The organism is Staphylococcus sp. GDB20D11A (assembly GCF_016893255.1).
Classification (GTDB): Bacteria; Bacillota; Bacilli; order Staphylococcales; family Staphylococcaceae; genus Staphylococcus; species Staphylococcus aureus.
In genome coordinates, this window is the sequence record NZ_JAFEPJ010000020.1 from 1 (window position 1) to 51,900 (window position 51,900).

50 protein-coding genes and 3 pseudogenes are annotated in these 51,900 nt (G+C 31.5%); 13 read left to right on the forward strand and 40 right to left on the reverse strand.

Annotated features, from left to right (window positions below):
* Positions 1–92 precede the first annotated feature (92 nt).
* Positions 93–317 carry a hypothetical protein gene (locus tag JV528_RS11995; RefSeq protein ID WP_001802045.1) on the reverse strand — a complete coding sequence of 75 codons (225 nt, stop codon included), beginning with the start codon at positions 315–317 and terminating at the stop codon, positions 93–95.
* Positions 274–420, reverse strand: coding sequence for a hypothetical protein (locus JV528_RS12000; protein WP_000765710.1), 147 nt, complete (start codon positions 418–420; stop codon positions 274–276). Before JV528_RS12000 ends, JV528_RS11995 begins: the two co-directional genes overlap by 44 nt.
* Positions 421–1,092: 672 nt before the next feature.
* On the opposite strand from JV528_RS12000, the gene hyl reads away from it, so the two are divergent.
* The 3 genes from hyl (at position 1,093) to JV528_RS12015 (ending at position 3,569) form a co-directional block, all read left to right on the forward strand.
* Complete coding sequence (gene hyl, locus JV528_RS12005; protein ID WP_000857485.1) at positions 1,093–2,052, forward strand: alpha-hemolysin; 960 nt, start codon at positions 1,093–1,095, stop codon at positions 2,050–2,052.
* Between the two features lie 476 nt (positions 2,053–2,528).
* Positions 2,529–2,762, forward strand: coding sequence for a hypothetical protein (locus JV528_RS12010; protein WP_000885205.1), 234 nt, complete (start codon positions 2,529–2,531; stop codon positions 2,760–2,762).
* Between the two features lie 621 nt (positions 2,763–3,383).
* A complete protein-coding gene (locus tag JV528_RS12015; protein WP_001032818.1) occupies positions 3,384–3,569 on the forward strand; it encodes a hypothetical protein in 186 nt (61 codons plus the stop codon).
* A 655-nt stretch (positions 3,570–4,224) separates the two neighbouring features.
* Here JV528_RS12015 and JV528_RS12020 read toward each other — a convergent pair.
* The 3 genes from JV528_RS12020 to JV528_RS12030 all read right to left on the reverse strand — a co-directional run bounded on the left by JV528_RS12020 (position 4,225) and on the right by JV528_RS12030 (position 5,982).
* Positions 4,225–4,566: a complement inhibitor SCIN family protein gene (locus JV528_RS12020; RefSeq protein WP_204254837.1), complete on the reverse strand. Its 342-nt coding sequence runs from the start codon at positions 4,564–4,566 to the stop codon at positions 4,225–4,227.
* 153 nt (positions 4,567–4,719) lie between these two features.
* Complete coding sequence (gene efb / locus JV528_RS12025; protein WP_000791580.1) at positions 4,720–5,217, reverse strand: complement convertase inhibitor Efb; 498 nt, start codon at positions 5,215–5,217, stop codon at positions 4,720–4,722.
* A 258-nt stretch (positions 5,218–5,475) separates the two neighbouring features.
* Positions 5,476–5,982: an SA1002 family membrane protein gene (locus JV528_RS12030; RefSeq protein WP_000584398.1), complete on the reverse strand. Its 507-nt coding sequence runs from the start codon at positions 5,980–5,982 to the stop codon at positions 5,476–5,478.
* A 670-nt stretch (positions 5,983–6,652) separates the two neighbouring features.
* Here JV528_RS12030 and JV528_RS12035 point away from each other — a divergent pair.
* Positions 6,653–7,045 (forward strand): FPRL1 inhibitory protein FLIPr, encoded by a 393-nt coding sequence (locus tag JV528_RS12035; RefSeq protein WP_000739568.1) that lies wholly within the window; start codon positions 6,653–6,655, stop codon positions 7,043–7,045.
* Positions 7,005–7,097, forward strand: a pseudogene (locus tag JV528_RS12040) (hypothetical protein). Before JV528_RS12035 ends, JV528_RS12040 begins: the two are co-directional and overlap by 41 nt.
* A gap of 316 nt (positions 7,098–7,413) precedes the next feature.
* Here the strand turns inward: JV528_RS12040 and JV528_RS12045 are convergent.
* The 9 genes from JV528_RS12045 to uvrC form a co-directional block, all read right to left on the reverse strand.
* A complete protein-coding gene (locus JV528_RS12045) occupies positions 7,414–7,728 on the reverse strand; it encodes a fibrinogen-binding protein (protein ID WP_204177742.1) in 315 nt (104 codons plus the stop codon).
* A gap of 209 nt (positions 7,729–7,937) precedes the next feature.
* Complete coding sequence (locus tag JV528_RS12050; RefSeq protein WP_014532606.1) at positions 7,938–8,105, reverse strand: hypothetical protein; 168 nt, start codon at positions 8,103–8,105, stop codon at positions 7,938–7,940.
* 128 nt (positions 8,106–8,233) lie between these two features.
* Positions 8,234–8,737, reverse strand: coding sequence for a YfcE family phosphodiesterase (locus JV528_RS12055; protein ID WP_000049479.1), 504 nt, complete (start codon positions 8,735–8,737; stop codon positions 8,234–8,236).
* Positions 8,730–9,317, reverse strand: coding sequence for an XTP/dITP diphosphatase (locus tag JV528_RS12060; RefSeq protein WP_000659314.1), 588 nt, complete (start codon positions 9,315–9,317; stop codon positions 8,730–8,732). Before JV528_RS12060 ends, JV528_RS12055 begins: the two co-directional genes overlap by 8 nt.
* An 11-nt stretch (positions 9,318–9,328) precedes the next feature.
* A complete protein-coding gene (gene racE, locus JV528_RS12065) occupies positions 9,329–10,129 on the reverse strand; it encodes a glutamate racemase (protein WP_001039659.1) in 801 nt (266 codons plus the stop codon).
* Positions 10,130–10,367: 238 nt separating this feature from the next.
* Positions 10,368–11,183: a succinate dehydrogenase iron-sulfur subunit gene (sdhB, locus tag JV528_RS12070; protein ID WP_000139712.1), complete on the reverse strand. Its 816-nt coding sequence runs from the start codon at positions 11,181–11,183 to the stop codon at positions 10,368–10,370.
* Positions 11,183–12,949: a succinate dehydrogenase flavoprotein subunit gene (sdhA, locus tag JV528_RS12075; protein WP_000818283.1), complete on the reverse strand. Its 1,767-nt coding sequence runs from the start codon at positions 12,947–12,949 to the stop codon at positions 11,183–11,185. Before sdhA ends, sdhB begins: the two co-directional genes overlap by 1 nt.
* 51 nt (positions 12,950–13,000) lie before the next feature.
* On the reverse strand, positions 13,001–13,615 hold the full coding sequence (locus JV528_RS12080) for a succinate dehydrogenase cytochrome b558 subunit (protein WP_000079321.1): 615 nt from the start codon (positions 13,613–13,615) through the stop codon (positions 13,001–13,003).
* A 323-nt stretch (positions 13,616–13,938) separates the two neighbouring features.
* Entirely contained in the window at positions 13,939–15,720 is a 1,782-nt protein-coding gene (gene uvrC, locus JV528_RS12085) for an excinuclease ABC subunit UvrC (protein ID WP_000390537.1), read from the reverse strand.
* A 165-nt stretch (positions 15,721–15,885) separates the two neighbouring features.
* Here uvrC and JV528_RS12090 point away from each other — a divergent pair, with 165 nt between their 5' ends.
* On the forward strand, positions 15,886–15,981 hold the full coding sequence (locus JV528_RS12090) for a hypothetical protein (RefSeq protein WP_041204276.1): 96 nt from the start codon (positions 15,886–15,888) through the stop codon (positions 15,979–15,981).
* Between the two features lie 62 nt (positions 15,982–16,043).
* Here JV528_RS12090 and trxA read toward each other — a convergent pair whose 3' ends face one another.
* From trxA to zapA, 5 genes and pseudogenes are all read right to left on the reverse strand, one after another.
* On the reverse strand, positions 16,044–16,358 hold the full coding sequence (trxA, locus tag JV528_RS12095) for a thioredoxin (protein WP_001018928.1): 315 nt from the start codon (positions 16,356–16,358) through the stop codon (positions 16,044–16,046).
* A gap of 172 nt (positions 16,359–16,530) precedes the next feature.
* The gene (locus JV528_RS12100; RefSeq protein ID WP_001249271.1) at positions 16,531–18,879 is read right to left on the reverse strand and encodes an endonuclease MutS2; all 2,349 of its coding nucleotides are present in this window, start codon (positions 18,877–18,879) and stop codon (positions 16,531–16,533) included.
* A 9-nt stretch (positions 18,880–18,888) separates the two neighbouring features.
* Positions 18,889–20,601 (reverse strand): DNA polymerase/3'-5' exonuclease PolX, encoded by a 1,713-nt coding sequence (polX, locus tag JV528_RS12105; protein WP_000161948.1) that lies wholly within the window; start codon positions 20,599–20,601, stop codon positions 18,889–18,891.
* Positions 20,602–20,673: 72 nt separating this feature from the next.
* Positions 20,674–21,195 carry a CvpA family protein gene (locus JV528_RS12110; protein ID WP_000234066.1) on the reverse strand — a complete coding sequence of 174 codons (522 nt, stop codon included), beginning with the start codon at positions 21,193–21,195 and terminating at the stop codon, positions 20,674–20,676.
* 7 nt (positions 21,196–21,202) lie between these two features.
* A pseudogene (gene zapA / locus JV528_RS12115) lies at positions 21,203–21,462 on the reverse strand (cell division protein ZapA).
* A gap of 374 nt (positions 21,463–21,836) precedes the next feature.
* On the opposite strand from zapA, the gene rnhC reads away from it, so the two are divergent.
* Positions 21,837–22,775, forward strand: coding sequence for a ribonuclease HIII (rnhC, locus tag JV528_RS12120; protein ID WP_001284256.1), 939 nt, complete (start codon positions 21,837–21,839; stop codon positions 22,773–22,775).
* A gap of 557 nt (positions 22,776–23,332) precedes the next feature.
* On the opposite strand, the gene pheT is transcribed toward rnhC, so the two are convergent.
* The 10 genes and pseudogenes from pheT to isdC all read right to left on the reverse strand — a co-directional run bounded on the left by pheT (position 23,333) and on the right by isdC (position 33,047).
* Positions 23,333–25,735: a phenylalanine--tRNA ligase subunit beta gene (gene pheT, locus JV528_RS12125; protein WP_204177740.1), complete on the reverse strand. Its 2,403-nt coding sequence runs from the start codon at positions 25,733–25,735 to the stop codon at positions 23,333–23,335.
* On the reverse strand, positions 25,735–26,793 hold the full coding sequence (gene pheS, locus JV528_RS12130; RefSeq protein ID WP_204177738.1) for a phenylalanine--tRNA ligase subunit alpha: 1,059 nt from the start codon (positions 26,791–26,793) through the stop codon (positions 25,735–25,737). The genes pheT and pheS overlap by 1 nt, the downstream gene beginning before the upstream one ends.
* A gap of 380 nt (positions 26,794–27,173) precedes the next feature.
* On the reverse strand, positions 27,174–27,914 hold the full coding sequence (locus tag JV528_RS12135; protein WP_000435376.1) for a TrmH family RNA methyltransferase: 741 nt from the start codon (positions 27,912–27,914) through the stop codon (positions 27,174–27,176).
* 239 nt (positions 27,915–28,153) lie between these two features.
* A pseudogene (locus tag JV528_RS12140) lies at positions 28,154–28,260 on the reverse strand (hypothetical protein).
* Between the two features lie 36 nt (positions 28,261–28,296).
* The gene (gene isdG / locus JV528_RS12145; protein WP_000670948.1) at positions 28,297–28,620 is read right to left on the reverse strand and encodes a staphylobilin-forming heme oxygenase IsdG; all 324 of its coding nucleotides are present in this window, start codon (positions 28,618–28,620) and stop codon (positions 28,297–28,299) included.
* A gap of 18 nt (positions 28,621–28,638) precedes the next feature.
* The gene (gene srtB / locus JV528_RS12150) at positions 28,639–29,373 is read right to left on the reverse strand and encodes a class B sortase (RefSeq protein WP_001242419.1); all 735 of its coding nucleotides are present in this window, start codon (positions 29,371–29,373) and stop codon (positions 28,639–28,641) included.
* A 61-nt stretch (positions 29,374–29,434) separates the two neighbouring features.
* Positions 29,435–30,400, reverse strand: coding sequence for a hemin ABC transporter permease protein IsdF (isdF, locus tag JV528_RS12155; protein WP_000594546.1), 966 nt, complete (start codon positions 30,398–30,400; stop codon positions 29,435–29,437).
* Between the two features lie 12 nt (positions 30,401–30,412).
* Positions 30,413–31,291, reverse strand: coding sequence for a heme ABC transporter substrate-binding protein IsdE (gene isdE / locus JV528_RS12160; protein WP_064127868.1), 879 nt, complete (start codon positions 31,289–31,291; stop codon positions 30,413–30,415).
* Positions 31,288–32,364, reverse strand: a complete 1,077-nt coding sequence (gene isdD / locus JV528_RS12165; protein WP_204177737.1) for an iron-regulated surface determinant protein IsdD — start codon at positions 32,362–32,364, stop codon at positions 31,288–31,290. The genes isdE and isdD overlap by 4 nt, the downstream gene beginning before the upstream one ends.
* Positions 32,364–33,047 (reverse strand): heme uptake protein IsdC, encoded by a 684-nt coding sequence (gene isdC / locus JV528_RS12170; protein WP_000789814.1) that lies wholly within the window; start codon positions 33,045–33,047, stop codon positions 32,364–32,366. Before isdC ends, isdD begins: the two co-directional genes overlap by 1 nt.
* Before the next feature lie 208 nt (positions 33,048–33,255).
* Between isdC and isdA the strand changes: the two genes are divergently transcribed.
* Positions 33,256–34,320: an LPXTG-anchored heme-scavenging protein IsdA gene (gene isdA / locus JV528_RS12175; RefSeq protein ID WP_065315710.1), complete on the forward strand. Its 1,065-nt coding sequence runs from the start codon at positions 33,256–33,258 to the stop codon at positions 34,318–34,320.
* 202 nt (positions 34,321–34,522) lie between these two features.
* Positions 34,523–36,448, forward strand: a complete 1,926-nt coding sequence (gene isdB / locus JV528_RS12180) for a heme uptake protein IsdB (RefSeq protein ID WP_204177736.1) — start codon at positions 34,523–34,525, stop codon at positions 36,446–36,448.
* 153 nt (positions 36,449–36,601) lie between these two features.
* Here the strand turns inward: isdB and rpmF are convergent, their stop codons facing one another.
* On the reverse strand, positions 36,602–36,775 hold the full coding sequence (rpmF, locus tag JV528_RS12185; protein ID WP_000290472.1) for a 50S ribosomal protein L32: 174 nt from the start codon (positions 36,773–36,775) through the stop codon (positions 36,602–36,604).
* Between the two features lie 79 nt (positions 36,776–36,854).
* Complete coding sequence (locus JV528_RS12190; RefSeq protein WP_000872155.1) at positions 36,855–37,412, reverse strand: YceD family protein; 558 nt, start codon at positions 37,410–37,412, stop codon at positions 36,855–36,857.
* Positions 37,413–37,538: 126 nt separating this feature from the next.
* Between JV528_RS12190 and JV528_RS12195 the strand changes: the two genes are divergently transcribed.
* Positions 37,539–38,678 (forward strand): nucleotidyltransferase, encoded by a 1,140-nt coding sequence (locus tag JV528_RS12195; RefSeq protein WP_204177735.1) that lies wholly within the window; start codon positions 37,539–37,541, stop codon positions 38,676–38,678.
* A 61-nt stretch (positions 38,679–38,739) separates the two neighbouring features.
* On the opposite strand, the gene coaD is transcribed toward JV528_RS12195, so the two are convergent.
* Positions 38,740–39,222 carry a pantetheine-phosphate adenylyltransferase gene (coaD, locus tag JV528_RS12200; RefSeq protein ID WP_000401377.1) on the reverse strand — a complete coding sequence of 161 codons (483 nt, stop codon included), beginning with the start codon at positions 39,220–39,222 and terminating at the stop codon, positions 38,740–38,742.
* Position 39,223: 1 nt separating this feature from the next.
* Positions 39,224–39,766, reverse strand: coding sequence for a 16S rRNA (guanine(966)-N(2))-methyltransferase RsmD (rsmD, locus tag JV528_RS12205; RefSeq protein ID WP_001263794.1), 543 nt, complete (start codon positions 39,764–39,766; stop codon positions 39,224–39,226).
* Between the two features lie 69 nt (positions 39,767–39,835).
* Between rsmD and JV528_RS12210 the strand changes: the two genes are divergently transcribed.
* A complete protein-coding gene (locus JV528_RS12210) occupies positions 39,836–40,225 on the forward strand; it encodes a DUF7147 family protein (RefSeq protein WP_000814565.1) in 390 nt (129 codons plus the stop codon).
* Between the two features lie 2 nt (positions 40,226–40,227).
* Here JV528_RS12210 and JV528_RS12215 read toward each other — a convergent pair whose 3' ends face one another.
* Positions 40,228–40,482 carry a YlbG family protein gene (locus tag JV528_RS12215; RefSeq protein ID WP_001049150.1) on the reverse strand — a complete coding sequence of 85 codons (255 nt, stop codon included), beginning with the start codon at positions 40,480–40,482 and terminating at the stop codon, positions 40,228–40,230.
* 238 nt (positions 40,483–40,720) lie between these two features.
* Between JV528_RS12215 and JV528_RS12220 the strand changes: the two genes are divergently transcribed.
* Complete coding sequence (locus JV528_RS12220; protein WP_000757587.1) at positions 40,721–41,650, forward strand: glycerophosphodiester phosphodiesterase family protein; 930 nt, start codon at positions 40,721–40,723, stop codon at positions 41,648–41,650.
* A 94-nt stretch (positions 41,651–41,744) separates the two neighbouring features.
* Here JV528_RS12220 and JV528_RS12225 read toward each other — a convergent pair whose 3' ends face one another.
* The 4 genes from JV528_RS12225 to cyoE all read right to left on the reverse strand — a co-directional run bounded on the left by JV528_RS12225 (position 41,745) and on the right by cyoE (position 44,951).
* On the reverse strand, positions 41,745–42,179 hold the full coding sequence (locus tag JV528_RS12225) for a YlbF/YmcA family competence regulator (RefSeq protein WP_000606480.1): 435 nt from the start codon (positions 42,177–42,179) through the stop codon (positions 41,745–41,747).
* A gap of 15 nt (positions 42,180–42,194) precedes the next feature.
* Positions 42,195–43,232 (reverse strand): CAP-associated domain-containing protein, encoded by a 1,038-nt coding sequence (locus JV528_RS12230; RefSeq protein ID WP_000733416.1) that lies wholly within the window; start codon positions 43,230–43,232, stop codon positions 42,195–42,197.
* A 321-nt stretch (positions 43,233–43,553) separates the two neighbouring features.
* On the reverse strand, positions 43,554–44,015 hold the full coding sequence (locus tag JV528_RS12235) for a DUF420 domain-containing protein (RefSeq protein WP_088550151.1): 462 nt from the start codon (positions 44,013–44,015) through the stop codon (positions 43,554–43,556).
* A gap of 24 nt (positions 44,016–44,039) precedes the next feature.
* Positions 44,040–44,951 (reverse strand): heme o synthase, encoded by a 912-nt coding sequence (cyoE, locus tag JV528_RS12240; protein WP_000031401.1) that lies wholly within the window; start codon positions 44,949–44,951, stop codon positions 44,040–44,042.
* 439 nt (positions 44,952–45,390) lie between these two features.
* Between cyoE and JV528_RS12245 the strand changes: the two genes are divergently transcribed.
* Positions 45,391–46,302: a COX15/CtaA family protein gene (locus JV528_RS12245; RefSeq protein ID WP_000467123.1), complete on the forward strand. Its 912-nt coding sequence runs from the start codon at positions 45,391–45,393 to the stop codon at positions 46,300–46,302.
* Between the two features lie 139 nt (positions 46,303–46,441).
* On the opposite strand, the gene JV528_RS12250 is transcribed toward JV528_RS12245, so the two are convergent.
* Together JV528_RS12250 and ftsW are read right to left on the reverse strand one after the other, a co-directional pair.
* Entirely contained in the window at positions 46,442–49,894 is a 3,453-nt protein-coding gene (locus JV528_RS12250) for a pyruvate carboxylase (RefSeq protein WP_000809516.1), read from the reverse strand.
* A gap of 553 nt (positions 49,895–50,447) precedes the next feature.
* On the reverse strand, positions 50,448–51,674 hold the full coding sequence (ftsW, locus tag JV528_RS12255) for a cell division peptidoglycan polymerase FtsW (RefSeq protein WP_000787937.1): 1,227 nt from the start codon (positions 51,672–51,674) through the stop codon (positions 50,448–50,450).
* Between the last annotated feature and the right edge of the window lie 226 nt (positions 51,675–51,900).

Below are 51,900 nucleotides of genomic sequence, written 5' to 3' on the forward strand. Positions count from 1 at the left end.
ACTAGACTGGGTGCAGTTCATTTATTATGTCTTAGGCTCTATTCCTTCATTTAATGATTCAATTATTTTAGCAATACTTTATTGTCCCATGATTAGTGTTCTTTTAATGAGACATAGTAACTATAAAGTTTAATAATCGTTCTAAATCTAGCATCTTCTAGTTTGGTTTTCCCATTTCTTAAATCTTGTACTGTTTGATATGGAACTCCTGAATTTTTCGAAATTTTATAGCCTGATTCAGACTCAAACAAAGATTGAAGAGAGTTTATAATATTATTCAACTCTGTCATTTTTAATCCCCTTTCTTGAATTAACAATATACAATGTTGTTATTAAAACAGTCAGTGTATGGATGATTTCATTTCCTAAAAATATATTCAGCCATATAATAATAAGTAATACGATATAAAATAGTTTCATTTTAATCCCCTATCATATTTTTATTAATCAAATTTCAATAAGATTCATAATTAAAAGCTAACCTATACTCAAAATTTCCTTATAACGCCTCTAACTAAAAACCTACATTTTATTTTACATATAATATTTTACACTATATTAAAAATACATACGATACTTTTTCGTTATCTATTAGATATTTCTATGTATCGGCAAAATTTATTCCCGACGAAATTCCAAACATGATTAATACCCTTTTTCTCTATTTCTATTTATTAATTTACAGTAGTTAATATATAGTTAATTTTTATTTAATAGTTAATTAATTGATTTAATTCTAAGATATTTGTATTTTTATATTGTAATCGATTACATTTTTAAATCAAACAAATCATTAGTTTTAAAGAAATTAATCAATAAAATTAGCTATGTCTTTTCCTTGTTTCATAAAGAATTTATTCAACTTTGACTAACCCTCGAAATTGAAATGCTTCCTTTCAAATTTTAAATAAAAGTTAAAAACATATTCTTAAAATAATCACTCATCATCACTCAGTAATTTATCAGTTGCTACATTAAATATACTAATATAAACGATTATAAATATTTGATATGTCTCAACTGCAATATTCTAAATTGACATATTGATTATTGTTTCCTCAAATCGTTTTAAAAAATAGAAGGATGATGAAAATGAAAACACGTATAGTCAGCTCAGTAACAACAACATTATTGCTAGGTTCCATATTAATGAATCCTGTCGCTAATGCCGCAGATTCTGATATTAATATTAAAACCGGTACTACAGATATTGGAAGCAATACTACAGTAAAAACAGGTGATTTAGTCACTTATGATAAAGAAAATGGCATGCACAAAAAAGTATTTTATAGTTTTATCGATGATAAAAATCACAATAAAAAACTGCTAGTTATTAGAACGAAAGGTACCATTGCTGGTCAATATAGAGTTTATAGCGAAGAAGGTGCTAACAAAAGTGGTTTAGCCTGGCCTTCAGCCTTTAAGGTACAGTTGCAACTACCTGATAATGAAGTAGCTCAAATATCTGATTACTATCCAAGAAATTCGATTGATACAAAAGAGTATATGAGTACTTTAACTTATGGATTCAACGGTAATGTTACTGGTGATGATACAGGAAAAATTGGTGGCCTTATTGGTGCAAATGTTTCGATTGGTCATACACTCAAATATGTTCAACCGGATTTCAAAACAATTTTAGAGAGCCCAACTGATAAAAAAGTAGGCTGGAAAGTGATATTTAACAATATGGTGAATCAAAATTGGGGACCATATGATAGAGATTCTTGGAACCCGGTATATGGCAATCAACTTTTCATGAAAACTAGAAATGGCTCTATGAAAGCAGCAGATAACTTTCTTGATCCTAACAAAGCAAGTTCTCTATTATCTTCAGGTTTTTCACCAGACTTCGCTACAGTTATTACTATGGATAGAAAAGCATCCAAACAACAAACAAATATAGATGTAATATACGAACGAGTTCGTGATGACTACCAATTGCATTGGACTTCAACAAATTGGAAAGGTACCAATACTAAAGATAAATGGACAGATCGTTCTTCAGAAAGATATAAAATCGATTGGGAAAAAGAAGAAATGACAAATTAATGTAAATTATTTGTTCATGTACAAATAAATATAATTTATAACTTTAGCCGATAACTTCAGAAATGATGTTTTTCGGCTAATTTTTATACTGAATTTAGTTTAATTAACTTATGATATTTTTAATTTAAACTATCTACTTGATTTGCTTTCCTGACTTAAAAGTTAGACTAAACATGACGCTATATGAGGTGATTTTTAAAATAAGATATTTGAATTCCATGTTGTCAAACCCTTTATATAAAAGTTTTGAAATTGTTCAAAACTTTTTGAACACATTATGTGTTAATATATTTGCAGAATTATTTTAAAATCGTTTTAAAACTATACTGAAATAAGAAATTTAAAAGTATAATTAGTACATATAATTGAAAAAGATTTCTAGAAATACAATTAATTTTCATCTAGATATTGTACGAAGTTGTATGAATAAGTTAAACTTAAGTTGAATCAATTTAAATGTTCAAGGAGGTTAACAAATGGCTTTTAATGATTGGGAAATTAACGTTGTATACTCAGGAGAGCATGAGGTTGTAGCAAACGAAAAGAGTTTATTTGTCATTGACGAATTTTACGATGTTGCAATCGCAATCTATTATTTAGATGGAAAATTAAAAGTAGCTCATGTCAACTATGGTTCTGATTTTACAATTGACGTAGCTAATAAAGTTTTTGAATTGAATATTCAAAATCCAAATGTTGATGAGCATTAAATATTAAAAAGCATTTAGAATCATAAAGAGCATACTATATATAGCCTTTTACATGTAAAGCAAATGAAAATTAGATAATCTAATTATTTCAACTTTAAACAATATATCATTATAAAGAAGTTTTTAAAATAGAAGTATAAGGTGGTGAACAAAAATTAACATTGTGTATAACATTATAGTATATATAGCATGCATGATTAATTTCGGATTAATTATAGTCCCATTATTAACAACAAATGATGCGGATTTTGTATGGACTTCTTCATCATTAATATATATGATTCTTCTTACGTCGATTATCCTAATAGTTTATATTAAAACTAAAGATAGCTTACAGTTAACGATATTTATACTTAATATAGCCTTAATTATTCTATACTGTGCACCATTACTATTCATTTATGTATTCTAGTGCTTCATTAATATTTTAATGCATCAGTTTAAGGAAATTCCATTTGGAAAATAAAAAGCAAATATCATCATCAAATTAACATATTTAACGTTATACTTTCATAAAATATGAAACAATTGAACATCCTTACTTTAGCTTTATATCTTTATTTCAAGTCATGTTTTCAACTATTTTAATGAATTAAACATATATTATAAGGAGTCAACATCATGAATAAACATATAAATAAAAAAGCGACAAAACTACTTGAAGATTATAAAAAGGTTCAACAAAGAAAATCGAAAGAAACTGATAGAGGTTGTTTGAAAAGTGTCATCATGCTTATCGTCTTATTTTTCTTAATTATTTTTGGTATTGTGGCATGTTCTACAAACGTAAACTTTTTCTTCCAGTAAAAGAGTGAGATAGAAATGATAAAGAACCACTAATGATTTATTATGTAGTGGTTCTTTATCATTTGCTGTAGCTAATGTGTACTTAAAAAATGAATACATGAGTAAAACTCATTCATAAGAAATACTAATTTCTAAAGAAAAAGTATTTCTTTATGTTTGGGGCCCGTTTCCCCAACTTGCACATTTTTGTAAGCTGACTTTTCGCCAGCTTCTGTGTTGGGGCCCCGCCAACTTTCATTGTCTGTTGAAATTGGTGATCCAATTTCTCTCTGTTGGGGCCCACCCCAACTTTCATTGTTTGTAGAATTTCTTTTCGAAATTCTCTGTGTTGGGGCCCCACGAGTATTGAAAAAACTTGTTACATGCGTATTTTCATTTAGTCAACTACTACCAATATACCACTAGAACTAGAACTGATAATTTAATAATGTACACTTTTGATTGTTTAAACATGTACAAATTTAAAAAATAGGAGAGCAAAGTAAATAATTGATATAGTTATTTTGAGAGTAACCCTAGGAACTATTGTATTTATATTAGTCTCCCCTACTTTTAAATGTCATTCATTATACATAAGTAATTTGATATAGAATTTATCACATTTGCTAATTGAAAACAGGTTAAGACCATTTTTTGTCTCAACCTGTTTTATTTATTATCTATTTATAATTTCTTTGTATATTTTTTCTAATGCAACTTTAGCATCAGCCATTTTAGCGAAGTTATTGCTCCTAAGTGCCGCTTTAGCTCTATATTCATTCATCATAATCGTACGTTTATAATATGGATTTAAGCTGCCTGCAGCTAATGCATATACATTCGATTTGTTAAGTAAAGTTCTTAATTCTTCTGCTATGCGTTTATCATGAAACTCACTTTGAATTATATAGTCTTTCTTACTACTTGCATCTGCTTTATTCCCTTCTATAGTTGCTATCGCAGTTGATGATAAAAGTAATGCTAATGTTCCTGTTAATATATATTTTTTAAATTTCATTGTAAACTCTCCTTAAAATTGATACTTACTGAGTATATAGTCAATTTCAGGACAATTACATTAACCTGTCATTAAATAGATTACTTTTTTCATTAATAAAAATTAACATAACATTTAATTATTTATTTCCACATAACAGCAACGATTGAAGTTTTATTTTACTAATCCTTGTTTTAATACATTATCAATTCGCTCTTGTAAGACCATTTTCTTAACTTTGTATTCAAACGAAACTAAGTTGACTGCCTTTTGTGCTTTTCTGTGTGCACTGACAGTATGTGTTTTTTCAAATTCTCTCACAAGATTTTGAGCTTGAATCAATTTTTGTTCTTTTTTAATAGTTGCATCAGTTTTCGCTGCTGGTTTATTAAATTGTGGACGTGCACCATATTCGAATGTACCATCGTTAAATTCTAAAATATTATAGTCATGTTTGAATTTAATATATTTTGGTGTTGAGTTAAATTTTGGTCTAGATTGATATTTAAAAGTACCATCATTGTACTCTACGATATTGTGATTAATACTCACTGGTTTCTTTTCTCTTGGACCGTACCCTTCGCTCGCATCTGCTGTTGACGCAATTGTAGTTGTAGTGATACCAATTGCCGCTATTGTTAATAAAGATTTTGCTATCAATTTATTTTTCATGTTAATTATCCTCCAAATTATTATCTTACATTTATTAAGTTATCCTATTTATACAACTTTTGAAATTAACTAATTATTAATTAACTATAAACACTTTATAATATAGACAAAATATAGTTATCTATCTTGTGACTCATCAGCACTTATACACTAGTCAAAAAATTCACGCCTCTACTTTTTCGAATTTCAAAAATAAAACCACACAACAAAAAAGACACCATTTAAATGTTGGTGTCTGATGGTATAATTTCATAGATTTTATTTGTAACTTCTCATTCTATAGTTAAATATTGTGACCCAGCTAATGATTAACGTTGGTAGAATTACTAAATTCAAATTAGACACGTCAAAAAAGACAGATTGGAAATTGTCGATATTAATATCATTAATGTCCATTTTTTCATTTACTGCTTGATAGATCGCAAAGTAAACTAAGAACCATTGAATTAAATGTTCTAAAACGACAACCTCTGTCAAATCGACATTCTTTTTTCTAAAAAGTAATCTAACTATAAATAATTGGAATATACTTGAAATCAAGATCAATATAATACCCATTAAGAAAAAACTACCAAAATCAATTGTGATAAATTGAATAATACCATAAATAATTACGGCAGATATTGCCAGTGAAATATATCCTATAAAGATAAATACCACACCCATAAAGAGTGTCTTTAAGAACAGAAAAGGCTTCTTTCTATTTGTAACCAAATAGCTCAATATACAAAGTAGTAATAGAATTGTTAAAATTTTAATTATCATCGTTTGACCTCAATATATTTATTTATATCTTTATTATTGACCACGAAAAAATAACAATCACTTAAGTGATTGCCAATAATACTCAATGCCTACTCTATAGTAATCTTGGCACGTGATTTTACACTATTTTATCTATTTAAAAATGTAAGTGTTGAATTATTCTTACTTCGAAAATGCATAATTCAACTAAATAGTATAATTTTTAACTTATATATTAATCATAACATATCAACCATAATTAGAATATATCTCTTATTTCTTTATAAGTAAAATTATACATATTAATTACTTCTCTACTATGTGTCATTTCTTTTTTTATAAACATTAATTATCAAAAAACTATATGGATAACAATTTGGAGTGTTTGTCTACCCAATATTGCAAACAAAATGTAGAGAAATACAAATATCGTTTTAACAATAAAAATCATTCAATCATAGTTGAGTGACGTTTACTACTATTATTATACTATCAACAATTTCAATAATACCTCAAATAAAAATAATACCATCAAATTCATCATTATTCTTTTTCGATTGCATTAAACCTTATTAATTTGCACTTAATTTTAATTAATGAAGTGTTAACTGGTAAATGCATGAAACCGTTTGTAAAATAGCAGTGTACTCGCATTAGTAAGTACAAATTTATTTTACAGGGAGAACTTATTATGAAAAAAAATATCACAAAAACTATTATCGCATCTACAGTAATCGCTGCAGGTCTTTTAACAACAGCACAAAGTGCAAATGCTTTTAGTTATGAATGGAAAGGTTTAGAAATCGCTAAAAAAGAAGCTGACCAAGCCAAAAAAGATGAAGATCGTGCTAATAAATTAATTAATATACCACCTCAAGACTATTACAAAGGTGAAACTGTTAATGATCTGTACCTTATTGTTAAAAAATTAAGCCAAGGTGATGTGAAGAAAGCAGTTGTCAGAATTAAAGATGGTGGTCCTAGAGATTACTATACTTTTGACTTAACTCGTCCTTTAGAAGAGAACAGAAAAAATATTAAAGTTGTTAAAAACGGTGAAATCGACTCGATTTATTGGGATTAATTAACATACTGAATTAAATAGTTGTACGCCAAACGTTAGAAAACAATGCTAACGTTTTGGCGTGCTTTTTTATTTTAAATAACTTCCAATTTATTTAGCATCTTTACGACTGTTTAATAAAGCACGTATGATTAACACGGTTGCCACTAGATCCGTTACAATTTTTATGATTGTTAATACATTCGATTTCCTTTTCACAATAGCCACCTCGCTTGTTCAAAACATAAACAACTATTGTATTCACTTTTAAGTAATTATTTATATGATTTATCCCAATAAGCTCACCATTCAAATGAACGCAATATTATAAATTAATTATACCTTTGAATATAGCAAAAAGCCACACTCTATAGCATGGCTTCTATCAATTATTTTAAAGTATTATATTTTAAAACTAGATCAATTTGTCTTTGTAATTTTTTCTTTTCATAGCTGTGTTGGAAATGAATTAAGTTAACAGCTCTTTGTGCTTTACGGTGTGTTGCAACAGTTCTAGTACGTTTGAACAAGTTTACAGCTTTTTGTGCATCCACAACTTTTTTATTTACTTGTTTTTTAAAGTTTGTTTGATACTCGTTATATTTTTTTACAGTTTCAGCGTTTTTAGTTTGTGCATGAGATTCACTGGCAAACGTTGATACCGTTAAACTAATAGCAGCTATGCTTAAAATTGATTTCCCAATAAAATTCTTTTTTCATAATTAATAACACCTATCCTCAAATATTTATTTTGTATATATTTATAATAATAGACAGATACAAAAAACTACATTAACTATTTATTAACTAAACATTAATATTTGTGTCACTACATTTCTGAATTTCAAGAATTTTGCTACTCCATATTTTAAACATCAAATTATTGATATAATTTATGCCTTTAGAAATCCTTTTAAATATGTATACGATTCATGATTTTAACTAAAATTTCAAAATTCCTGACTTCTTGGAATCTTAATTTTATACTTTTTAACAATACACTTTTAACCAAATAATCAACATGATTCAACCATATAGGACCATCAACAATCACATTCCCCAAAATTACAATTCTTTTCATAACATAAATGTGTTATTCATTCCAGTTATCTTATAAAATTGTCAGAAATACTTTTAAATAAACATTCATGTCACGACCTCCTAGTTAAATCAATCTATAAACTAAAAAAAGCCATAGCTACTTTCTATTTAAAAAGTAGTATGACTTATTGTTTCGTGATGTCGATTTTTGAAATTGATGGTGCCATGTAAAGTTTGATCATCAATAATAACTTCAGCATATGTTTCTTCCATTGAACTTCTAGATTGAGATATACTTCCAGGATTAATAACATGAACACCATTAATATACTCATATTTTGCCACATGTGTATGTCCATAAAATGCAAACAAACAACCTAATTCAAGTCCTTTTTCAGCTAATAAATCTCTTGTTCGATTGACTTGATATAAATGTCCATGAGTGTAAAATGCTTTCACGTCATTACATTTTGCGACCGCTTCATTTTCAAATTCTGGGTAAAAATCACAATTGCCTTTTACTCTATTAAATAAGCTAAGTTCCGTATCATCATACGCGAATTCTGAATCTCCTAAATGTAAATATACATCTGCATCTGGGTGCATTTCATAAATTTGATATAAAACGCCTGACTCAGTATGGTTATCACTCACAATAATCCATTTAGACATTTTTATCACCTTCAAGAAAAGCTTGAAGTAAATTAATCGCATTTCGTCTATGACTAATTTGCCCTTTTTGTTCTTTAGAAAGTTGAGCCATAGTTTTATCTAATTTCGGTACATAAAATATCGGATCATATCCGAAACCATTTTCGCCATATTTCCCATCTGCAATTTCACCTGAAATAGTACCTTTAAATACTTTTGTTTCCATATCAGGGCCACTCATACTTATGACACAAACAAATTGCGCACGACGATCAGTTGTATTACCAAGCTTATTTAATAATTTTTCAATATTTGCTTCATCGCTTTTATTTTCACCAGCATAACGTGCAGAGTATATACCTGGCTCACCATTTAATGCAAAAACTTCTAGTCCACTGTCATCAGCTATGACCGTTTTATTCAATGCTTTTGCAGCAGCTTCTGATTTTAATATAGCATTTTCTTCAAATGTTGATCCTGTTTCTTCCACATCAAAATCTGGTATTAGTTCTGAAATACCTATTACGTGGTAATCTGGAAATATCACTTTAAAGTCATTTATTTTCCCTTGATTATTCGATGCAATAACAATCTCTTTCATTAAAAATCCTCCTAGTCATTCACTGATATACGTTCCACATTGACAGATAAATTTAACCACTCTTTGATAATGTTAGTAATGTGAGTAGGATCACCTGTTGCAAAAAATCGATGATCTGGATGTTCAGTATAACTTGCATGTTCATTACTAAATGTTAGCAATGCACTAACTTCACGAGCCGTTTCTAATCCAGACGAAATCACAGTCTTTTTACCACCAAAATAATCATAGATAGGTTTATAGAGCAATGGATAGTGAGTACATCCTAAAATGACAGTATCAGACTCACTATTACGCCAACGTTTCAGTGTTTGATGAATGACAATGCTTGTAATTGTTGGATCACTATATCTCATTTGTTCTACAAGTGGCACAAAACCTGGACAGGCAACGCCATGTACCTCTACATGTGGATTTATACGTTTAATATGCGTACGATATGCTTCAGATTTAATTGTGCCTTCCGTTCCTAGTACTAATACATTTTGATTTCTAGTGGTCATTATTGCTGTTCTAGCACCTGGTTCAATTACGCCAATCACTGGGATTGATAAGGTCTTTTGTAAATATTCTAAAGCTACAGCAGTTGCTGTATTACAAGCAATCACGAGCATTTTTATATCAAATTCCATTAATTTACGAGCGATTTCAACTGTATATTGTTTTACTTGTTCTCCTGGTCTTGGCCCATATGGACATCGCCCAATATCACCTAAGTAATAAATCGTCTCATTTGGCAACTGACGCATAATTTCTTTAGCTACTGTCAAACCTCCGACACCAGAGTCTATTACACCTATTGGTTTATTCATATTCGGTCATCCTTACTTTTAATTTAATTTTTAGTTTATCATAACTAAGCATTGGATTTTAGTATTATGCACTGTGTTTACCATTTTTGTCATTATAATATAATACTTGTTTTAAATTAGCTCACTATCATATTGTCATGTAATGTAACTATAAAAAATCCCTTCTAAGTTTTTGTGTATCTCCATTCAATTTAATTTTGAAAGGAACATAACATTTTAACTCAAAAGGGATTAATTTTTATTCTACTTCATGGTCTGAACCAAAGAATGATTTAAACATGTGGAATGTCGTTTCTCTGTTCATTGCTGCGATGGATGTTGTTAATGGAATACCTTTAGGGCAAGCATTAACACAGTTTTGTGAATTACCACACTGCTGTAAGCCACCAGTACCCATTAATGCATTTAAACGTTCATCTTTAGTCATAGATCCTGTTGGATGCAAATTAAACAAACGAACTTGCGAGATTGCTTGCGCACCAACAAATTTATTATTTTCAGTAACATTAGGACAAACTTCTAAACATACACCACATGTCATACATTTAGATAATTCATAAGCTGTTTGACGTTTTTTCTCTGGCATACGTGGTCCCGGACCTAAATCATACGTTCCATCGATTGGGATCCATGCTTTCATACGTTTTAAGTTATCGAACATTCTAGAACGATCAACTTGTAAGTCACGGATAACTGGGAAAGTATTCATTGGCTCTAAACGAATAGGTTGTTCTAATTGATCAACAATCGCAGAACAAGATTGTCTTGCACGACCATTGATAACCATAGAACATGCTCCACATACTTCTTCTAAGCAGTTCATATCCCAGACAACAGGTGTTGTTTTTTCACCTTTAATATTAACTGGGTTACGTCTAATTTCCATTAAACAAGCAATGACGTTTAAATTTTCACGATATGGAATTTCAAATGTTTCTTCATAAGGCTTAGAATCACTTGTATCTTGTCGTTTAATAATTAATTTTACTGTTTTTTGTTTCGGTTTAGATTGTGTTTCATGTTGTGGAGTGTTTTTCACTGATTGTTCAGTCATTATTTTTTACCCCCTTTAGACTTACTTGTGTAATCACGTTTACGAGGTGGTATTAAACTCACATCGACGTCATCATAAGTAAACTGTGGTTTTTCAAATGCGCCTTGGAATGAGGCCATTGTCGTTTTTAACCACTCTTCATCATTACGCTCTGGGAATTCTGGTTTATAATGGGCCCCGCGTGATTCGTTACGGTTATATGCACCAATCGTAATAACACGCGCAAGTACTAACATGTTCCATAATTGACGAGTAAAGAATACCGCTTGGTTACTCCAAGTTTGAGTATCTTCCATATCAATATCTTCATAACGTTTCATCAATTCAACAATCTTTTTATCTGTTTCTAACAGTTTTTCATTTTCACGAACAACAGTTACATTTGCTGTCATAATTTCACCAAGTTCACGGTGTAATTTATATGCATTTTCTGTACCGCGCATAGCTAATAATTTATCAAAACGTTCTTGCTCTTCAGCTTTACGTTTTTCAAAAATACTTTCGTCCATATCAGTATATGATCGATCAATATTTGAAATATACTCAATCGCGTTTGGACCTGCTACTGTACCACCATAAATCGCTGATAACAATGAATTGGCACCTAAGCGGTTACCACCATGTTGAGAGAAGTCACATTCTCCAGCTGCAAATAACCCTTTAATATTTGTCATTTGATCATAATCTACATATAGACCACCCATTGAATAGTGGACAGCTGGGAAAATCTTCATTGGTACTTTGCGTGGGTCATCACCAGTGAATTTTTCATAAATTTCAATGATACCACCTAGTTTTACATCTAACTCATGTGGATCTTTATGTGACAAATCAAGATATACCATGTTTTCGCCATTAATACCTAATTTTTGGTTAATACATACATCGAAAATTTCACGCGTCGCGATATCACGAGGTACTAAGTTACCATAATCAGGATATTTCTCTTCTAAGAAGTACCAAGGCTTACCATCTTTATATGTCCAAATTCGTCCACCTTCACCACGTGCTGATTCACTCATTAGTCGCAGTTTATCATCACCAGGGATTGCAGTAGGATGAATTTGAATGAACTCACCATTAGCATAAATAGCGCCTTGTTGGTAAACAATGGAAGCCGCTGATCCTGTATTAATCATTGAGTTTGTTGTTTTACCGAAGATGATACCAGGGCCACCCGTTGCCATAATAACTGCATCTGAACCAAATGTTTCAATCTCAGCAGTTGTCATATTTTGTGCAACGATACCTCTTGCACTATCATCGTCACCTTTAACTATGCCAAGGAATTCCCATCCTTCATACTTCGTAACTAATCCATCTACTTCATATGCACGAACTTGTTCATCCAATGCATATAATAATTGTTGTCCAGTTGTTGCCCCTGCATATGCTGTTCTGTGGTGTAATGTACCACCGAAACGTCTAAAATCTAATAGACCTTCATTTGTTCTATTGAACATTACGCCCATACGGTCTAATAAATGAATAATTTTAGGTGCTGCCTCTGTCATCGCTTTAACAGGTGGTTGGTTTGCAAGGAAGTCGCCACCATACACTGTATCATCAAAGTGAATCCAAGGAGAATCGCCTTCCCCTTTAGTATTGACCGCACCATTAATGCCACCTTGGGCACAAACAGAGTGCGAACGCTTTACTGGTACAACTGAGAACAAATCTACATGTGCACCTTTTTCTGCCGCTTTAATTGTTGACATTAAGCCCGCTAGGCCACCTCCGACAACAATAAGATGTTTCTCTGCCATAAAAATTTCACTCCCCTAAATTTTCAATCTATATTTGTTAAATGCGATGTATTACATAAAGGCAATAATTGCAGTAACACCAATATACGAAATAACTAAGAATACGATTAATGAAACCCATGTAAATACTCGTTGTGATTTTGGAGATTGAAGTCCACCCCAAGTAACTAAGAATGACCATAAGCCATTTGCAAAGTGGAACACAACAGCAATAATACAAATAATATAAAATATTGCCCATCCAGGATGTTGCAATGTTTCGTGCATTAAATCGTAATTCACTTCTTTACCGTAAAATGCTTTTTGTAAACGTGTTTGCCATAAATGGATACCAATAAAGATAAATGTTAAGATACCACTCACTCTTTGGAATAAGAACATCCAGTTTCTAAAAATCGAGTAATGTCCAACATTTTCTTTTGCTGTAAATGCAATGTGTATACCAAACAAACCGTGATATAACAACGGAATGTATATAAATAAAAATTCTACAATAATTAGAAATGGTAATGATTCCATAAAGTTAGATGCCTTATTAAACGCTTCAGCACCTTGTGTTGCTTGGTGATTCACTAATAAATGAACGACCAAAAATGCACCTATTGGGATAATACCTAATAACGAGTGAATACGTCTTAGATAAAATTCATTTTTTGATTGAGCCAAAAGGAGTCCCCCCTGTGAACGAATATTTAATTTATTGAGCTATTTATATTAAACGTACGCTTAACCCCCTAAAGTGATATCGTTTCTTGCGTTGTCATTATCATTAAGCGAAACATTTTAAAGACAAATACACACTGCACGATCACCAAACTGCATGTCGAACAATGTAAAATTTGGATTTAATATTTAAGATTGCTTGTGATGATAAACTTTCTCATTTAGAAAACGCTTCCACGTACATTCAAAAAAATAACTTTGTTAACCATATTGTAACATTATTTCATATATTTTGGGGCATGAAAATGATTCTCACGCCCTGTAATTTATTTATGCAATTGTTCATGTAGGTTCTTTGCAACGTTTTCAGGAATACCTATATTTTTAAAATCTTCAAGTGTAGCTTCCTTCATTTTCTTGATTGAACCGAATGTACGCAATAATAATGTTTTACGTTTGCCACCGATACCATCTATATCATCAAGGATTGATTTCAAGCCTGTCTTTTGACGTGTTTGTCTATGAAAGGTGATTGCGAATCTGTGAACCTCATCTTGGATACGGTGCAACAAATAAAATGCTTGGCTATTTTTCTTCAGTGGTACAATTTCTGCACTAGCGCCATATAATAATTCAGATGTTTGGTGTTTATCATTTTTTTGCAAACCTGCAACAGGGATATCAAGACCTAATTCGTTTTGTAGCACATCAATAACCCCGTTCATATGTCCTTTACCACCATCTACTATAATTAAATCCGGTAATGGTAATCCTTCGTTTAAAACGCGAGAATATCGTCGTCTTACTACTTCTCTCATTGATTTGTAATCATCTGGACCTTTAACCGTTTTGATTTTATACTTTCTATAATTTTTCTTGTCTGGTTTACCATCGACAAATGTAACCATTGCTGACACTGGATCCACACCTTGGATATTAGAATTATCGAATGCTTCAATTCTAATTGGTGTTTGAATTCCCATTTGTGTTCCAAGTTCTTCAATAGCTTTAATTGTTCTGGACTCATCACGTGATATTAATTCAAATTTATTATTTAAGGATACTTTAGCGTTATGTGCAGCTAGGTCAACCATATCTTTTTTGGGACCTCGCGCGGGTTGAACGATTTTAGTGTCCACAACAGATTGAATCATTTCTTTATCCAAATTACGTGGTACATGAACTTCCTTAGGTAAAATATGTTGGTTTAAACTATAAAATTGTCCAATAAATGTATAAAATTCTTCTTCTTCTGTTTGCTGTAATGGAATCATCGTTGTATCTCGCTTTATCATATTACCTTGTCGTATAAAGAAAACTTGGATACACATCCATCCTTTATCAACACTATAACCAAAGACATCACGAATCGTTTTATCTGATGACATAATTTTTTGTTTGTTAGTTAGATTTTGAATATGTTGAATTAAATCTCTATATTCTTTAGCTCGTTCAAAATCAAGTGATTCACTTGCAGTTAACATTCGCTCTTCTAAACTTTTTAAAATTGTTTTGTCTTCCCCATTCAGAAAATCAGTAATTTCCTTCGTCATTTGTGCGTATTTACTCAAATCAACGTTATATACACATGGTCCTAAACATTGTCCAATATGGTAATAAAGACATAATTTATCTGGCATCTTATCACATTTGCGATATGGATATATTCTGTCTAATAACTTTTTAGTTTCTTGAGCAGAATATGCATTTGGATACGGTCCGAAATATTTGCCAGTACCTTGTTTTACAGTTCTCGTCACTAGTAGTCTAGGATATTTTTCCTTCGTAATTTTAATAAATGGATAACTTTTATCATCTTTTAATAAAATGTTGTATCTAGGTTGATATTGTTTAATCAGATTCAATTCCAGTAAAAGTGACTCTGTTTCACTAGACGTGACAATAAACTCAAAGCGACGTATTTCACCAACCAGTCTCGTTGTTTTAGCATCATGAGCGCCCGTAAAATATGATCGCAATCGATTTCTTAGCTTTTTAGCTTTGCCAACATATATCACTTGATCATTACGATCTTTCATTAAATAGCAGCCTGGTTCCATAGGTACGACATTTAATTTATTTTTAATTCGTTGCTTATAGTCTTCCAAAAATATCCCCCCTTCTAATTTTAAAATGAATGATGCTACAAAAGTGCTTCAAATTTATCACCACTAATTCTAGTTCATAATCAACATCTTCGAGTATGACTTTTCATGCACATCATGTAATATTGAACATTGTTTTATCAAACCAACTGCTACATGTCTATTAGCATGTTTGATTATCATTTAACGTTCATAGATTTATTAATCCCACCATTCTCAAGTCGTAAACAATATGATGACTTATCATTCAACTTTTTATATTAAAAACACAAACAAAAACTGGAGCAATTCATTAAAGAAATGCCCCAGTCGTCATTGGTTGTAACTTATAAATGTTTATCTAAAACTTCAGCTAAGTTTTCTTTTGGTTGGAAACCAACAACTTTATCAACTGGTTGACCGTCTTTAAAGACGATTAATGTTGGAATACTCATCACTTCATATTTAGCTGCAGTTGATGGATTTTCATCAACATCTAATTTTAAAATGTCAGCTTTACCTTCATAGTCAGCTGCTAATTCTTCTAATACTGGAGCGATCATTTTACATGGACCACACCATGTTGCCCAAAAATCTACTAATTGTACACCAGATTCTACTTTTGAATCAAAATCTGCATCTGTTACTTTTACGATTGCCATAAATGCCAATCCTCCTTAATTATTATTATGATGTTCAAATTATATCAGATAACATGCTTCATGTATTTCTATTTGCTCAATTTTTATGCTTATTTCAAATAACATGTTTGAAATGTATTCTTGTTGCTTTACATTATTTTAACTGCAGCTATTTAATTTATCAAATTATAATTTATTTTAGTGTTGCAACGGTAACGCCAAATCCACCTTCGCTTGGCATACCACCTCTAAAGTCACTAACACTTTTATGCTTTTTCAAATGTTGTTGTACACCTTTTTGAAGTGCACCTGTACCTTTACCATGAATGATATAAACTTGTTCGTAATTACTTAAAACGGCTTGATCTAAATATTGATCTAGTTCAATTAAAGCATCCTCATAACGGTAGCCTCGTAAGTCAAGTTCAGTTTTAATTGTTTGACGATTTTGACGTGTAACCATTTTCGTTGGCTTAACTTTTTCTTTTTGTTTTTTCTCTAAATCTTCAATAGGTAACTTCATTTTAATAATTCCCATTTGAACAATTGCTTCTTCATCATTGACAATTTCTAAAACTTCACCCTTTTGACCGTAAGATAATACTTTTACTTCATCACCAGCAACAATTTTATCGTATTTTTGCTTTTGTACATTTTGCTTTATAGATTTCGCTTCATAATGATCATCTAATCGTTTCTTCTTATCAATCAATTCATGTTCTTTAACATCTGCACCTTTTTGTTCACGCAATTGTCTTAAATCTTTAATAATATCGTCAGCTTCTTTTGTTGCAGCTTTAATCTTCTGATTTGCTTTTTCTTTCGCTTCCTCTATTAGAGACTTTTCATAATTTTGGAATTGTTGATACTGCTTAGATAAATCATCATGCACTTGCTCCGCTTCTTTTACAAGACGGTCCAGTTCTAACCTCTGTGTCTCTACACGTTTGTAATTACGCTCTAATGATTCAATCATTTCATTTATTTCTTTTTCATCAGTACCAATCATCGTCTTAGCCTTATTTATAATATTCAAACTAAGACCTAACTTTTTAGAAATATCAAAAGCATTTGAACGACCCGGCACACCCATTAATAACTTATACGTTGGACTCAAAGTATCTACATCAAATTCTACACTCGCATTCATAACGCCTTCTCGATTATAACTATATGCTTTAAGTTCAGGATAGTGCGTCGTTGCCATTACTAGAGAACCAATTTTTCTAACATGATCTAAAATGCTCATTGCTAAGGCAGCACCTTCACTTGGATCTGTACCTGCACCTAATTCATCAAATAAAACTAAACTATGTTTATCTGCATGCTTTAAAATTTCAACTATATTCGTCATATGAGATGAAAAAGTTGATAATGATTGTTCTATTGATTGTTCATCTCCGATATCGCAATATACATTTTTAAATACACTTAACTGACTACCATCAAGTGTTGGAATCAACAATCCAGATTGAGCCATAACAATAATTAAACCTAATGTTTTTAACGTTACTGTTTTACCACCTGTATTCGGTCCTGTAATAATTACCGTTTCAATATCTTCCATAAATTCGATGGTATTAGCTACAACAGTCTCACGATTTAATAATGGATGGTATGCTTTAGGTAAATATACAGTACGTTCCTCTTTAAATATCGGCTTTGTTCCTTTAATACTTCTACTATATCTCGCTTTTGCGATTAAAAAATCTAACTGACCCATGACTTGTTCTGCCACAAGTAGTGCATCTTTGTCCGCAGCCACATAACCAGTTAGTTGCGTTAAAATGCGTTCTTTTTCAATTGCTTCATCATGACGTAATCGACTAATTTGATTATTCATTTCAACAACTGATGATGGCTCAATATACAATGTTTGTCCTGAAGCAGATTGATCATGTACAATCCCATTAAAATCTTGTCGATATTCAGCTTTGACAGGTATAACGTTTCTTTCATTCCTAACTGTTACAATAGCATCTGATAATTTTTTCTGATTTGCTTGGCTTTTAACAATACGGTCCAAATTTTGTCTAATACGTTGATTCGTGCTAGAAATTTTACTTCTAATCCCTTGCAATTCATAACTCGCATTATCATATAAATCATACGTATCGCATGTTTCATTTATTTGTTGAAAAAGATCGGTTAACACAGGTAATTGATTCATCTTGTCATCTAATATTGGGTATTTAACATCTTCATCTTCTTCAACCAATTGATTATAAAATGTCTTAAATTGATTTTGTACTTGAATTAATCTTTTTATCAAGTTAAGCTCTGATACATTTAAAACGCCGCCAATATCAGCGCGATGAATGAATGCTGATACTTTAGATAAGCCACTCAAGCTTGGTAAACGATGCTTATTATAGATTTGAGCAATCTCATCCGTTTCTTCCATTTGAAAAACAACCGTTTCAAAATTAGTAGCTGGCATCATTTGATTGACCTTTTCCAAGCCTAAGTCACTAATAGTTTCATTGGCAACGAGTGATTTTATTTTTTCAAATTCTAAGACGTCTAATGTTTTTTGTCTCATAAAATCCCTCTATTTCTTAAGTTTTATATTATTTTCAATAAAGTCTTTGAAAGCTTCACGCGATAATGCGTTAATCACTCTATCTTTTGTTACAAATCCTTTTTGCGCAGTTGCTACGCCATAATTCATAAAATCTAAATGATTTGTATGATGCGCATCAGTGTTAATAGTTAATTTCACATTTGGATATTTACGAACGATATCAGCGTTCAGATCCAGTCGATGTGGATTGGCATTAATTTCTAATACTGTATTCGTTTCTTCAGATAATGCCATTAATTGTTCAATATTCGGTTTATAACCATCTCTTCTACCTATAATACGCCCTGTTGGATGCGCTATATGTCGCACGTATGGATTGCGACATGCATTAGCTAATCGTTCCATAATTTGTTCTTCTGATTGGTTAAAGCTTTGATGAATAGCTCCAATTACATAATCAAGTTGTGCTAAAATTTCATCATCATAATCCAGCGAGCCATCAGGTAATATATCCATTTCTGTACCTGAATAAATATCAATTTCACTATATTCTTTATCTAAAGCTTTAATTTCTTCGTTTTGTCTTAAAAGTCTTTCTACTTGTAAGCCATTAGCAACACGTAAACTTTGTGAATGATCAGTAATTACCATGAATTTATAACCTTTTGCGATATTTGCTTCTACCATGTCTCGAATGGAAAACGCACCATCACTATACGTTGTATGCATATGAATATCTCCATTAATATCATCTAATGTAATGATATTACTTAGATCTTTATCAAATTCGCTACCATCTTCTCGCATAGCAGGTGGTATAAAATTCACATTAAAATGTTCATATATTTTGGCTTCACTATCATATTGAATTAATGTACCATCAGCTTGTTCAATTCCATATTCACTTACTTTTTCATCACGTGCTTTAGCAAGTTGTCGAATTCTTATATTATGTTCTTTTGACCCAGTAAAATGCTGCAATGTATGATAAAAAGCACTTGGTTCAATTAATCGAAAATCGACACCAATCGTTTCATCATCATACGCTAATTCTAATGAAACTTTTGTGTTCCCCACTGCAACTTCTTTTACTTTATTGGGAATATTTAATAATTGCTGCTGCACTGCTTTTGGGTTATCGGTACTTATTATGAAATCTAAATCTTTGCTCATTTCTTTAAAACGACGGAAGCTTCCTGCAGATGAATATTGATCGATATAATTTAATGTATCTATATAATCAATGATTTCTTGATTAAGTCTTCTCATTTGATCAATTGGATATCTATCTTTCTTAGCACCAAGTTGTTTCACAGCTTCTAATATGTTTTGTTCCGTTTTCTTAGCAAATCCGCTTAATTCACTAACTTTTCCATTTTCACAAGCAACTTGAAGTGAAGCTTTATCAACAATATTCAACTCTTTATATAGCTTAGCAATTTTCTTGCTTCCAAGTCCTTGAATTTTCAAAAGTGGAATAAGACCTTCTGGAACTTCTTCCTGTAATTGCTGTAAATACTGAGATTCACCGGTCTCACGGTAATCATTGATTACTTCTGCAACACCTTTACCAATGCCTTTTAACTCCGTTACATCAGATATTTCATCTAATGGTCGTTCATCTAATTCAAGACTTTGAGCTGCTTTTCGATACGCTGATATTTTAAAAGTATTTTCCCCTTTTAATTCCATATAAGTAGCAATTTGTTCTAATAGTTTGATAACATCTTTTTTTGTCATAATAACACTCCATAAAAAGAAGACCAGGACGTATCATTAATATATACCTTTGTCCTGACCTCTTATGATAATTTATAAATTAATGGTGAAAGCCGATAAATATGGGATGTGAAAAATCAATGAATGACTCACAATAGATATTTTAAGCTGATGTTGTAATGCTTCGTTAGGATATAATGCCAATAGATATAACGTAAAGTGTAAGACAATTATCGTCATAAACACACCAACTATCATTCCCATTGCACGACTGAAAATATGAATGTTTTGATACGCTATTATTTTATCAAAAGTTACGATAATTAGATATAAAATGAACTTACAAAACAATGTAATCATTAAAAAAGCTACAATCGCTTCAAATCGATTTTGTAGATGATTAAAATGAAACGCAAAAGTTGTATTAAATGCTGTTGTTTTAGGATATGGAATAAATACAATTAATCTTTCTACGATAGATTTGTAAAATTGACTGGCAATCCACAATGATACAATCGTTGCACTCAAATGTATCATAGATAACCAAAAACCTCGTCTGAATCCAACGATGATAAAATACACAAAGAAAATGATTATGATAAAATCAATGACCATTTATTGCTCACGCTGCTGCAATTTGTGAATTTGTTGTTTCAAACGTCGATTTTCTTCTTCTAGTAGTACTTTTTCATGCATAATATTCACAGCAGTTAGTATTGCTTTTCTTGAAGTATCTAAACCTGCTGCTTTATACCCTAATTCTTTTATTTTACCATCAACTAAATGTGCTACATATCGTATGTGCTCTGGGTTATCTTCCCCAACAATTGTAAAAAGCTGATCATTAATTGATACATTTACCTTGTTTTTAAACTGTGCCATTTATAATTTCTCCTGATCCTTTTTTTAAAATCTAAATTCACGTTATAAAATATGACTGGATAGTTTGTCTGAATTTGATACTAATATTGTTATATTGCAATTATGATAAAACAACAACACAATCTCTATAGATGACTTAATGTTCTTTTTATAATGAAATGAAATAATGTAAAGAATTTTCTATTCAATACTTTATCATGTTTAAATTGTGTCACTATAACATTTTCATAAACATTATACATGACCACTATGTATTTTGTAAGTATCCGCAATTAATTCTTTACAACATATATAAATGTTTCTGACGTTATTATCATTTATGATATGATTATTTTTGCTAATGATAATGAAATTATATGAAAGGATTTACACAAATGGCGAATATCGTTTTTAAATTGTCGGATAAAGACATAACGACATTAATGTCACGCATTTCTTTTGATACTGAGAATTTACCTCAAGGTATGAAAGCACGTGCAAAGTATCAAAATACAACTGTAAATATTTACCAATCAGGTAAAGTCATGTTTCAAGGTAATCATGCAGAAGCTGTGTCTGAAGAACTTCTACCGCAGCATTCTCAATTGAATACTAATAAAACTAAAAAGAAAAATATGGCTAATTCTTTTTTTGAACAAACTTTAATGTATGATCAATTTAACTGTATTGGTAGTGATGAAGCTGGAAGTGGCGATTACTTTGGTCCATTGACTGTATGTGCTGCTTTCGTTACCAAAGAGCATGTTCCTATTTTAAAAACTTTGGGTGTAGATGATTCAAAAAAATTAACCGATACCAAAATTGTAGAGCTTGCTGAACAATTGGTTACTTTCATCCCACATTCACTTTTAACACTACACAATGAAAAATATAATATTCAGCAAGCAAAAGGCTGGACTCAAGTAAAAATGAAAGCTGTTCTTCATAATGAAGCCATCAAAAATGTACTTGAAAAAATTGATTCGTCTCAATTAGACTATATCGTCATTGATCAGTTCGCAAAACGCGAAGTGTATAGCCATTACGCATTATCCGATATACCACTTCCAAAGAAAACAAAATTTGAAACAAAAGGAGAATCGAAGTCATTAGCCATTGCAGTGGCAAGCATAATTTCTAGATACGCATTTGTTACGTATATGGATCAAATATCAAAAAATATTAATATGACAATTCCTAAAGGTGCCGGTGCTAAAGTCGATGTAATCGCCGCCAAAATTATAAAAAAATACGGTATTTCACGTTTAGATACCATTTCAAAAAAGCATTTTAAAAATCGTGAAAAAGCCCAAAAAATTTTAAAGCCTCTTTGATTTTTAATCATTAGAGGCTTTTATGCAGTTGTGCGAAGCATCAACTGTAATCCACTGTGCCTCTTTGATTTTTAAATGAAATGGAACCTAATAGGTGATTCTATTAGGTAAGTCATACTAATTTGCTTTGCTCATAAGTATGACTTTATATGCAGTTGTGCAAAGCATCAACTGTAATCCGCTGTGCCTCTTTGATTTTTAAATGAAATGGAACCTAATAGGTGATCCTATTAGGTAAGTCATACTAATTTGCTTTGCTCATAAGTATGACTTTATATGCAGTTGTGCGAAGCATCAACTGTATTCCGCTGTGCCTCTTTGATTTTTAAAATCAAGATAAATTGGATCCTAATAGGAAATCCTATTAGGTAAGTCATACTAATTTGCTTTCCTCATAAGTATGACTTTATATGCAGTTGTGCAAAGCATCATCTGTATTCCGCTGTTCCTCTTTGATTTTTAAATGAATTGGAACCTAATTGGTGAATCCAAAAATAAAACCCCATGTTAAGGATATCAATCTACTTCAGATATCCTTATACATGGGGTTTAAATCATTATCTAATAACAGCACCTTGTTCAATTAATGCTGCTTCAATTTCCGCTTGTACTTTTGAAACGCGTTCATCTGTCAATGTTTCTTCTGTGTCTAAATAATTTAATCGTATTGCAATTGATTTTTTACCTTTTTCTAAATGTTCACCCTGATATACATCAAAGACAAGTGTGTCTTTTAATATATTGCCACCGTTTGCATGAATCGTTGATAATAAATCAGCTGCTGGAATATTTTGATCTACTTCTAATGCAATGTCACGAGACATGCCTGGGAATCTCGGAATTGGCTGGTAATTAATGTAACCTACCGACACAGCCATTAATGCATCAAAATTCAACTCAAAAACATACGTCCGTTTTAAATCATTTTCAGCTGCTAATGTTGGATGTAATTCACCAATAAAACCAACAACTTTATTCTCTAATAAGATTTCAGCTGTGCGACCTGGATGTAATCCATCAATATCAGCACGACGATAACTAAATTCAAGGTTTAACTTTTCAGATACTCGATCCACGACACCTTTTGCTAAATAGAAATCAACCGTTTCTTTCTTACCTTGCCATTGATTGACTACATAATCTCCAGTTAAAATACCACTTAAATATTCAACTTGATCTGGTAGTTCACCTTCACCATTAGCAAAGAAGACATTGCCGATTTCAAATAATTTTACATCTTTATTTTTGCGTGCCACATTATATGATGCCGCTTCGATTAAATGTGGTAATAAACTTTGACGTAATGATGCATGCGCTTCACTCATTGGCATCAATAAATCAATTGTTTGACGCTGTTGCATCGCAAATGCAGTAGCATCTTCTTTAGAAACTAACGAATACGTAATAGCTTGGTCTAATCCAGCACCTTCTAACACTTCTTTAACCATTCTAGTTTTATATTGACGATCAGTTAGCTGACCACTAGTAACTTTTTCGAAGACAGGTAACGTTGATGGAATATCGTCGTAACCATATATACGTGCAACTTCTTCAATTAAATCTTCTTTAATTGTAATATCTTTACGACGTGATGGTACTTGCACTGTAATAACATCATCATTTATTTCTGTATCAAACCCTAGTTGATTAAAAATAGTAACAATATCATTTTGTGACAAATCAAATCCAATAGTGCGATTAATTTTATCAGCAGTGATGTCGATTGGTGTAATAAATGCACCAAGTTCTCCTGAAGATACTCTATCTTTTAGCACTTTTCCGTTTGCATAAGTTTGTAATAAATAACATGCACGGTCGACTGCTTCATCTACAAATTCAGTAGCTATTCCTTTTTCAAAACGACTAGATGATTCACTGCGTAAATTTAAACGTCTTGATGTATGACGAATGGAAACAGAATCAAAAATAGCACCTTCAATAACTATATTTGATGTATGTTCTTTAACTTCTGAAAAATCGCCACCCATAACACCAGCTAATGCAATTGGAGTTTGTCCATTAGTAATGACAATATCGCTCGTTAATAATTCACGTTCTGTATCATCTAATGTTGTCATTTTTTCGCCTTCATTAGCTTGACGAACAACAATTTGTTGTGAACCAATCGCATCTTGATCAAACATATGCAATGGTTGACCGTATTCTAATAACACATAATTTGAAATGTCGACAACATTATTAATAGGACGTATACCTGCTTTTATTAAGCGTGCTTGCATCCAAATTGGCGAGGGTTCAATTGTCACGTCGTGAACAACACGTGCACTATAATATGGTACTTTATCTTCATTTTCAATTGTCACAGTTAGTTCATCATTTGCAGATAACTCAAGCTCATTTGATGTTGTCTCTGGCTTAGTCATTTTTGTATTATATAATGCTGCAACTTCATAAGCAGTACCTATCATACTTAAAGCATCTGCACGATTCGGCGTTAAATCAAATTCCATTACTTGATCATTTAAATATAAAGCTTGTAAGGCATCTGTTCCTGGAACTTGGGATTCACTAAATACATAAATGCCTGATTCAAAACTTTTCGGTATATAATTACTTGAAATACCAATTTCTTGTAACGAACAAATCATACCTTCTGAACGTTCACCGCGTAATTTGGCACGCTTAATTTTAATACCACCAGGCAATCTTCCACCTACTTTAGCAACAATGACATATTGTCCTGCATCAACGTTCGGTGCACCACATACTATTTGTACAGGTTCGTCTTCTCCAATATCAACTTGGCAAACATTTAATTTATCAGCATCAGGATGTTTCTCTTTTGACTTAACGAAACCGACAACTAAATTTTTGATATCTTTTGTGTAGTCAATTAAATCATCCACTTCAATACCAGTGCGCGTAATACGTTCTGCCAAATTACTTACAGAATCATCGATTGTTACATATTCTTTCAACCATTCATTTGATATCAACATTACATGTCACCTCTATCTTCTACCGCTTTAAATTGATCTAAAAATCTCACATCATTAGTATAGAAATGACGAATATCTTCTATACCATATTTCAACATTGCAATACGGTCTGGTCCCATACCAAATGCAAATCCAGAGTACTCTGAAGAATCAAAACCAGCCATTTCTAATACATTAGGATGTACCATTCCAGCACCTAAAATTTCAATCCATCCTGTGTGTTTACACACATTACAACCTTTTCCTTTACATTTAAAACATGACACATCAACTTCTACAGAAGGTTCAGTGAATGGGAAGTAACTTGGACGTAAACGAATTTCACGATCAGCACCAAATAATTTCTTAGCTAACAATTCTAAAGTACCTTTCAAATCACTCATTTTAACGTTTTTATCAACAACTAATCCTTCAATTTGTGTAAATTGATGACTATGTGTCGCATCATCAGAGTCACGACGATACACTTTACCAGGGCAAATAATTTTAACTGGACCTTGACCATGACGTGATTCCATCGTACGTGCTTGCACTGGTGATGTATGCGTACGTAATAAAATTTCATCCGTAATATAGAAACTATCTTGCATATCACGTGCAGGGTGTGATTTAGGTAAATTCAACATTTCGAAGTTATAATGATCTTGTTCAACTTCATATCCATTCATAATTTCATAACCTAAACCTAAGAATAAGTCTTCAATTTCTTCTATTGTACGTGTTAATGGATGCTTTGAACCGATTTCAATATGACGACCTGGTAATGATACATCAATTGTTTCTTCAGCCAATTGCTTATTTAATTTTTCTTTAACTAACATCTGTTGTCTTTCATCTAATTCATTTTGAATTGTTTGACGCAATTCATTCACTTTTTGACCAAACGCAGGTTTCTCTTCATTCGGCAAATCCTTCATCAATTTCATTAGTCCGCTAACTGACCCTTTTTTACCTAAGTATTTCACTTTAACTTCTTGCAGTGCACGTTCATCATTTGCTTCATTAATATCTACAAGCGCTTGTTGTTTTAACTCTGACATTGTTTGTTGTTCAGACATATGTCACTGACCTCCCTATTCGAACTATTCATTTTCTATTTATCATATTTGTTGTTTAACTAAAAAATGACTTTCATCCTCTTAAAAAATAAGGGACGAAAGTCATTTCCGTGGTACCACCCAAATTTATGCCTAAGCATACACTTGTTTAATATTGATAACGGATTGTCTTTCCGACTTAAATCTCTTTAAGTAACCAAAAAGGTGAAAAGACTTTAAATAATTGGAATAACTTGCAGTCACGATTATTCTCCCTAAAACAATTATTTATATAAATGTCCATGCCTTTTTATTGGTTTATATTCAATTGTGTATGCAATCACGTAGAAATGTTCTGTTAAACAATTAATTATAATTATATCGGAAAACTTTCAACACGGTCAACCTTTCAAATGATAAAGTAAAATACTACCTGCAATCGCTACATTTAAACTTTCAGCTTTACCATAAATAGGTATGATTAAATTTTGTGTAGTATGTGCTAATAATTCAGGATTAACACCTTCTCCCTCATTACCTAATAGTAATGCAAAAGAATCAATTGAAGTAACTTCTTTATATGCCACTGCGTTTTCAAGTGCTGTACCATAAACAGGACCATTAAATTGAGTAATAAACGTATCGAGATCTAGTGTCATAATTGGCAAATGGAAAACACTACCTTGACTCGCTCGCAACACTTTATCTTGATAAGGATCTGTCGTACCCTTCTCCATTATTACAGCATCCATTCCAGCAGCATCCGCAGTTCTAATTAATGTGCCTAAATTTCCAGGATCTTGAACACGATCGATAAGCAATACTTGTTGTGCTTTAGAAATATCATATTGTGGCTTCTCAATGATGGCGAAAAACCCTTGTGGTGTCACTGTACCTGATAAAGATTCAGCAACTTTCATGTTTATTTCAAAAACTTCTTGCGCGTATGCGATAATTTGCTGATCTAATCTTGCCGGTTCAATTGCAAATAATTGTGTAATTACAATCCCACTTTGATAAGCTTCTTCAATTAAATGCACACCTTCAATTAAAGCTAATCCAGTTTTATCCCTCTCACGTTTCTTTTTTAGCTTGTTCGCTTGTTTAATTCTATTATTTTGTGCAGAAGTAATTTGTTCCATAGATAGCTCCTCGCTTTATTTTTAAAAATAAATATATTAATCATTAATAAGATGAAAACATTTGATTGTATAGTTAATATTAATTAATCGATTTTATCACTCATATTATTTCAAATTGTATAAATTTCTTTTATCGATACTACTACTATAAATCATACGCCCCAAAATATCATTATTAATTCTTTTCTTCTTCAAAATAAATCAAAATCATATATTTGATGATTATTTTCAAAGCACATTCAAATCAAACTACGTTTTAGCAATTTGTTGTTAGCATGTTTGTGTTCATTAAAAAACGACCATCATCAGTATCATGTATGGTCGTTACAAAAGTTAACAATACCAATTGTCATAACAAGTACTGCAACCTCTTTAAATTCAATTATTTCATGTAACTATAGCCTATATCATAAGTAATTACTTTGTTATTGATAATCGGGCTACTTTCATCTTCATTTTTACTTCTAACATGTTTATGTGCTGCTTTAAAGACATCAGATTTTAACCAATCCGTAAAAGCTTCCTTTGATTTCCAAACTGTTAAAATTTTCACTTCATCAAAATCTTCTTGTTCTAAAGTTTGTGTAACAAACATGCCATCAAAGCCTTCTAATGTTTCAATCCCATGTCTCGTGTAAAATCGTTCTATAATATCTTTTGCTGTTCCTTTTGTTAACGTCAGCCTATTTTCCGCCATAAATTTCATAATTATCCTCTTTTCTGTTTAACTTACCTTAATTATTTTTGCGACAACAACAATTCTTTTCGTTGTTTCACTATATGCATCTTCGCATGTTGATAAAGTCATTATTTTATCTTTTACCGTTACATTAACATCTGAATTAATCACAGATTTACGTTTTGTCTCATCTAAAAATTGTTGATAATCTTGATCATTTTCAAAATCTGTACGTATGTAATTATCTTTAGTAGTAGTTTTATATGCACTAAATACTTGCAATTGATATTTACCATATTTATTGTCAAATTCAATTATCTTGTGTTTTTCATAAAACGATTGCTTTAAATAATCTTCTAACACATCAAACATCGTATTATCACCGACATGGTGCCCGTATAAAATAGTATTATGATTTAAATTCTTCAATTCATTTCTAAAATCCATAAAAATACTACCTTTACGTCGATGTTCTCGCTCAAAATCTAAATTTAAATAATCGTGATTTGTCTTACCTTGTAGTACTGGATAATTCAATGATGTTCCTGATAATTTTATCCATCCAACAATGTCTTTATTTATTTTTTCAAGTGATTCAAATTGTGGTCTCACATGTGCTTGATGTTTGCTCATCAGCATTTGAAATTTTTGTTGTAATTTCTCATAATTTGCGCGTTCTTGCTTGTCTTCAATATATGTTTGAACAATTTTGTAACCAAAAATGATAATAATTACAACCAATAAAATTTGTACAATAGTTAAAAATCGCTTCATTCTCATAAAAATCCTCTTTTATTAACGACGTTTCTTCAGTCATCACTAAACCAGTTGTTGTACCGTTTTAGATTCGATTTCGTTGACTTTGACAAATTAAGTAAATTAGCATTGGACCACCGACAATCATTAAAATAGCATTGGCTGGAATTTCTAAAGGAGGCTGTAACACTCGTCCTAATAAATCAGCCACTAACAATAGCCATGCACCAATAACTGTAGAAAACGGAATAAGTACTCTGTAATTGCCCCCAACTAGCTTTCTAACCACATGTGGCACAATAATACCTAAAAAGGCTAGTTGTCCAACAATCGCAACAGTTGCACTTGCTAAAAATACTGCTAATAAACCTGTTAACCATCTGTAACGATCAATATTAAAACCGATACTTCGCGCTTGTACGTCATCTAAATTTAGTAAATTCAATTTAGGGGACAATAGTAATGTTAATATTAATCCCAATAATGCTGATACTGCTAATATGTATACGTCGCTCCATATTTTCATTGTTAAGCCTTGAGGAATTTTCATTAAAGGGTTTTGAGTTAAAATTTCTAAAACGCCATTTAATAATACGAATAACGCAACGCCTACTAATATCATACTTACAGCATTAAATCTAAATTTAGAATGCAACACAATAATTATTAAAAATGGTATTAAACCACCAATAAAACTTAATAATGGTAAGTAAAAGTACAATTGTGGAATAAACAACATACAAAGTGCTCTCATTATAAGTGCACCTGATGAAACGCCAATGATATTCGCCTCTGCCAAAGGATTTTGTAGTGCTGCTTGTAATAATGCTCCAGAAACTGCTAACATTGCGCCAACCATCATTGCAATTAATATACGTGGCAATCGCAAATCAATGATTGAATCCACTGCTTCATTGCTACCAGTTGTAAATTTTGTAATTAGGTCATTAAATGACAATTTAATTGTACCGGTTACAAATGAAATATAAGCTGTTGCGATTAAAATGACTAACAAACATAAAAATAGTAGTTTCTTTTTATTTTTTATCATCATATCAACTCACTATTTTTTATCCTTATAAAATAAATCATATAATTGAGTCATTGCCTTATCAGCATCAACATTTGCTGTAATACCGAATGGCACTTCCTCTAAGTCATAAACATGATTATTTTTCACAGCTTTAAAATGTTTCCAAATATCATTTTGTTTAAATTCTTTTTGAAACATTTTCTTAACTTCTTCAGGCATTCCGTGTGGTAATCGTAAAATAATATCTGGATTGATATTCAACAAATTTTCAGTATTAGACGAAATATATTGACGATCTTTCACTTTAATAACATTTTCTCCACCTGCTATTTTAACTAAATCACCAATATATGATTTATCAGTTGCTACTAAATAGCTACCCGGTACACCCATTAATATTAATACTTTGGGATGTTTCTTTTGTTTAGCTGCTTTATTTTCAATTTTTTGCTTTACAGAATTTAAATGGTCATTTAATTCTTTTGCTTGTGCTTTACGATTAAATTGATCACCTAATTGTGTAATCGACTTTTGCATCCCTTTTAAACTATCAAAATCATAAAAGTAGCCTTTCATATTTAATTGTTTGTAAAATGGTTGCATTTCATCTTTAATCGTTGACACACTCAAAACATGTGTTGGTTTTAACTTTTTAACAGCTTCAACATTCGGCTCCATTGGTTGACCAATTTCCGGTACATCTTTATAACGATTAGGCAAAGTCTTATATGACGTGGGTTTGCCGACAATTGGTAAATCCAATTTGTCCAATGTCATTGTCAATGCAACAGTTGTTGGTACGATTCTGAATTCGCCGGATTTAGTTGATTCTTGAGAACTGGAAGATTGACAGCTGGTTAAGATAACGACGCTTACCACTAAAATGGTTAAATACTTTATGATTCTCAAACTTGGTTACCTCTCTTTCTGCTGTATAAATGTGCCGAAATAAGTAAAATGGTTGCTAACACAATGCCAGCTGCAAATAACATATATTGCTTTTTATGATTTGGTTCATCAAGTTCTTTAATATCACTAGATAATTGACTACTATTCTTGCTATCATCATCTCTATTAAAAGCTGGTAACGCTTTTTCTTTTTCAACTACTTTTTTCTTTTCCTTTTTTGATTTTTCATCTTTATGTTTCGGTTGCTCTTTGTGATCATTTTCAACCTTTTTTACTGTTGGAGGGCTATTTTCAACTTTTAATGTACCTGATGCTTTAGGTCGCTCATTTTCAATCTTTTTATTACTGTCTTGTTGCACTTTATCTTTTTGTACAGGAATATCATTTAATCCTTTTTCAGTAAAAAGGCTAGTACGTCTTTCCTTAATATCTGATTTTTGACTATCTTTTTTGTCATCAATATCTTTTTTAAGCTGATCTTGATTATTTTCTTGATTTTGATGTTTTGAAGGCACTTCTTTTGCATCATCATGTTGTACTTTTTTCTCTTTAAAATGAATAGAATACACCATTTCTTTGTTATCTAGATTTTTCTTTTCATCCAACGTTTTAACATGCATATTGATTTTATCCATATGCTGTTCAATTAAAATTCTTACTATTGTGTCATCCTTTTCATCTTTTATAACAAAAGGAAATTCTTCATTTTTGTCATTTTGAAATACAAGTTGTTCTTTATCAATTTGACCTTTTAGTTTTACTTGCAAGTAAATTTTACCAGTCATATCTGAAATCAATTGCGCCTTTTCGTCAACTAGTTGTTGTTCCTCAGTTACATTTTTATTTTCTTGATTAAAAATTAGTAACTCTAACGCTTTATTCTCTTTTATCTTTTCATCAAAAATTGATGAAGTTAATTCTGTTTTATCTTTTGCTTCAGGTTGATTAAATTTGGCTGATGGATATTTTATCTCATCAGCCAACACGCTACCAATCATTGTTGTATATGTAAGTATATCTAAGCTAATAATAGCTATAATAGATTTTGTAGCAATTTGTTTAACATTTCTCATTATTCCACATTGCCTTTAGATTTTTTTCTAACAAACAATGTGATTGCGATTAATAATGCTAAGGATGCAACTGGTATTGCATATATATATGCAGGTGTACCAGCATTTGTTTGTGGATTTTCTACTTTGTCTTTATTCGAACTGTTAGATTCACTTTGACCAGTAGTCGCTCCATCAGATCCTTTGTCACTACCTGAAGCAGAATTTTTATCATCTTTACCTGGTGCATTAGCACCTGCTACATCAGTTGGTCCATTAAATTTATATGTAATATTGTAATGATGGTCATATTTGAATGGCTTACCATTTACTTTTTCATCGATATAAACGTCAATTTTTCCATCTATTTTACCGTTCAACTTACTTACTTCAAATTCAGAAGTACGTTCATCTTTGGCAGTGTTTTTACTAATAATATTTTCTTTATGTCCTTCGATACTCATTGCTGTAATCCAATGACTGTGGTTTACAGTTATTTGAACATACAATTTACCATTTTTCTTAATGTACTTTGCCGGTTTATTAAAATAGTCATTAGCAATCGACGTGTCATTGGTATTGTATTTGTAAACCTCATAATTCAAAGTACCGCTATCCGCGGCATTTGCAGAATTACTGAATGTCGCGATGATGATAATTAACGCTAAAATCGTTGTATTAAAAACTTTTAAAATATTTTTCAAAACATAATCCTCCTTTTTATGATTGCTTTTAAGTCTTTACTAAAATCATAAATAATAATGATTATCATTGTCAATATTTATTTTATAATCAATTTATTATTGTTATACGAAAATAGATGTGCTAGTATAATTGATAACCATTATCAATTGCAATGGTTAATCATCTCATATAACAACACATAATTTGTATCCTTAGGAGGAAAACAACATGACAAAACATTATTTAAACAGTAAGTATCAATCAGAACAACGTTCATCAGCTATGAAAAAGATTACAATGGGTACAGCATCTATCATTTTAGGTTCCCTTGTATACATAGGCGCAGACAGCCAACAAGTAAATGCGGCAACAGAAGCTACGAACGCAACTAATAATCAAAGCGCACAAGTATCTCAAGCAACATCACAACCAATTAATTTCCAAGTGCAAAAAGATGGCTCTTCAGAGAAGTCACACATGGATGACTATATGCAACACCCTGGAAAAGTGATTAAACAAAATAATAAATATTATTTCCAAGCTGTATTAAACAACGCATCATTCTGGAAAGAATACAAATTTTACAATGCAAACAATCAAGAATTAGCAACAACTGTTGTTAACGATGATAAAAAAGCTGACACTAGAACAATCAATGTTGCTGTTGAACCTGGGTATAAGAGTTTAACTACTAAAGTACATATTGTCGTGCCACAAATTAATTACAATCATAGATATACTACGCATTTAGAATTTGAAAAAGCAATTCCTACATTAGCTGACGCAGCAAAACCAAACAATGTTAAACCGGTTCAACCAAAACCTGCTCAACCTAAAACACCTACTGAGCAAACTAAACCAGTTCAACCTAAAATTGAAAAAGTTAAACCTACTGTAACTACAACAAGCAAAGTTGAAGACAATCACTCTACTAAAGTTGTAAGTACTGATACAACAAAAGATCAAACTAAAACACAAAGTGCTCATACAGTGAAAACAACTCAAACAGCTCAAGAACAAAATAAAGTTCAAACACCTGTTAAAGATGTTGCAACAGCGAAATCTGAAAGCAACAATCAAGCTGTAAGTGACAATAAATCACAACAAACTAACAAAGTTACAAAACAAAACGAAGTTCATAAACAAGAAACTTCAAAAGATTCTAAAGCTAAAGAATTACCTAAAACTGGTTTAACTTCAGTTGATAACTTTATTAGCACAGTTGCCTTCGCAACACTTGCCCTTTTAGGTTCATTATCTTTGTTACTTTTCAAAAGAAAAGAATCTAAATAAATCATCGTCACACTCATAACTTAATATATTTTTTATTTTAAATTTTATTTAACCTATGTCGTAGATATTCCATAATCTATAACATAGGTTATTTTTTTATAAAATAACGTTGCAATTAACTACCATTTCAATGTACAATACAAGTAATCAATTGATAATGATTATCAGTTGATAATATACAATTAGGAGTTGTTTCTACAACATGAACAAACAGCAAAAAGAATTTAAATCATTTTATTCAATTAGAAAGTCATCATTAGGCGTTGCATCTGTAGCGATTAGTACACTTTTATTATTAATGTCAAATAGCGAAGCACAAGCAGCTGAAGAAACAGGTGGTACAAATACAGAAGCACAACCAAAAACTGAAGCAGTTGCAAGTCCATCAACAACAACTGAAAAAGCTCCAGAAGCTAAACCAGTAGCCAATGCTGTCTCAGTATCTAATAAAGAAGTTGAGGCCCCTACTTCTGAAACAAAAGAAGCTAAAGAAGTTAAAGCCCCTAAGGAAACAAAAGAAGTTAAACCAGGAGCAAAAGCCGATAACAATACATATCCTATTTTGAATCAGGAACTAAGAGAAGCGATTAAAAACCCTGCAATAAAAGATAAAGATCATAGCGCACCAAACTCTCGTCCAATTGATTTTGAAATGAAAAAAGAAAACGGTGAGCAACAATTTTATCATTATGCAAGCTCTGTTAAACCAGCTAGAGTTATTTTCACTGATTCAAAACCAGAAATAGAATTAGGTTTACAATCAGGGCAATTTTGGAGAAAATTTGAAGTTTATGAAGGTGACAAAAAGTTACCAATTAAATTAGTATCATACGATACTGTTAAAGATTATGCTTACATTCGCTTCTCTGTTTCAAATGGAACAAAAGCCGTTAAAATTGTAAGTTCAACTCACTTCAATAACAAAGAAGAAAAATACGATTACACATTAATGGAATTCGCACAACCAATTTATAACAGTGCAGAAAAATTCAAAACTGAAGAAGATTATAAAGCTGAAAAATTATTAGCGCCATATAAAAAAGCGAAAACACTAGAAAGACAAGTTTATGAATTAAATAAAATTCAAGATAAACTTCCTGAAAAATTGAAAGCTGAATACAAGAAGAAATTAGAAGAGACGAAAAAAGCTTTAGATGAACAAGTGAAATCTGCGATAACTGAATTCCAAAATGTACAACCAACAAATGAAAAAATGACTGATTTACAAGATACAAAATATGTTGTTTATGAAAGTGTTGAGAATAACGAATCTATGATGGATACTTTTGTTAAACACCCTATTAAAACAGGTATGCTTAACGGCAAAAAATATATGGTAATGGAAACTACTAATGACGATTACTGGAAAGATTTCATGGTTGAAGGTCAACGTGTTAGAACAATTAGCAAAGATGCTAAAAATAACACTAGAACGATTATTTTCCCATATATTGAAGATAAAACTCTATATGATGCTATCGTTAAAGTTCACGTAAAAACTATTGATTATGATGGACAATACCATGTCAGAATCGTTGATAAAGAAGCATTTACAAAAGCCAATGCCGATAAATCTAATAAAAAGGAACAACAAGATAACTCAGCTAAGAAGGAAACTACTCCAGCTAAGCCTAGCAAACCAACACCATCACCTGTTGAAAAAGAATCACAAAAACAAGACAGCCAAAAAGATGACAATAAACAATCACCAAGTGTTGAAAAAGAAAATGACGCATCTAGTGAGTCAGGTAAAGACAAAACGCCTTCTACAAAACCAGCTAAAGCTGAAGTAGAATCAAGTAGTACAACTCCAACTAAGGTAGTATCTACGACTCAAAATGTTGCAAAACCAACAACTGCTTCATCAGAAACAACAATAGATGTTGTTCAAACTTCAGCAGGTTCTAGCGAAGCAAAAGATAGTGCTCCATTACAAAAAGCAAACATTAAAAACACAAATGATGGACACACTCAAAGCCAAAACAATAAAAATACACAAGAAAATAAAGCAAAATCATTACCACAAACTGGTGAAGAATCAAATAAAGATATGACATTACCATTAATGGCATTTTTAGCTTTAAGTAGCATCGTTGCATTCGTATTACCTAGAAAACGTAAAAACTAATTAATCGTCTTTTTATTTAATTATTAAATTAACAAATTTTAATTGGCAGATGAGGTATCCTGTTACCTCGTCCGCCATTTATTTTTTGCAATATAAAAAGTCCCACTTAAAACAATCATTTTAAGCGGGACTTTTTATATTGAGTAACTAAAATTATTTAGCTGCTACTTCTTCGCCATTGTAAGAACCACAGTTTTTACATACACGGTGTGATAATTTGTATTCGCCACAGTTTGGGCATTCAGTCATACCTGGTACTGAAATTTTGAAATGCGTACGACGTTTGTTTTTTCTAGTTTTAGAAGTTCTTCTTTTTGGTACTGCCATGATATATCCTCCTTAGATTATAAACGAAAAATACTAAATGTTAGTTTAATTAACAACATTATATCATTAATTAAACTACTTATTGCTCTTTATCATATAATTGTTGTAATTTTTGAAGCCTTGGATCAACTTGTCGTGATTCTGAATCATCTTGTTCTTGCTGTTTAGCAAGCTCATCTAATTGATCCTCATCGATTACTTCCCAACCATTACCTACTGTCAACATTTGGTCACTTTGCTCTGAATAAGCTCTCATTGGTTTCTCAATAATAACTATATCCTCGACAATATCATGAAGATTAACCATACCATCTTTAATAATGTGATAGTGTTCATCTACATCATCTTGATCATCGTTATACTGATTGTACCCTTCTAAATCAAATACTTCTGTAGTAGTTACATCTAGTGGGACTTTAACTGGTACAAGAGTACGTGCACAAGGCATTGTATACGTACCAGTAATGTGAATATCCGCAACGACTTCTGTTGACTTAATGGTTAACTGACCTTGGATTGTAATTGGAGATAAATCAATTAAATCTAATGATTCTTTTAAATTGTCAAAACTCACCGTTTGATCAAATTCAAATGGCTTACCTTGATATTTCCTTAATTGCGTAATTGACCATTTCATATGGCTTCACCTCTAACAAGCACAAAATTTATTTTAACTTTCTAAGAACAAGTTGTCAAGATTTTTTCTTAACATATCATGTTCTGTTACAATATTAATAATGAATACCGAAAGGACGAATTGCAAATGAAAAGCGTTGGCTTAATCACAGAATATAATCCCTTTCATAATGGGCATCAATATCATATTAATCAATCTAAAAAACTTACAAATGCTGACGTTACTATTGCAATAATGAGTGGTAACTTTGTCATGCGTGGCGAACCAGCAATCTATAATAAGTTTACTCGTGCAAAAATGGCATTATCAACAGCTGATTTAGTTATCGAACTACCAGCAACTGCCAGTTTATCATCTGGCGATCATTTTGCCGAACTAGCAGTTAAAGTCGCAGACTATATGAGTGTCGATACAATTGCATTTGGTAGTGAAAATAATGATATCAAAACATTAAAGCAATTAGCTCACAGCATTAATGAAATTGAACAATCCGAACCCTTTTCACAAAAAGTAAAAGAAGGTAAAAGCTACCCTCGTATCATTAGCGAATTATTAGAGCATCATGAAGCACTAGCAAGTCCTAACAACATACTTGGTATTAGTTATCTGAAAGCAATTGCTAAACATGCTAAAAACATCAATGCAATTTCTATTAAACGAGAAAATGCTCAACATCATGATTCATTAATTCAACACCATCAGTTTGCAAGTGGTACATCTATTAGAACATCAATCATTAGTCAAGATGATCATTGGCATCATGTGGTACCTAAAGATATTCAACACCTGTACGTAACACCTCATATAACATTAAATCAAATATTCCCATATTTGAAATATCAAATCATAGCTATGACTACAGCGTCATTAAAGAATATTTATACTGTTACTGAAGGTTTTGAAAATCGTTTAAAATCTAACATTAATGAAGCAACTGATTTTCATCATTTTGTAAAATCACTAAAAACAAAGCGTTATACATATACGCATATTCAGAGACTGTTAATGAATGTATTATTAAACATTAAACCTACAGATGTTACGAGAAACATTCACGCAGTTAAAGTATTAGCGATGAACGACCGTGGCAGACAATATTTAAAGCATTTAAAAACAGCGTTCCCAAAAAGACAATATATAACCAATATTAACAAAAGCAATGCACATTACTTCACAAATGAAATCAAAGCAACACACATATACAATGCAATAAGCGGGAAACAACAAACAGATTTCAACACACCTGTCATACAGCAATATCATTAACAAATGAAAACAGTATTTTAGGATTGTAAACCATGATAAACCTAAAATACTGTTATTTTTATTACTTAAATTTCTTCTTCAATGCCTTTTCAACATAAGGTGGAACGAATTCAGAAATATCTGCTCGATAAGCTGCAACTTCTTTAACAATACTTGAACTTATAAATGAATAATTAGTACTAGACATCATATATAACGTTTCAATTTCATTGTTCAACTTTTTATTCATTGAAGTTAAGCGTAATTCATATTCAAAATCACTGACTGCTCTTAAACCACGTATGATTGTTTTAGCTCCTACTTGTTCACAATAATCGACTAGTAAACCACTAAATTGATGAACCTTGACATTAGGTAAATGTTTAACAGATTGTTCGATTAAATCCATACGCTCTTCTAAACTAAACGTACCTTCTTTTTTACTATTTTTGAGAACACAGACATGAATTTCATCAAATCTATCTGTACTTCTCTCAATAATATCTAAATGACCATAAGTAATGGGGTCAAAACTACCCGGAATGACCGCTATTGTATGTTCCATGCTATTCTCCCTTTTCTAATAACAATGTGTCTGTCAACCCATAATGGTAACGTTTAATCATATTAAACGGTTGATAGTCTATTTCTTCATGATTGCTAAATTCACAAACGATGATACCATTTTCTTTCAATAAATTAAACTCTGAAATTAGTTTTAAAGCTTTATCAATGAGACCTTTATTATAAGGTGGGTCTAAGAAAATGACATCAAATTGAATATCACGTTTTGACAATGCTTTTAAAGCTCTATCTGCATTATTTTTATAAACTTCAGATTGTGCCTCTAAATCCAAATTCGCAATATTTGATTTAATAACTTTTACAGCTTTAAAATTTTGGTCAACAAAGATAACCTTATCCATACCTCGAGAGAGTGCTTCTATTCCAAGCGCCCCGCTTCCTGCAAATAAATCTAAACCTATACCTGACACATCATATAAACTATTAAAGATACCTTCTTTAACTTTATCCATAGTTGGTCTCGTATTACGGCCTTCCATACTTTCTAAAGCTTTACTTTTATGTTTACCTGCAATGACGCGCATGTTGTTCACACTTCCAATTCATTTAGTTATTTAATATAATTTATTGAGAAAAAGGAGAATGATAAACCAATGAAACAAACATTTATTACACTTGGTGAAGGTCTAACAGATTTGTTCGAATTCATGACGATGATTGAATATAACCATCAACGTATTGATAAAATTATCTATTTTCATTCACCACAAGCTGAAAATAAAAAGTCATCTGTAGCAATCATTATGAACCCTACAACTGGCAATCATTTCCAAGCATTTTATATCATGATTAACGCTATTAAATATCCATATCCAGATTCAAATAAAAAGTTTCAAATGATTAATGATTGTGCTGAAAAATTCGACATACCTATTTTAGGTATCGATGTACAGCCCCCTCAAGCATTTCATGATTTATCGTTATATTATAATTATTTAATTAGTGTGTTAAGGCTCCAAAAATGGATACCAGAACTTCAATAATATTAATTATATATTTCGTGTTTCTCTTTTTCGTATGTTTTCTTTAAGTATTTATATGGTGAGCCATCAATGTGTCTAACGTATTTAAGTTGCATTAGTTTATGTACAATTTGATCAACATCTTGCTCATTCACATACATAATTACAAATTTACGATCTCTATTTGAATGAACGATATGTCCATATTTTCGGATTTGTCGTTCATGTTTCATATGTTTTAAATAAACTACAATACTAGTTCTTGGGATTAAATTCATTTAAACCTCACTCCATTTATTTTCAGCATTAATCATATCATGTCTTTATTAATTTTAAAATATTAAGCTACCTTAATTATGTCTTATGTAATTACACGATAAATGTATTTAGATTATATTAAGCATCATTATATTAATTCAATGCTCAAGAACAACACTATATGATTAACCGCACATTTTGCTGTAGTCAGAACTATGAATTTGTTAAGCTATAAAAGTAAACGAGGAGGAATTTTTTATGAAAAAAGTAAACAGAAACATTTTAAATGCGGTACTAGTCGGTGCTGGATTTGTAAGTAGTTTGTTAATGATAAATAAAAATAAAGTGATTACTAAAAAGCAAACCATCCCTGTTTTTTTCAAAGGCAATGCACCATATATATTTGCGCATCGCGGTGGTATGGCTTTAAGACCAGAGCAAACGCAACTTGCATTTGACTATGCTAAACAATTAGGTGTTGATGGTTTTGAAACAGATGTGAGACTCACAAAAGATCAACAGCTTATCGTTTTTCATGACGCAACAGTCGATAGAACGACGAACGGCTCTGGAAAAGTTAGTGCCCATACATTAGCAGAATTAAAAAAATTAGACGCAGGTTATCACTTCAAAGATATCAATGGACTAACACCATATCGTGGTCATGCACACACAGCTATACTAACCTTCGATGAGTTGCTGAAGCAATATCCTGATATGTATATAAACGTAGACTTAAAAGATGCTCCTGAATCCTATGAAGGCTCAATCGCACCACAAATTATGTTTGATACAATTGCAGAGAATCAAGCATTTGACCGTGTTCTTGTGACAAGTTTTTATAAAGAACAAATCGTACGTTTTAATAAAATTGCACAAGGATCCGTTGCAATTGGTGCTAGCCAACAGGAAGTTACAGAGGCATTTTTAAAATATCATTTATTAGGTGGTAGGTACTACCAACCATTAGCACAAACGTTCCAAATGCCTACTCATTTTAAAGGTATTAATTTGACTTCATCTCGTTTTATCAAATGGTTAAATGATATGAATGTCATTCCAGGCTATTATGGCGTAAATAGTATAAATCTGATGAATGATTTATACCAAAAAGGTGCACATACTATAGTGACTGATCGACCAGATTTAGCACAACAATTCAAACAAACAATAAACAACAAACAATAAACAATAAACAATAAACAATAAACAAAAAACAAAAACATCGAGTCAGATGCTAGTTAATGGTTTCAATAACCATCTTTTTCTGACTCGATGTTTTTTATAGTGAACAATTACAGGATCCGCCCGTCGCACAACCACTATGTGATGTTTGAAAGAATGGATTACCTGTTTCTATTTTGACATGTTCTGAAACAGCGTACGCAATTTTCGTAACAACTTCATCAATTAAATGTTGAAGTGCCATTTCCCTAGCTTTGTAATGCATCACAACGTCAAGCATCTCATATGCTCTTTTGCGTTGTCTTGTCTCTAACATGACTTTTTTATAATCAGGATGATATTTCCCGAAACGCATTACTTCATCATATTTCTCTTTTGATTTTAAAAATGATTGATAAAGTAAATGTGCCTCGTCATTGTTTTCGAGCGCCTGCTTAGCTTGCTCAAATGATGCATAAATATCTGATGCAACTATCATATCAGCTAGTTCATCAATATCATCTAATATCGCTAGTGAAGCTTCATTAATCATAAATACCCCTCATTGTTATTTTTCTAAGAAAATTAGTGAATAATAATCTCTCATTACATCTCCACCCATCTCATCGTATTTTGAATTTAATAGACGAGATCGATGTATATCTGAATTCATCCAACTATGGATTAATGTTGGTACATCATTAAACGCATAACCAACATTTTGAGCAGTTGTTTTATAAGTAACGTGATCTTTATCTAATTGCCCTCTTAATGCGTCCTCTGTAAATTCAACACTATCAGAACCATTAGAGGTCGCTTCATATAAGTTATTAGATGCAATATGTGCTAAATCGCTATTGATTTTCAATGGTTTTAATCCTTTTAATTTTCTCATTTCATTCGTTACTTCATAAAGAGAAATTAATTGATTTGGATTTTGCTCAACTGGACGCTTATTATGCTCTTCTGACGTAGAATTAGAATTTAATCGATAAGGTTCAATATCTGCTAACATTTCTTTTGTTAAAAATCGTACACTTAGCACCTTTTTCGATTGTTGATCAGAATACACTTGTGCATATATGTTGCCATATTTAATCAGTGTTTGTGTTTTTAAATCTTCATCTGAAAGTTCAAATTCATATTTTTTACCATCAACTTTAAAGGACGGTTCTGGATTAATACTTGTATGATTAAAAATTTCTGCAGAATGTTGTCCTATTTTTAACGGACTAACATTTACTTTTTCACCTGTAGCATACACTGAAACGATTTCTTCACGTTTAGTTGAAACAATGTAATAACTGTTTTTGTCTTTAAACACATAATTTTTGTAACCATCTCTAAAAGGATAGACACGATCTGCTTGTCCAAATTTAGAAGTAAGCACTTTAATATCTTTACCTACCCATGTACCAACACCTTCTTTAGGCTTTGGATTTTCAGCATGGTTATTTGATTTATTCACCTGTTCAGATCTATTTACTTTATTACCTTTATTCGGGTTCTCTAATACATCAAATTTTAATCTCGGTGAATAAAAAAGATATATTAAAAATCCAACTAAAAATAATACACCGACGACTCTTATAATTAACTTTTTCATCAATCAACCACCTAAAAAGTATTAATACTATTGTAAAAAACAACACATTAATTAGCAAATTTTCAACACTGACTGTGTCATTTCGATGAAACAAAATCATCTTCAGGCATAATGTTAACATCATAAAGATTTTCCCTACACTCTATATCATAACCTATCTTTATGTTTTCAGGTTGAATTTCATTATTAGGATTAAAATATGTATAAAAAAATGGACAGTTAAGGTATCAAATGAATACCATCAACTGCCCGACTATTTTTCATCAAAAAACCTGATAAAACAAATTGCCTTATCAGATTAGTATCATTTGTATAAGCGAATTAATGACCAAATGTTGCTTTAATCAGTGATGTTGTTTCTCCACCTGGATATAATACATATAATAATAAGTAAACTGCTACACCTGTAATTGCAGTACAGAACCATATAACTGAAGCGAATGGCCCGAATTTGCGGTGTACATTATATTTATCTTTAAATGCAGTAATAATTTGAACTAGACCTAGAATACCACCAATTGTTGCTAAATTAATGTGGAAAAATAAGAAAATCGTATAATATTCCTTAATTGATGCTGGTCCGCCAAATGCTGTATTACCGATAAAAATCGTTCTACTTGCATAGATTAAGAAAAAAGTTAAAGCAAAAACAGCTGCAGCTAACATAACATTTTTGTGTTTATTTATTTCCCTTTTCCAAATAAGTCTCCAACCAATGGCAATTAAAATTGCACTAATGACAATACATGTCGTACTAATCGTTGGTAAAATTGGAACGCCCATATTTTTCATCCTAACTTAATTAATCTAGATCAAAGTAAGTAATGAAACAATCACAGCTAACACGAAAAAGATCACTAAATAATTTAGTGAATATATAAACATTTGTGTTGCCCATTTTGTTTGATCTGAATTTTTCTTAAATGTTGTTAAACCTAATGCAATCCATCCTAAATTTAATAATGTAGCTAACACTACGAATACGACACCTAAATTTATTAGTAATAAAGGTACTGGCAATAAAATAATCAACCAGATAAACATACTGACACGTGTACGTTTAAAGCCCTTAACTGATGGTAACATTGGAATATTTGCAAGTGCATATTCATCTTTACGTTTAATAGCTAAGGCATAAAAATGAATTGGTTGCCAACAAAATACAACTAAAAACAGCGCAATCGCTGTTAAACTAATTTGTCCTTCAATTGCAACCCATCCAATTAGTGGTGGTACTGCTCCAGGAAAACTCCCAATCACTGTGTTCCATGTTGTATGTCTTTTAGACCATATTGAGTAATAAGACACATAACCTACAATCCCCATAAGACCAAGTACGCCTGATGGTATATTCAATAAAAACAAACAAATTTCTCCAACTAACATCATACCAAAACTTAATAGTAATAAATTTTGATCTGTAATTCTATTATTTACAGTTGGTCTATTTTGTTTACTAGGCATAATACGATCAATATCTTGGTCGTAATAATTATTTAACGCACATGCGCCACCCATAATTAAAGTAGATCCAAATAGCATTAATAAAATTTGAGGTATTGATGATAAGAAGGAATGATTTGTCATTACAACTGCTAGCCATGCGCCCGCAAAAGCCGGAATTAAGTTACCTTGAACAAGTCCCATTTTAATTATCTGTTGCAATTCTTTGAAGTTAACTCTGCTAATATTTTGTGACAAAGTATGCTCTTTGCTCATAATCCCCCTCCTTAAATTTGTTCATATAAGATTATGATATCTTAGATTGCATAAAAAGACTAGGTTTAATAAAATTAAATTGTGACAAATTAACGACAAGAGAAAATGTCAATTTTGTGACACAAATAACATTTAATTTATTGCTATAATGTATATGTTAGAAAATTTTAATAAGTAGAATCATGCATCTAAAAGAGATTAATATTTAAGCTTCAAATTTGAGTAAACGTGGATTACATAATTATCCCAATAAATAAATCATTACGATTAAGGTCTTTTTATGTCGTCCACTTACAATACTTGTAAAATTAAATCATATTTCCTGCGTTGGATCCCATCTTTTCATATCCTACAATCAGGTCAATTTATAGTATCATCTCAAATCCGGCTATTAATTCTAATTCTCAGTGATGCGTTTTTTTATGATGGGGTGTATAAATTGTTTGGCAAAAAGAATTTAAAATGGTTAGGTGTCGTAGCAACGTTAATGATGACATTTGTACAACTTGGTGGAGCCTTAGTTACCAAAACCGGATCAGCTGATGGTTGTGGTTCTTCTTGGCCACTATGTCATGGTGCGTTGATTCCAGAATTCTTTCCTATTGATACGATTATTGAGTTAAGTCATAGAGCCGTTTCAGCTTTGTCTTTATTAATGGTCTTATGGTTAGTTATCACTGCATGGAAACATATAGGCTATATTAAAGAAATTAAACCTTTATCAATCATTAGTGTTGGATTCTTATTATTGCAAGCATTAATCGGAGCTGCTGCTGTTATTTGGCAACAAAACGATTACGTTTTAGCATTGCACTTTGGTATATCATTAATCAGTTTCTCATCTGTATTTTTAATAACATTAATTATTTTCTCTATAGATCAAAAATATGAAGCTGACGAATTATATATCAAAAAGCCATTAAGACGTTTAACATGGTTAATGGCAATCATCATTTATTGTGGTGTTTACACTGGTGCACTAGTGAGACATGCGGATGCAAGTTTAGCATATGGTGGTTGGCCATTGCCATTCCACGATCTTGTACCACATTCAGAACAAGATTGGGTCCAACTCACGCATCGTATCATGGCTTTTATAGTGTTTACGATTATTATGATTACTTATATTCACGCTGTTAAAAATTATCCAAATAACCGTACTGTTCATTATGGTTATACAGCTGCATTTATACTTGTTATATTACAAGTTATCACAGGTGCATTGTCTATTATGACAAATGTTAACTTGATAATCGCACTATTCCATGCATTATTTATCACTTATTTATTTGGTATGACAACATACTTTATCATGCTAATGTTACGATCAGTAAGAAGTGACAAGCAATAACAAAAAAGCAAACCGTAATTTTAATGGCACGCCCATTAAAATTACGGTTTTTTATATCAATATTTAAAATTAAACCTAAGTCAAGTAAAAACGAGATTACACGTCAATTGTTGTGTAATCTCGTTTTATTTTAATCATTTTAGTCAGTTGCTTTTTCAATTTCGATTAATAAATCGCCTGTCGCTATTGTGTCACCATTATTTACAGTTACTTGTTTAATCACACCGTCAAATGGTGCTTGAATTGTTGTTTCCATTTTCATAGCTTCAGTAATTAGCAACGGCTGATTAGCTTTCACAGTTTCACCTACACTAACCTTGACTTCAGTTACTGAACCTGGCATTTGCGCACCGATATGACTTGGATTACTCTTATCTGCTTTTGGCTTAACGTTCGCATTTGTATGCACATTTTCATCTTTAATGTAAATACGTCTCGCTTGACCATTCATCGCATAGTAAATCGTTCTATTACCATTTTCATCTGGTTCACTAATCGTTTCTAGTTTAATAATTAATCGTTTACCTTTATCGATTTCGATTTCTACTGTTTCACCATTACGCATTCCAAAGAAGAATGTAGGCGTATCAAGTAACGATAAGTTTCCGTATTGATTTCTAGTTTGAATATATTGTTCATATACTTTTGGATATAATACATAACTAATAATATCTTGCTCAGTAACAGGACCTTGTTGCTCTTCTTCAAGCAACTCACGGACTTTTTCAAAATCAACCGGCTCTAGATATTCACCTGGACGAGCTGTTAGTGCTTCTTGGCCTTTTAAAATAACCGCTTGTAAATCTTTATTAAAACCATTTACAGGTTGTCCTATTTCACCTTTGAAGAACGACACTACTGATTCTGGGAAATCTAATTTATAGCCATCTGTAATCACGGATTGTTCATCAAGATCATTTTGTACCATATAAAGTGCCATATCACCAACTACTTTAGACGATGGCGTTACTTTTACGATATCACCAAATAAGAAATTCACTCTGCGATACATATCTTTGACTTCATCAAATCTTTCGCCTAAACCTAAACTTTTAGCTTGTTGACTTAAATTCGAATACTGTCCACCAGGCATTTCATGTTGATAAATTTCAGTATTCGGTGATTTGATATCACTTTCAAAGTCTGAATAATAAGTACGTACAGTTGACCAATAATGACTAAGTGACTCCATACCTTCAATATCAGTTCTAAGGTGACGTGGGAAGCCATTTAATGCATAATATAACGAATTGGCGCTTGGCTGACTTGTTAAACCACTCATTGAAGCAACAGCAGTATCAATGATATCGACACCAGCATCTATTGCTTGTTTGTACGTTAATAAACCATTACCACTTGTATCATGAGTGTGAAGATGGATTGGTAAATCTACAGCTGTTTTTAACTCACCAATCAATTCGTAAGCAGCTTTAGGTTTTAATAAGCCTGCCATATCTTTAATCGCTAAAATATGGAAACCTTCACGTTCTAACTCTTTAGCTAGTTTGACATAATACTCTAAAGTATAAATGTTTGATCGCTCAGGATTTAAAATGTCACCTGTATAACAAATAGTACCTTCTGAGATTTTGCCCGCTTCTTGTACTGCTTCATTGGCAACTTTCATTTGATCTACCCAGTTTAATGAATCGAAAATTCTAAAGACATCTATGCCTGCTTTAGCACTTTCTTGTACGAATTTATGAATAACATTATCAGGATAGTTTTTATAACCAACTGCGTTTGAAGCACGTAACAACATTTGGAATAATACATTTGGAATAGCTTTACGTAGACGTTCAAGTCGTTCCCATGGGTTTTCCTTCAAGAAATTATATGCCACATCAAATGTAGCACCGCCCCACATTTCTAGTGAGAAACCGTCTTTAAATACGTCCGCTGTTTTGGATGCGATATTAATCATATCCTTAGTTCTAACTCGTGTAGCTAATAATGATTGGTGTGCATCTCTAAAGGTTGTATCTGTTAGTAAGACATCATCCTGCTTTTTAACCCATTCAGCTACACCTTTTGGACCTACTTCATCAAGCAATTGTTTCGTACCACTAAATGAAGCGATTTTACTTGAAGATACAGTTGGAATTGATGCTAATTCATAGTCTGGTTTCGGACGTTTCTCAACATTTGGGAAACCATTAATTGTTACATTACCTATATATTCTAATGTTTTAGTACCTCTATCTAGAGACGGCTGAATGTCGAAAAGTTCTGGTGTTTCTTCAATAAATTTAGTTGTGTAATCACCACTTGTGAACTTTTTATTCTTCATTACATTAATTAAGAATGGAATATTAGTTTTAACACCACGAATACGCATTTCTCGTAATGAACGTACCATTTTTTCTTCTGCTTGTTTAAATGATATCGCGTGTGTAGATAATTTTACGAGTAATGAATCATAGTAAGGTGATATCTCAGCACCTTGGAAACCATCTCCAGCATCAAGACGTACACCAAAGCCACCGCTTGAACGATAAGCAATGATTGTTCCAGTATCCGGCATGAAATCATTTAACGGATCTTCTGTTGTAATACGACATTGGATGGCATAGCCCAATGTTGTAATATCTTTTTGTTGCGGCATATTAATCTCTTCACCAAATAAATCGGCACCTGCTGCAACTAAAATTTGTGTCTTAACAATATCAATTCCTGTTACCATCTCTGTAATTGTATGCTCTACTTGTACACGAGGGTTAACTTCTATAAAGAAGAATTCGTCACCAGATACTAGAAACTCAACAGTACCTGCATTGACATATTTAATATTTTCCATCAATTGAATTGCAGCATCACAAATACGTTGACGTAATGTTGGTGATAATCCAACTGATGGTGCAACTTCTACAACTTTTTGATGACGACGTTGTACTGAACAATCACGTTCAAATAAGTGTACGATATTTCCATGTTCGTCACCTATGACTTGTACTTCAATATGCTTTGGATTATCAATGTATCTTTCTATGTAAACTTCACTATTACCAAATGATTTTTCTGCTTCTGATTTTGCTCTATGGAAAGCATCTTCTAATTCACTTTCTTCACGAACAATTCTCATACCTTTACCGCCGCCGCCACTTGTGGCTTTAATCATTAGCGGGAAACCAGCTTCTTCTGCAAATTCTTTTGCTAATTCATATGATTTAATTGGACCGTCTGTACCAGGAATAACTGGTAAATCTGCCTTGATAGCCGTTGTACGAGCTTTAACTTTATCTCCAAACATATCTAAATGTTCTAAATGAGGACCAATAAATTTAATCCCTTCTTCTGCACAACGACGCGCAAATTGTTCATTTTCACTTAAAAATCCATAGCCAGGATGAATCGCATCCACATTCGCTTGTTTTGCTACATCAATGATACGCTCAATATTTAAATAACTTTCAGCAGGACCTAAATCACTTCCAACTAAATAGGATTCATCTGCTTTATATCTATGTAATGAACTTTTGTCTTCATTCGAATAAATTGCAACTGTGCTGATGTCTAATTCTGCTGCCGCTCTGAATATACGAATTGCAATTTCTCCACGGTTAGCAACAAGTAACTTTTTTATTTGTTTCAATAGCGATACACTCCTCAAACTATTAGAATTTTCTAACTAATTAGATAATAAAATTTTATCTTAAAGCGCTCTGTTTTGCTATAGTTATGTTTCAAATTTTCAAAATTTAACATTCTTGAGACAATTAAAACCTCCGCTTCAAAAATAATAATTTCAAAAATGATTATGCAACAACAGGTAGTTCACGTTTTTGTTGTGAAACATTTTCGATTTCTACAACTCTAAAAAATTAAAAATAAAATTGTAAAACATCAACATTTATTATCAATAGCGATAACTTTATCTTATCATCATGATTCTAATTTCGCCACCACATTTAGTGATTTTTAGTCATAAAATTTAGTTATAATTATACGTTGTTTTGTTTATAAAATTTGATAATCATGAGTAATCTCGTAATATCAAAACAAAAAGGAAGTTAAGCGTTGTTTGGTTGCCTAACTTCCGTTATTGAACTCATCAATCTAATTTGACAAAGAGTATATAAATAGCCAATGTTTAGTATCGCTTAATGACAGAAGTCATCTCGTACTAAATATTGGCTAGTATTTTTTTAATTAAATTGTCTTCTTATATCAACTTTTTGCTGTTGTTTCTTTCGTTGCTGGTCTACTTTGATTTGTTTACCTACAATCAGAAGTAATCCCATAGCAATACTTAAACTAATCATTGATGATCCACCAAAGCTGATAAATGGTAATGGCACACCAGTTAATGGAATTGTTGCCGAAATACCGCCAATGTTTACAAACGTTTGGCTTCCAAAGTATGTGGCAATCCCAACACACACAAGTTTATAAAAATATGATGATGTTTTATTTGCAAACTGGAAGGCACGATATACAATAAAGAACTCTAAAGTAATAACTAGCAATCCTCCGATTAAACCTAATTCTTCGCAAATAATTGCAAAAATAAAATCTGTATGTGGTTCTGGTAAATAGCCCAATTTCATTGCACTATTTCCTAATCCTTTTCCAAATACGCCACCGTTACCTATCGCAAGCAATGAATTGGAAATATGGTATCCAGTTCCTGATTCGAATTGGAATGGATCTGTTAGCGTACTAAATCTGGCAGTTAAATAACTTGGTAACCAACCAGCCATTAATGCAATGATAAATACTACTAAGAATCCTAGCACTGCTGGTATACCAAATCTTAGGACTTTGTTTACCCCAATTCCTGAATAAAAAATAATCGCAACTAAAATAATTAATATTAGTAATGTTTGCCCTACGTCCTTTTGTAAGAAAACTAAAAACGTACAACCTAATGCTAATACAATAGGACTTAAAATTAATTTTGGTTTACTTAATACTCTAGGCATTTTTTTACTGATCATAAATGGGATATATAATATGATTGCGATTTTTAATAACTCAGATGCTTGTAAGTTCATAAACCCTAAGTTTATCCAACTTTTAGAACCATTAATATCTTTACCGATTACTAACGTCAGTAATAATAGCGAGACGATAGTTATAATCATACCTTTTTGCACTTTAATATTACTCAGTAATTTAACATTCATTAAAAATGCAATAAAAAATACAATTATAAAACTCATTATGACATATGCTAATTGTCGGTTGTAAAAATACGTTCCTGGAACATCGATACCACCAGTCAATGTACCTTTAGTTGCTGGAACCATACTGGCACTATATACCATCACTAATCCAATTAAACTCAATACAATATATGTAACTAATAACGGATAATCAATAAACTTTGAGGTTTTACCAATATACCGTAAAATACTTCTAAAATTCTTCATATATTCAGTCATCCAATTCTACAATTTATACTTCAAATGATTTCGTTTTATACTTTAATTTTAAAAATCCATGTTACTTATTATATACATGACATCGTCATAATCACAAATATTAACAGGTATCTTGAGGTAATTTATAGAATATTTGTTTACTTAATATCGTGAATTGCTAAAACCCAATAAAAGTGACTGACATGTCATCAAGAATGAAATGCTCCCTTCAAAG

What these genes read in the sequence shown, in the direction of transcription:
- isdF (WP_000594546.1), bottom strand. Translation starts at nt 30,400, where the DNA reads ATGATAAAAAATAAAAAGAAACTACTATTTTTATGTTTGTTAGTCATT.
- JV528_RS12030 (WP_000584398.1), bottom strand. Translation starts at nt 5,982, where the DNA reads ATGATAATTAAAATTTTAACAATTCTATTACTACTTTGTATATTGAGC.
- ftsW (WP_000787937.1), bottom strand. Translation starts at nt 51,674, where the DNA reads ATGAAGAATTTTAGAAGTATTTTACGGTATATTGGTAAAACCTCAAAG.
- rnhC (WP_001284256.1), top strand. Translation starts at nt 21,837, where the DNA reads ATGGCGAATATCGTTTTTAAATTGTCGGATAAAGACATAACGACATTA.
- JV528_RS12220 (WP_000757587.1), top strand. Translation starts at nt 40,721, where the DNA reads ATGAAAAAAGTAAACAGAAACATTTTAAATGCGGTACTAGTCGGTGCT.
- pheT (WP_204177740.1), bottom strand. Translation starts at nt 25,735, where the DNA reads ATGTTGATATCAAATGAATGGTTGAAAGAATATGTAACAATCGATGAT.
- JV528_RS12210 (WP_000814565.1), top strand. Translation starts at nt 39,836, where the DNA reads ATGAAACAAACATTTATTACACTTGGTGAAGGTCTAACAGATTTGTTC.
- isdD (WP_204177737.1), bottom strand. Translation starts at nt 32,364, where the DNA reads ATGAGAAATGTTAAACAAATTGCTACAAAATCTATTATAGCTATTATT.
- JV528_RS12010 (WP_000885205.1), top strand. Translation starts at nt 2,529, where the DNA reads ATGGCTTTTAATGATTGGGAAATTAACGTTGTATACTCAGGAGAGCAT.
- sdhB (WP_000139712.1), bottom strand. Translation starts at nt 11,183, where the DNA reads ATGACTGAACAATCAGTGAAAAACACTCCACAACATGAAACACAATCT.
- JV528_RS12235 (WP_088550151.1), bottom strand. Translation starts at nt 44,015, where the DNA reads ATGGGCGTTCCAATTTTACCAACGATTAGTACGACATGTATTGTCATT.
- JV528_RS12015 (WP_001032818.1), top strand. Translation starts at nt 3,384, where the DNA reads ATGAATAAACATATAAATAAAAAAGCGACAAAACTACTTGAAGATTAT.
- polX (WP_000161948.1), bottom strand. Translation starts at nt 20,601, where the DNA reads ATGACAAAAAAAGATGTTATCAAACTATTAGAACAAATTGCTACTTAT.
- rsmD (WP_001263794.1), bottom strand. Translation starts at nt 39,766, where the DNA reads ATGCGCGTCATTGCAGGTAAACATAAAAGTAAAGCTTTAGAAAGTATG.
- JV528_RS12090 (WP_041204276.1), top strand. Translation starts at nt 15,886, where the DNA reads ATGTTTGATTATCATTTAACGTTCATAGATTTATTAATCCCACCATTC.
- trxA (WP_001018928.1), bottom strand. Translation starts at nt 16,358, where the DNA reads ATGGCAATCGTAAAAGTAACAGATGCAGATTTTGATTCAAAAGTAGAA.
- racE (WP_001039659.1), bottom strand. Translation starts at nt 10,129, where the DNA reads ATGAATAAACCAATAGGTGTAATAGACTCTGGTGTCGGAGGTTTGACA.
- JV528_RS12195 (WP_204177735.1), top strand. Translation starts at nt 37,539, where the DNA reads ATGAAAAGCGTTGGCTTAATCACAGAATATAATCCCTTTCATAATGGG.
- sdhA (WP_000818283.1), bottom strand. Translation starts at nt 12,949, where the DNA reads ATGGCAGAGAAACATCTTATTGTTGTCGGAGGTGGCCTAGCGGGCTTA.
- JV528_RS12190 (WP_000872155.1), bottom strand. Translation starts at nt 37,412, where the DNA reads ATGAAATGGTCAATTACGCAATTAAGGAAATATCAAGGTAAGCCATTT.
- isdA (WP_065315710.1), top strand. Translation starts at nt 33,256, where the DNA reads ATGACAAAACATTATTTAAACAGTAAGTATCAATCAGAACAACGTTCA.
- isdG (WP_000670948.1), bottom strand. Translation starts at nt 28,620, where the DNA reads ATGAAATTTATGGCGGAAAATAGGCTGACGTTAACAAAAGGAACAGCA.
- JV528_RS12110 (WP_000234066.1), bottom strand. Translation starts at nt 21,195, where the DNA reads ATGGTCATTGATTTTATCATAATCATTTTCTTTGTGTATTTTATCATC.
- JV528_RS12225 (WP_000606480.1), bottom strand. Translation starts at nt 42,179, where the DNA reads ATGATTAATGAAGCTTCACTAGCGATATTAGATGATATTGATGAACTA.
- coaD (WP_000401377.1), bottom strand. Translation starts at nt 39,222, where the DNA reads ATGGAACATACAATAGCGGTCATTCCGGGTAGTTTTGACCCCATTACT.
- cyoE (WP_000031401.1), bottom strand. Translation starts at nt 44,951, where the DNA reads ATGAGCAAAGAGCATACTTTGTCACAAAATATTAGCAGAGTTAACTTC.
- JV528_RS12060 (WP_000659314.1), bottom strand. Translation starts at nt 9,317, where the DNA reads ATGAAAGAGATTGTTATTGCATCGAATAATCAAGGGAAAATAAATGAC.
- JV528_RS12050 (WP_014532606.1), bottom strand. Translation starts at nt 8,105, where the DNA reads ATGAAAAGAATTGTAATTTTGGGGAATGTGATTGTTGATGGTCCTATA.
- JV528_RS12230 (WP_000733416.1), bottom strand. Translation starts at nt 43,232, where the DNA reads ATGAAAAAGTTAATTATAAGAGTCGTCGGTGTATTATTTTTAGTTGGA.
- JV528_RS12000 (WP_000765710.1), bottom strand. Translation starts at nt 420, where the DNA reads ATGAAACTATTTTATATCGTATTACTTATTATTATATGGCTGAATATA.
- srtB (WP_001242419.1), bottom strand. Translation starts at nt 29,373, where the DNA reads ATGAGAATGAAGCGATTTTTAACTATTGTACAAATTTTATTGGTTGTA.
- isdB (WP_204177736.1), top strand. Translation starts at nt 34,523, where the DNA reads ATGAACAAACAGCAAAAAGAATTTAAATCATTTTATTCAATTAGAAAG.
- JV528_RS12135 (WP_000435376.1), bottom strand. Translation starts at nt 27,914, where the DNA reads ATGGAACAAATTACTTCTGCACAAAATAATAGAATTAAACAAGCGAAC.
- efb (WP_000791580.1), bottom strand. Translation starts at nt 5,217, where the DNA reads ATGAAAAATAAATTGATAGCAAAATCTTTATTAACAATAGCGGCAATT.
- hyl (WP_000857485.1), top strand. Translation starts at nt 1,093, where the DNA reads ATGAAAACACGTATAGTCAGCTCAGTAACAACAACATTATTGCTAGGT.
- JV528_RS12020 (WP_204254837.1), bottom strand. Translation starts at nt 4,566, where the DNA reads ATGAAATTTAAAAAATATATATTAACAGGAACATTAGCATTACTTTTA.
- JV528_RS12215 (WP_001049150.1), bottom strand. Translation starts at nt 40,482, where the DNA reads ATGAATTTAATCCCAAGAACTAGTATTGTAGTTTATTTAAAACATATG.
- pheS (WP_204177738.1), bottom strand. Translation starts at nt 26,793, where the DNA reads ATGTCTGAACAACAAACAATGTCAGAGTTAAAACAACAAGCGCTTGTA.
- rpmF (WP_000290472.1), bottom strand. Translation starts at nt 36,775, where the DNA reads ATGGCAGTACCAAAAAGAAGAACTTCTAAAACTAGAAAAAACAAACGT.
- JV528_RS12035 (WP_000739568.1), top strand. Translation starts at nt 6,653, where the DNA reads ATGAAAAAAAATATCACAAAAACTATTATCGCATCTACAGTAATCGCT.
- JV528_RS12055 (WP_000049479.1), bottom strand. Translation starts at nt 8,737, where the DNA reads ATGTCTAAATGGATTATTGTGAGTGATAACCATACTGAGTCAGGCGTT.
- JV528_RS12100 (WP_001249271.1), bottom strand. Translation starts at nt 18,879, where the DNA reads ATGAGACAAAAAACATTAGACGTCTTAGAATTTGAAAAAATAAAATCA.